General features: G+C 73.1%; 52 protein-coding genes and 1 pseudogene (1 of these 53 cut by a window edge). 24 read left to right on the top strand and 29 right to left on the bottom strand.

Annotated features, from left to right (window positions below):
- Positions 1-493, bottom strand: partial view of a SigE family RNA polymerase sigma factor gene (locus ABZ479_RS00265; protein ID WP_500459085.1) — the 5' portion only. The gene continues 95 nt to the left of window position 1, outside the view; the window shows 493 of its 588 coding nt (coding positions 1-493); it begins with the start codon at positions 491-493; its stop codon lies beyond the left edge, outside the window.
- Positions 494-623: 130 nt separating this feature from the next.
- On the opposite strand from ABZ479_RS00265, the gene deoC reads away from it, so the two are divergent.
- The 3 genes from deoC to ABZ479_RS00250 are packed head-to-tail and all read left to right on the top strand — an operon-like array spanning position 624 to position 4,022.
- The gene (deoC, locus tag ABZ479_RS00260; RefSeq protein ID WP_499606660.1) at positions 624-1,619 is read left to right on the top strand and encodes a deoxyribose-phosphate aldolase; all 996 of its coding nucleotides are present in this window, start codon (positions 624-626) and stop codon (positions 1,617-1,619) included.
- Positions 1,620-1,627: 8 nt separating this feature from the next.
- Positions 1,628-3,115 carry an aldehyde dehydrogenase family protein gene (locus ABZ479_RS00255; RefSeq protein ID WP_500459084.1) on the top strand — a complete coding sequence of 496 codons (1,488 nt, stop codon included), beginning with the start codon at positions 1,628-1,630 and terminating at the stop codon, positions 3,113-3,115.
- Positions 3,108-4,022: an aldehyde dehydrogenase family protein gene (locus ABZ479_RS00250; protein WP_500459083.1), complete on the top strand. Its 915-nt coding sequence runs from the start codon at positions 3,108-3,110 to the stop codon at positions 4,020-4,022. Before ABZ479_RS00255 ends, ABZ479_RS00250 begins: the two co-directional genes overlap by 8 nt.
- Positions 4,023-4,155: 133 nt before the next feature.
- Here the strand turns inward: ABZ479_RS00250 and ABZ479_RS00245 are convergent, their stop codons facing one another.
- A complete protein-coding gene (locus ABZ479_RS00245) occupies positions 4,156-4,506 on the bottom strand; it encodes a hypothetical protein (RefSeq protein WP_500459082.1) in 351 nt (116 codons plus the stop codon).
- A 172-nt stretch (positions 4,507-4,678) separates the two neighbouring features.
- Here ABZ479_RS00245 and ABZ479_RS00240 point away from each other — a divergent pair, with 172 nt between their 5' ends.
- Entirely contained in the window at positions 4,679-5,302 is a 624-nt protein-coding gene (locus ABZ479_RS00240) for an ATP-binding protein (RefSeq protein ID WP_500459081.1), read from the top strand.
- 163 nt (positions 5,303-5,465) lie between these two features.
- On the opposite strand, the gene ABZ479_RS00235 is transcribed toward ABZ479_RS00240, so the two are convergent.
- Positions 5,466-6,242, bottom strand: a complete 777-nt coding sequence (locus tag ABZ479_RS00235) for a SigE family RNA polymerase sigma factor (protein ID WP_500459080.1) — start codon at positions 6,240-6,242, stop codon at positions 5,466-5,468.
- A gap of 187 nt (positions 6,243-6,429) precedes the next feature.
- Here ABZ479_RS00235 and ABZ479_RS00230 point away from each other — a divergent pair, with 187 nt between their 5' ends.
- From ABZ479_RS00230 to ABZ479_RS00210, 5 genes are all read left to right on the top strand, one after another.
- The gene (locus tag ABZ479_RS00230) at positions 6,430-7,107 is read left to right on the top strand and encodes a response regulator (protein WP_500459079.1); all 678 of its coding nucleotides are present in this window, start codon (positions 6,430-6,432) and stop codon (positions 7,105-7,107) included.
- The gene (locus ABZ479_RS00225; RefSeq protein WP_500459078.1) at positions 7,104-8,666 is read left to right on the top strand and encodes an ATP-binding protein; all 1,563 of its coding nucleotides are present in this window, start codon (positions 7,104-7,106) and stop codon (positions 8,664-8,666) included. The genes ABZ479_RS00230 and ABZ479_RS00225 overlap by 4 nt, the downstream gene beginning before the upstream one ends.
- Positions 8,663-9,322, top strand: coding sequence for a hypothetical protein (locus ABZ479_RS00220; protein ID WP_499606627.1), 660 nt, complete (start codon positions 8,663-8,665; stop codon positions 9,320-9,322). Before ABZ479_RS00225 ends, ABZ479_RS00220 begins: the two co-directional genes overlap by 4 nt.
- 53 nt (positions 9,323-9,375) lie before the next feature.
- The gene (locus ABZ479_RS00215; protein ID WP_499606626.1) at positions 9,376-9,864 is read left to right on the top strand and encodes a VanZ family protein; all 489 of its coding nucleotides are present in this window, start codon (positions 9,376-9,378) and stop codon (positions 9,862-9,864) included.
- Between the two features lie 84 nt (positions 9,865-9,948).
- On the top strand, positions 9,949-10,149 hold the full coding sequence (locus ABZ479_RS00210; RefSeq protein WP_500459077.1) for a PspC domain-containing protein: 201 nt from the start codon (positions 9,949-9,951) through the stop codon (positions 10,147-10,149).
- Between the two features lie 74 nt (positions 10,150-10,223).
- Here the strand turns inward: ABZ479_RS00210 and ABZ479_RS00205 are convergent, their stop codons facing one another.
- Together ABZ479_RS00205 and ABZ479_RS00200 are read right to left on the bottom strand one after the other, a co-directional pair.
- Positions 10,224-10,553, bottom strand: coding sequence for a hypothetical protein (locus ABZ479_RS00205; RefSeq protein WP_500459076.1), 330 nt, complete (start codon positions 10,551-10,553; stop codon positions 10,224-10,226).
- Between the two features lie 166 nt (positions 10,554-10,719).
- Positions 10,720-11,913: an adenosine deaminase gene (locus tag ABZ479_RS00200; RefSeq protein WP_499606623.1), complete on the bottom strand. Its 1,194-nt coding sequence runs from the start codon at positions 11,911-11,913 to the stop codon at positions 10,720-10,722.
- Positions 11,914-12,014: 101 nt separating this feature from the next.
- Here ABZ479_RS00200 and ABZ479_RS00195 point away from each other — a divergent pair, with 101 nt between their 5' ends.
- Complete coding sequence (locus ABZ479_RS00195) at positions 12,015-12,800, top strand: alpha/beta fold hydrolase (RefSeq protein WP_499606622.1); 786 nt, start codon at positions 12,015-12,017, stop codon at positions 12,798-12,800.
- Positions 12,801-13,712: 912 nt separating this feature from the next.
- Here the strand turns inward: ABZ479_RS00195 and ABZ479_RS00190 are convergent.
- The 3 genes and pseudogenes from ABZ479_RS00190 to ABZ479_RS00180 all read right to left on the bottom strand — a co-directional run.
- Positions 13,713-13,880: pseudogene (locus ABZ479_RS00190) on the bottom strand (LysR substrate-binding domain-containing protein); the annotation flags it as partial.
- A gap of 8 nt (positions 13,881-13,888) precedes the next feature.
- Positions 13,889-14,548, bottom strand: a complete 660-nt coding sequence (locus tag ABZ479_RS00185; RefSeq protein WP_500459075.1) for an HAD family hydrolase — start codon at positions 14,546-14,548, stop codon at positions 13,889-13,891.
- A 95-nt stretch (positions 14,549-14,643) separates the two neighbouring features.
- On the bottom strand, positions 14,644-15,624 hold the full coding sequence (locus tag ABZ479_RS00180) for a LysR family transcriptional regulator (protein WP_500459074.1): 981 nt from the start codon (positions 15,622-15,624) through the stop codon (positions 14,644-14,646).
- A 63-nt stretch (positions 15,625-15,687) separates the two neighbouring features.
- On the opposite strand from ABZ479_RS00180, the gene ABZ479_RS00175 reads away from it, so the two are divergent.
- The gene (locus ABZ479_RS00175) at positions 15,688-16,974 is read left to right on the top strand and encodes an MFS transporter (protein WP_500459073.1); all 1,287 of its coding nucleotides are present in this window, start codon (positions 15,688-15,690) and stop codon (positions 16,972-16,974) included.
- Positions 16,975-17,043: 69 nt separating this feature from the next.
- Here ABZ479_RS00175 and ABZ479_RS00170 read toward each other — a convergent pair whose 3' ends face one another.
- The 8 genes from ABZ479_RS00170 to ABZ479_RS00135 all read right to left on the bottom strand — a co-directional run bounded on the left by ABZ479_RS00170 (position 17,044) and on the right by ABZ479_RS00135 (position 27,257).
- Positions 17,044-18,321, bottom strand: coding sequence for a thymidine phosphorylase (locus ABZ479_RS00170; RefSeq protein ID WP_500459072.1), 1,278 nt, complete (start codon positions 18,319-18,321; stop codon positions 17,044-17,046).
- 15 nt (positions 18,322-18,336) lie between these two features.
- Positions 18,337-18,759 carry a cytidine deaminase gene (locus ABZ479_RS00165; protein ID WP_500459071.1) on the bottom strand — a complete coding sequence of 141 codons (423 nt, stop codon included), beginning with the start codon at positions 18,757-18,759 and terminating at the stop codon, positions 18,337-18,339.
- Positions 18,756-20,045, bottom strand: coding sequence for an ABC transporter permease (locus tag ABZ479_RS00160; protein WP_500459070.1), 1,290 nt, complete (start codon positions 20,043-20,045; stop codon positions 18,756-18,758). The genes ABZ479_RS00165 and ABZ479_RS00160 overlap by 4 nt, the downstream gene beginning before the upstream one ends.
- A complete protein-coding gene (locus ABZ479_RS00155; RefSeq protein ID WP_500459069.1) occupies positions 20,042-21,157 on the bottom strand; it encodes an ABC transporter permease in 1,116 nt (371 codons plus the stop codon). Before ABZ479_RS00155 ends, ABZ479_RS00160 begins: the two co-directional genes overlap by 4 nt.
- Positions 21,154-22,704 (bottom strand): ABC transporter ATP-binding protein, encoded by a 1,551-nt coding sequence (locus ABZ479_RS00150; RefSeq protein WP_500459068.1) that lies wholly within the window; start codon positions 22,702-22,704, stop codon positions 21,154-21,156. The genes ABZ479_RS00155 and ABZ479_RS00150 overlap by 4 nt, the downstream gene beginning before the upstream one ends.
- A gap of 257 nt (positions 22,705-22,961) precedes the next feature.
- Positions 22,962-24,017 carry a BMP family lipoprotein gene (locus ABZ479_RS00145; protein ID WP_499606613.1) on the bottom strand — a complete coding sequence of 352 codons (1,056 nt, stop codon included), beginning with the start codon at positions 24,015-24,017 and terminating at the stop codon, positions 22,962-22,964.
- A 154-nt stretch (positions 24,018-24,171) separates the two neighbouring features.
- A complete protein-coding gene (locus tag ABZ479_RS00140; protein WP_500459067.1) occupies positions 24,172-25,374 on the bottom strand; it encodes a M20 family metallopeptidase in 1,203 nt (400 codons plus the stop codon).
- Between the two features lie 320 nt (positions 25,375-25,694).
- Positions 25,695-27,257 (bottom strand): glycosyltransferase, encoded by a 1,563-nt coding sequence (locus ABZ479_RS00135; protein WP_500459066.1) that lies wholly within the window; start codon positions 27,255-27,257, stop codon positions 25,695-25,697.
- Positions 27,258-27,462: 205 nt separating this feature from the next.
- Between ABZ479_RS00135 and ABZ479_RS00130 the strand changes: the two genes are divergently transcribed.
- The 3 genes from ABZ479_RS00130 to ABZ479_RS00120 all read left to right on the top strand — a co-directional run bounded on the left by ABZ479_RS00130 (position 27,463) and on the right by ABZ479_RS00120 (position 30,579).
- The gene (locus ABZ479_RS00130) at positions 27,463-29,328 is read left to right on the top strand and encodes an AbeC-like domain-containing protein (RefSeq protein WP_500459065.1); all 1,866 of its coding nucleotides are present in this window, start codon (positions 27,463-27,465) and stop codon (positions 29,326-29,328) included.
- A complete protein-coding gene (locus ABZ479_RS00125; RefSeq protein WP_500459064.1) occupies positions 29,325-29,705 on the top strand; it encodes a hypothetical protein in 381 nt (126 codons plus the stop codon). Before ABZ479_RS00130 ends, ABZ479_RS00125 begins: the two co-directional genes overlap by 4 nt.
- 127 nt (positions 29,706-29,832) lie before the next feature.
- Entirely contained in the window at positions 29,833-30,579 is a 747-nt protein-coding gene (locus ABZ479_RS00120; RefSeq protein ID WP_500459063.1) for a SecDF P1 head subdomain-containing protein, read from the top strand.
- A 40-nt stretch (positions 30,580-30,619) separates the two neighbouring features.
- On the opposite strand, the gene ABZ479_RS00115 is transcribed toward ABZ479_RS00120, so the two are convergent.
- The 4 genes from ABZ479_RS00115 to ABZ479_RS00100 are packed head-to-tail and all read right to left on the bottom strand — an operon-like array spanning position 30,620 to position 35,318.
- Positions 30,620-31,735 carry a hypothetical protein gene (locus ABZ479_RS00115; protein ID WP_500459062.1) on the bottom strand — a complete coding sequence of 372 codons (1,116 nt, stop codon included), beginning with the start codon at positions 31,733-31,735 and terminating at the stop codon, positions 30,620-30,622.
- Between the two features lie 3 nt (positions 31,736-31,738).
- On the bottom strand, positions 31,739-32,695 hold the full coding sequence (locus tag ABZ479_RS00110; protein WP_499606607.1) for an N-acetylneuraminate synthase family protein: 957 nt from the start codon (positions 32,693-32,695) through the stop codon (positions 31,739-31,741).
- On the bottom strand, positions 32,692-33,981 hold the full coding sequence (locus ABZ479_RS00105; protein WP_500459061.1) for a cytidylyltransferase domain-containing protein: 1,290 nt from the start codon (positions 33,979-33,981) through the stop codon (positions 32,692-32,694). The genes ABZ479_RS00110 and ABZ479_RS00105 overlap by 4 nt, the downstream gene beginning before the upstream one ends.
- Before the next feature lie 29 nt (positions 33,982-34,010).
- Entirely contained in the window at positions 34,011-35,318 is a 1,308-nt protein-coding gene (locus tag ABZ479_RS00100; RefSeq protein ID WP_500459060.1) for a DUF6716 putative glycosyltransferase, read from the bottom strand.
- Positions 35,319-35,505: 187 nt separating this feature from the next.
- Between ABZ479_RS00100 and ABZ479_RS00095 the strand changes: the two genes are divergently transcribed.
- Both ABZ479_RS00095 and ABZ479_RS00090 read left to right on the top strand, forming a co-directional pair.
- Positions 35,506-36,486, top strand: coding sequence for a glycosyltransferase family 2 protein (locus ABZ479_RS00095; RefSeq protein WP_500459059.1), 981 nt, complete (start codon positions 35,506-35,508; stop codon positions 36,484-36,486).
- On the top strand, positions 36,486-37,829 hold the full coding sequence (locus ABZ479_RS00090) for a polysialyltransferase family glycosyltransferase (protein WP_500459380.1): 1,344 nt from the start codon (positions 36,486-36,488) through the stop codon (positions 37,827-37,829). Before ABZ479_RS00095 ends, ABZ479_RS00090 begins: the two co-directional genes overlap by 1 nt.
- A gap of 90 nt (positions 37,830-37,919) precedes the next feature.
- On the opposite strand, the gene ABZ479_RS00085 is transcribed toward ABZ479_RS00090, so the two are convergent.
- The gene (locus ABZ479_RS00085; protein WP_500459058.1) at positions 37,920-38,579 is read right to left on the bottom strand and encodes a TetR/AcrR family transcriptional regulator C-terminal domain-containing protein; all 660 of its coding nucleotides are present in this window, start codon (positions 38,577-38,579) and stop codon (positions 37,920-37,922) included.
- 66 nt (positions 38,580-38,645) lie between these two features.
- Here ABZ479_RS00085 and ABZ479_RS00080 point away from each other — a divergent pair, with 66 nt between their 5' ends.
- Positions 38,646-40,106: an FAD-dependent monooxygenase gene (locus ABZ479_RS00080; RefSeq protein ID WP_500459057.1), complete on the top strand. Its 1,461-nt coding sequence runs from the start codon at positions 38,646-38,648 to the stop codon at positions 40,104-40,106.
- A gap of 1 nt (position 40,107) precedes the next feature.
- On the opposite strand, the gene ABZ479_RS00075 is transcribed toward ABZ479_RS00080, so the two are convergent.
- The gene (locus ABZ479_RS00075) at positions 40,108-41,688 is read right to left on the bottom strand and encodes an acyl-CoA mutase large subunit family protein (RefSeq protein WP_500459056.1); all 1,581 of its coding nucleotides are present in this window, start codon (positions 41,686-41,688) and stop codon (positions 40,108-40,110) included.
- A 125-nt stretch (positions 41,689-41,813) separates the two neighbouring features.
- On the opposite strand from ABZ479_RS00075, the gene ABZ479_RS00070 reads away from it, so the two are divergent.
- The gene (locus tag ABZ479_RS00070) at positions 41,814-42,713 is read left to right on the top strand and encodes a L,D-transpeptidase family protein (RefSeq protein ID WP_500459055.1); all 900 of its coding nucleotides are present in this window, start codon (positions 41,814-41,816) and stop codon (positions 42,711-42,713) included.
- Here ABZ479_RS00070 and ABZ479_RS00065 read toward each other — a convergent pair.
- From ABZ479_RS00065 to ABZ479_RS00045, 5 genes are all read right to left on the bottom strand, one after another.
- Positions 42,704-43,129, bottom strand: coding sequence for an SRPBCC family protein (locus tag ABZ479_RS00065; RefSeq protein WP_500459054.1), 426 nt, complete (start codon positions 43,127-43,129; stop codon positions 42,704-42,706). The two genes, ABZ479_RS00070 and ABZ479_RS00065, sit on opposite strands and share 10 nt — an antisense overlap.
- 327 nt (positions 43,130-43,456) lie before the next feature.
- Entirely contained in the window at positions 43,457-44,569 is a 1,113-nt protein-coding gene (locus ABZ479_RS00060) for a hypothetical protein (protein WP_500459053.1), read from the bottom strand.
- Entirely contained in the window at positions 44,566-45,198 is a 633-nt protein-coding gene (locus ABZ479_RS00055) for an RNA polymerase sigma factor (protein WP_499606594.1), read from the bottom strand. The genes ABZ479_RS00060 and ABZ479_RS00055 overlap by 4 nt, the downstream gene beginning before the upstream one ends.
- A gap of 50 nt (positions 45,199-45,248) precedes the next feature.
- Complete coding sequence (locus ABZ479_RS00050; RefSeq protein ID WP_500459379.1) at positions 45,249-45,776, bottom strand: RNA polymerase sigma factor; 528 nt, start codon at positions 45,774-45,776, stop codon at positions 45,249-45,251.
- Between the two features lie 239 nt (positions 45,777-46,015).
- Positions 46,016-47,569, bottom strand: coding sequence for a beta-N-acetylhexosaminidase (locus tag ABZ479_RS00045; RefSeq protein WP_500459052.1), 1,554 nt, complete (start codon positions 47,567-47,569; stop codon positions 46,016-46,018).
- 295 nt (positions 47,570-47,864) lie between these two features.
- Between ABZ479_RS00045 and ABZ479_RS00040 the strand changes: the two genes are divergently transcribed.
- The 5 genes from ABZ479_RS00040 (at position 47,865) to ABZ479_RS00020 (ending at position 51,961) form a co-directional block, all read left to right on the top strand.
- Positions 47,865-48,434, top strand: a complete 570-nt coding sequence (locus ABZ479_RS00040; RefSeq protein ID WP_500459051.1) for a 2-oxo-4-hydroxy-4-carboxy-5-ureidoimidazoline decarboxylase — start codon at positions 47,865-47,867, stop codon at positions 48,432-48,434.
- A 126-nt stretch (positions 48,435-48,560) separates the two neighbouring features.
- Positions 48,561-48,941 (top strand): succinate dehydrogenase, cytochrome b556 subunit, encoded by a 381-nt coding sequence (sdhC, locus tag ABZ479_RS00035; protein ID WP_078620037.1) that lies wholly within the window; start codon positions 48,561-48,563, stop codon positions 48,939-48,941.
- An 8-nt stretch (positions 48,942-48,949) separates the two neighbouring features.
- A complete protein-coding gene (locus ABZ479_RS00030) occupies positions 48,950-49,420 on the top strand; it encodes a succinate dehydrogenase hydrophobic membrane anchor subunit (protein WP_499606591.1) in 471 nt (156 codons plus the stop codon).
- Between the two features lie 28 nt (positions 49,421-49,448).
- The gene (gene sdhA, locus ABZ479_RS00025; RefSeq protein ID WP_500459050.1) at positions 49,449-51,203 is read left to right on the top strand and encodes a succinate dehydrogenase flavoprotein subunit; all 1,755 of its coding nucleotides are present in this window, start codon (positions 49,449-49,451) and stop codon (positions 51,201-51,203) included.
- Entirely contained in the window at positions 51,203-51,961 is a 759-nt protein-coding gene (locus tag ABZ479_RS00020) for a succinate dehydrogenase iron-sulfur subunit (protein ID WP_499606589.1), read from the top strand. The genes sdhA and ABZ479_RS00020 overlap by 1 nt, the downstream gene beginning before the upstream one ends.
- Positions 51,962-52,030: 69 nt before the next feature.
- On the opposite strand, the gene ABZ479_RS00015 is transcribed toward ABZ479_RS00020, so the two are convergent.
- Positions 52,031-53,026, bottom strand: a complete 996-nt coding sequence (locus ABZ479_RS00015; RefSeq protein WP_500459049.1) for a hypothetical protein — start codon at positions 53,024-53,026, stop codon at positions 52,031-52,033.
- On the bottom strand, positions 53,023-54,360 hold the full coding sequence (locus ABZ479_RS00010; RefSeq protein ID WP_500459048.1) for a DUF4132 domain-containing protein: 1,338 nt from the start codon (positions 54,358-54,360) through the stop codon (positions 53,023-53,025). The genes ABZ479_RS00015 and ABZ479_RS00010 overlap by 4 nt, the downstream gene beginning before the upstream one ends.
- A 179-nt stretch (positions 54,361-54,539) precedes the next feature.
- On the opposite strand from ABZ479_RS00010, the gene ABZ479_RS00005 reads away from it, so the two are divergent.
- A complete protein-coding gene (locus ABZ479_RS00005) occupies positions 54,540-55,718 on the top strand; it encodes a D-alanyl-D-alanine carboxypeptidase family protein (RefSeq protein WP_500459047.1) in 1,179 nt (392 codons plus the stop codon).
- Positions 55,719-55,738: the final 20 nt, after the last annotated feature.

Below are 55,738 nucleotides of genomic sequence, written 5' to 3'. Positions count from 1 at the left end.
CCGTCACGGCCGTGCCCAGCCGGGCCCGCAGCTTGGCCAGGCCCCTGGCCGCCTGGCTCTTGACCGTCCCGGCCGAGCAGCCCAGGGCGTGGGCCACCTCCGTCTCGGACAGGTCGTCCCAGTACCGCAGCACGACCACGGCCCGCTGCCGGGCGGGCAGTTCGCCGAGGGCGGCGAGCAGCTCCTCGCGCTGCGCCACCCGTGCCGTGGGATCGGCCCCGGCGCCCTCGGGCGGTACGTCCGTGAGCCGTTCGGCCACGCGTTTCTTGCGGAACCGGTCCTTGTTGCAGCTGATCAGGATCCGCCGCACGTACGCGTCCGGGTTGTCGCTGCGCTGCACCCGCCGCCAGGACCGGTAGGCCTTGGCCAGCGCGGTCTGCGCCAGGTCCTCCGCGTGATGCCCGTCACCTGTGAGCAGGTAGGCGGTCCTGACCAGATGGGCCCATCTGGCGCGGACGTAGCCTTGGAACTCCGCCTCGTCGTCTGGATTCATCGATGACCCCCTTCACCCACCAGACCACCGGTTCCGCCGATTCGGTTGCCGGGCCCCCCGGAAGGGGCCGGACGGATCCGTCCGTGACGGTGACATTCGCTACGCGCGTAGATATGCTGGTCTGGTGACCATGCCCACCACTGTTCCCGCTCACGGCCCCGACGCCGCGGCCCGGCTGGCGTCGATGGCCGACGTCACGGCCTCCGACGCCGCGCTGCGCCGCTACCTGCACGGGCTGCCCGGCGTCGACGCGGTCGGCCTCGAGGCCCGCGCCGCAAGCCTCGGCACCCGTTCGATCAAGACCACGGCGAAGGCGTACGCCATCGACCTGGCGATCTCGATGATCGACCTCACCACGCTGGAAGGCGCGGACACCCCGGGCAAGGTCCGGGCGCTGTGCGCCAAGGGCGTCAACCCGGACCCGACCGACCGCACGACCCCCAGGGTCGCCGCGATCTGCGTCTACCCGGACATGGCCGCGACCGCCAAGGAGGCCCTCGGCGACTCCGGCGTGCGCGTCGCCTCCGTCGCCACCGCCTTCCCGGCCGGCCGTGCCGCGCTGCCGGTCAAGCTCGCCGACACCGCCGACGCGGTGGCCGCCGGCGCCGACGAAGTGGACATGGTCATCGACCGCGGCGCCTTCCTCGCCGGCCACTACCTGAAGGTCTTCGAGGAGATCAAGGCGGTGAAGGAGGCCTGCCGCCGGCCCGACGGCAGCTCCGCCCACCTCAAGGTCATCTTCGAGACCGGCGAGCTGGCGACGTACGACAACATCCGCCGCGCCTCCTGGCTCGGCATGCTCGCCGGCGCCGACTTCATCAAGACCTCCACCGGCAAGGTGGCCGTCAACGCCACCCCCGCCAACACCCTGCTGATGCTCGAGGCGGTGCGCGACTTCCGCGCCGCCACGGGCGTGCAGGTCGGCGTGAAGCCGGCCGGCGGCATCCGCACCTCCAAGGACGCCATCAAGTTCCTGGTCCTCGTCAACGAGACCGTGGGCGAAGAGTGGCTGAGCAACGAGTGGTTCCGCTTCGGTGCCTCCAGCCTGCTGAACGACCTGCTCATGCAGCGTCAGAAGCTGAGCACCGGCCGCTACTCCGGCCCCGACTACGTGACGGTGGACTGAGAACTCCGATGACACAGACCAAGAAGAACCAGCAGCCCCAGCCGGCCGCGCAGCCGAAGCCGGGCTCCGCCTTCGCGTACGCGCCGGCCCCGGAGTCCCGCTCCGTCGTCGACATCGCCCCGTCCTACGGCCTGTTCATCGACGGCGAGTTCACCGACGCCGCCGACGGCCGGGTCTTCAAGACCGTGAGCCCCTCCACCGAGGAGGTCCTCTCCGAGGTCGCCCGGGCCGGCGAGGCGGACGTGGACCGGGCCGTCGGGGCCGCCCGCAAGGCCTTCGCGTCGTGGTCGGCGCTGCCCGGCTCCGAGCGGGCCAAGTACCTGTTCCGCATCGCCCGGATCGTCCAGGAGCGCTCGCGCGAGCTGGCCGTCCTGGAGACGCTGGACAACGGCAAGCCGATCAAGGAGACCCGCGACGCCGACCTCCCGCTGGTCGCCGCGCACTTCTTCTACTACGCCGGCTGGGCCGACAAGCTCGGGCACGCCGGCTTCGGCCCGGCCCCCCGCCCGCTGGGCGTGGCCGGCCAGGTCATCCCGTGGAACTTCCCGCTGCTGATGCTGGCGTGGAAGATCGCCCCCGCGCTGGCCACCGGCAACACGGTCGTGCTCAAGCCGGCCGAGACCACCCCGCTGTCGGCGCTGTTCTTCGCCGACATCTGCCGCCAGGCGGGCCTGCCCAAGGGCGTCGTCAACGTCCTCCCCGGCTACGGTGACGCCGGCGCCGCGCTGGTCGCGCACGAGGACGTGGACAAGGTCGCCTTCACCGGCTCCACCGCCGTCGGCAAGCAGATCGCCCGCACCGTCGCCGGCAGCCGGAAGAAGCTCACCCTGGAGCTCGGCGGCAAGGGCGCCAACATCGTCTTCGACGACGCGCCCGTCGACCAGGCCGTCGAGGGCATCGTCAACGGCATCTTCTTCAACCAGGGTCAGGTCTGCTGCGCGGGCTCGCGGCTGCTGGTCCAGGAGTCCGTCGCGGACGAGGTGCTGGACGCGCTCAAGCGCCGGCTGTCGACGCTGCGCGTCGGCGACCCGCTGGACAAGAACACCGACATCGGCGCGATCAACTCCGCCGAGCAGCTGGCCCGGATCACCGCGCTCGCCGAGGCCGGCGAGGCCGAGGGCGCCGAGCGCTGGTCGCCGGCGTGCGAACTGCCCTCCGCGGGCTACTGGTTCGCGCCGACGCTCTTCACCGGGGTCACCCAGGCGCACCGCGTCGCCCGCGAGGAGATCTTCGGCCCGGTGCTGTCGGTGCTCACCTTCCGCACCCCGGCCGAGGCCGTGGAGAAGGCCAACAACACCCCGTACGGCCTGTCCGCCGGGATCTGGACGGAGAAGGGCTCGCGCATCCTCTCGGTCGCGAACCAGCTGCGGGCCGGTGTGGTGTGGGCCAACACGTTCAACAAGTTCGACCCGACCTCGCCCTTCGGCGGCTACAAGGAGTCGGGCTTCGGCCGTGAGGGCGGCCGCCACGGTCTGGAGGCCTACCTCGATGTCTGACAAGCACGAGAAGACCGAGGCGGCGCGGCTGTCCGTCTTCAAGACCTACAAGCTGTTCGTCGGGGGCAAGTTCCCGCGCAGCGAGAGCGGGCGGGTGTACGAGGTGACCGACGCCAAGGGCAAGTGGCTCGCCAACGCCCCGCAGTCCTCCCGCAAGGACGCCCGTGACGCGGTGTCCGCCGCCCGCAAGGCCTTCGCCGGCTGGTCGGGTGCGACCGCGTACAACCGGGGGCAGATCCTCTACCGCGTCGCGGAGATGCTGGAGGGCCGCCGGGAGCAGTTCGTGCGCGAGGTCGCCGAGGCCGAGGGGCTGTCGAAGTCCAAGGCGGCGGCCGTGGTGGACGCCGCGATCGACCGCTGGGTCTGGTACGCGGGCTGGACGGACAAGATCGCCCAGGTCGTAGGCGGCGCCAACCCGGTGGCGGGCCCGTACTTCAACCTGTCGAGCCCCGAACCGACCGGTGTGGTGGCGGTCGTGGCGCCGCAGGAGTCGTCCTTCCTCGGCCTGGTCTCGGTGATCGCCCCGGTGATCGCCACCGGCAACACCGCCGTGGTGGTGACCAGTGAGCGGGCCCCGCTGCCCGCGCTGTCGCTGGGCGAGGTGCTGGCCACCTCCGACCTGCCGGGCGGGGTGGTCAACATCCTGTCCGGCCGCACCGCCGAGGTCGCGCCGACGCTCGCGGCGCACATGGACGTCAACGCGCTGGACCTGGCGGGGACGGTGGACGACGCCGCGCTCGCGAAGGAGCTGGAGGTCGCCGCCGCGGACAACCTCAAGCGCGTGCTCCGTCCACAGGCTGTGGACTGGGCCGCCGAGCCCGGCACGGACCGCATGACGGCCTTCCTGGAGACCAAGACCGTCTGGCACCCCGCGGGTGCCGGCGCGGCCTCCGGCTCCGCGTACTGACCCGTTCCCCCGGCGGCCCGTCCCGTCGCCGGGGGGACGACGGCGCCCGCACGACCGGCGGCGGGCCCCCGCGAACGAGACGTCCGCGGGGGCCCGCCGCCGTACGCGTGGCCGTACGCGTCCCGGAGCGGCGTCAGCCGCCCTGCAGGGTCCTGACGGTGTCGCCGACCAGCGGCAGGTCGGAGACCGTACGGCTGTCGGCGACCGGCTTGGTGACGTCCGCGGTGGAGACCGGCTTGAAGTCGGCGACCTGCGAACCCACGGAGTTGTCCAGCGGGTTGACGCTGGTCTGCGCGAACGGGTTGACCGGCAGGCGGTTCACCGTGCCGATCAGGGCCGACGTCGCCGCCCGGCCGGCCTTGGCGGCCGTGGCCGCTCCTTCGCTCTCGGCGTCCGCGTGCGCCGCCCCCGCCGAGGCGACGGCCGCGACGGACGACACCGCGAGGACGGTGGCGCGGAGAAGGGTGCGGGAGAACTGCGGCATGAGGATCCACCTGCCTGGTCGCCGGCCCGCCCACGGACCGGTCCCGGGACGGCGCGGCGACCGTCCCCGTACGCGACAATGACGTCACTCACGGTATTAGGTTGAACATCACGCATCCAAAGCATGTCCCGGCGGGTCACTCCAAAGGCGTAATGCGTCACACTGGTGTCCCGTGAGCTCTCGCCCTCCCGCCGCCCGCGTGATCCTGCTGACCGGTCCCTCCGGATCCGGCAAGTCCTCCCTCGCCGCCCGCACCGGCCTGCCGGTCCTGCGGCTGGACGACTTCTACAAGGAGCACGACGACCCGTCGCTCCCCATGCTTCCGAGCGGCATCGGCGCCGACTGGGACTCCCCGTCGTCCTGGAACGCCGACGCGGCGGTGGACGCCGTCGCGGAGTTGTGCACCACGGGCCGGACGGCCGTCCCGGTGTACGAGATCTCCACCAGCTCCATCACCGGGCGGGCGGAGGTCGGCCTCGACGGGGCGCCGCTGTTCATCGCCGAGGGCATCTTCGCCGCCGACATCGTCGCGCGCTGCGCCGAACTCGGCCTGCTCGCGGACGCGCTGTGCCTGAGCCGGGGCGCGGTCACCACCGCACGCCGCCGCTTCGTCCGCGACCTGCGCGAGGGGCGGAAGTCGCTGTCCTTCCTGCTGCGCCGCGGCTGGAACCTGATGCGCGCCGAACGGGACATCGTCGCCCGGCACGCGGCGCTCGGGGCGCACGTGTGCGACCGCGACGAGGCGCTGGAACGGATCGGTCGTGCAAAATTCCCACCGGTCGCCGTCCGGGTTTGAACGAAACGGCGCGCGGGTCCGTAAGGACATGCGTGAGGGAGCGGTGCGCACAGACCCCCCGCTGGGCGCGACCGCTCCCTCTTGCTTCCCCCGATCCCCCCGTGGGCTCCCCCGATCCCCCCGATCCCCCGTGGGCCCCCCGGTTCCCCCGTTCCCCCCGGCGTCAGGCCACCAGCTCGCCGAACGCCGCCTCTTCGTCGACGCCCGCGCTGAGCGTCTGGTCCTCGCGCAGCCGGCGCAGGGAGCGCCAGATGCTGCTCTTCACCGTGCCGACGCTGATGCCGAGGATCTCGGCGATCTCCGGGTCGGTGCGGCCCTCGTAGTAACGGAGCACCAGCATCGTGCGCTGCGGCTCCGGGAGCTTGGCCAGTGCCTGCCACAGCACGGCCCGCAGTTCGGTGCCGCGCATCGCGTCCGTCTCGCCCGCCGTCTCCGGCAGCTCCTCGGTCGGGTACTCGTTGAGCTTGCGGCGCCGCCAGGCGCTGATGTGCAGGTTGGTCATGGTCCGGCGCAGGTAGCCGCCGACCGCGGCCTTGTCGCTGATCCGGTCCCAGGCCCGGTAGGTGGAGAACAGCGCGCTCTGCAGCAGGTCCTCCGCCTCGTAGCGGTCGCCCGTCAGGTGGTAGGCGGTCGCGTACAGGGAGGCCCGGCGCTCCTGGACGTACGCGGTGAAGTCCGCGTCCGCCGTGAAGCACCGCTCCCCCGGGATCTCCCGGGCCCCCGTGGCCTCCCCGCCGGCGACACCCCCGTGTCCCCCGTCTCCCCCGTGACCGCCCTCGACCGCCGTGATGTACGGCGGCCGGTTGCGGACCACCTGACGCCCGGTGCCACGAGCGCACCCCCGCCCGCCCGTGGCACCGGACTTCTCTGCGCCCCTGCCCGCGGTGTGCAGGCGCGGCTGAAGGACTGCGGTGGTCGTCGTGCTGTGCAGTGCGTTCATTTCGCGCCCCCCGTGGGTGGAGCCGGTCTGGTCTTCGTACCTGTCCGGCGAGGGCCGCCCGGTGGCGTCCCCGTCGATGGGCATTAGCCTGCCGTGCCAGTTTCATGGCGCTGTCCGCCGAGTGTCACAGCCCCGTCACAGACCACGGCGGTACCTTCCACGGGTCCTCTTGGGAGAGAATGCGAGCGTGCCTTTCCTGTTGCTGATCGAGGACGACGACGCCATCCGAGCGAGCCTCGAACTCGCCCTGTCGCGCCAGGGCCACCGTGTGGTGGCCGCGGCCACGGGCGAGGACGGGCTGAAACTGCTGCGTGAGCAGCGGCCGGACCTGATCGTGCTGGACGTGATGCTCCCGGGCATCGACGGATTCGAGGTGTGCCGGCGCATCCGGCGCACCGACCAACTGCCGATCATCCTGCTGACCGCGCGCTCCGACGACATCGACGTCGTGGTGGGTCTGGAGTCCGGCGCCGACGACTACGTCCTCAAGCCCATCCAGCCCCGCGTGCTGGACGCCCGCATCCGTGCCGTGCTGCGGCGGGGTGAGCGGGACAGCACCGACTCGGCCGCCTTCGGCAGCATCGTCATCGACCGCTCGGCGATGACCGTCACGAAGAACGGCGAGGACCTGCAGCTCACGCCGACCGAGCTGCGGCTGCTGCTGGAGCTGAGCCGCCGGCCCGGACAGGCCCTGTCCCGGCAGCAGTTGCTGCGGCTGGTGTGGGAGCACGACTACCTCGGCGACTCGCGGCTGGTGGACGCCTGCGTGCAGCGGCTGCGCGCCAAGATCGAGGACGTGCCCTCGTCGCCGACCCTGATCCGTACCGTCCGGGGTGTCGGGTACCGCCTGGACGCGCCGGCGTGACTCAACCGCTCCACGAGGACCGCGAGGACACGACGGGTGACGACGGCACGGACCGGCGGCTGAGCGGCTGGAGGTCGCGGCTGCTGCGGCTGACCAGCCTGCGGCTGCGGCTGGTCGCCGTCTTCGCCGCGGTGGCCCTGGCGGCCGCCGTCTCGGCCTCCGGCATCGCGTACTGGCTCAACCGCGACGCCGTGCTGACCCGCGCCCAGAACGCCGCCCTCAACGACTTCCGCGCCTCGATGACCCGCAACGCGGGCTCGCTGCCCCGGCACCCGTCCTGCGACAAGCTGGCCGACGCCGCGCGCAACATCGGCAGCAGCACGCAGAACTACCAGGTGCTGCTGATCGGCACCGGCCCGGACGGCGAGCGCTGCGCGACCAAGTCGCAGAGCGACGGCTTCTCGCTGGACGCCGTCCCCTCCACGCTCCGCAAGGCCGTCAGCAAGCGCAACCCCAAGGCGGGCGACCCCGCCGAGTACCACCTGTACTGGCAGCGGGTCACCCGCGACGGCCAGCCGTACCTGGTGGGCGGGGCCAAGGTGATCGGCGGCGGGCCGACCGGCTACATGTTCAAGTCGCTGGAGGCCGAGCGCAAGGACCTCAACTCGCTGGCCTGGTCGCTCGGCATCGCCACCGCCCTCGCCCTGATCGGCGCGGCCCTGCTCGCCCAGGCCGCGGCCTCCACCGTGCTGCGGCCCGTGGCCCGCCTCGGGGACGCCGCCAGGCGGCTCGGCGAGGGCAAGCTCGACACCCGGCTGCGGGTCACCGGCACCGACGAACTCGCCGAGCTGTCGCGGACGTTCAACCGCACCGCGGAACGGCTGGAGATGCGGGTGGACGAGCTCAGCCAGCGCGAGGCGGCCAGCCGCCGCTTCGTGGCCGACATGTCGCACGAGCTGCGCACCCCGCTGACCGCCATCACCGCCGTGACCGAGGTCCTGGAGGACGAGGCGGACTCGCTCGACCCGATGATCGCCCCGGCGGTGCGGCTGGTGGTCAGCGAGACCAAGCGGCTGGGCGAGCTGGTGGAGAACCTGATGGAGGTCACCCGCTTCGACGCGGGCACGGCCCGCCTGGTCATGGACGACGTCGACGTCTCCGACCTGGTCACCGCCTGCATCGACGCCCGTGCCTGGCTCGACGCGGTGGAACTGGACGCGCCGCGCGGCATCATCGCGCTGCTCGACCCGCGCCGCATCGACGTGATCCTGGCCAACCTGATCGGCAACGCCCTCAAGCACGGCGGTTCGCCGGTCCGGGTCAAGGTCAGGCAGGACGGGGACGAACTCGTCGTCGAGGTCGCCGACAACGGCCCCGGCATCCCGGAGGACGTGCTGCCGCACGTCTTCGACCGGTTCTTCAAGGCGGACGCCTCCCGGGCCCGTTCCGAGGGGAGCGGCCTGGGCCTGTCCATCGCCCTGGAGAACGCGCACATCCACGGCGGAGAGATCGCCGCGGCCAACGACCCTGCCGGCGGTGCGGTGTTCACGCTGCGGCTGCCGATGCGCACCGGGGCGGGCCAGGCGGCGGAGACCGAGGAAGGGAACGAGAGCAAGTGACGCAGCCGTCCCGGGGCGCCGCCCCGGACGCCCCGGCTCCGACCTCCGCGGGTGCCGCCCGCCGTCGGCGCGCCCCGCTCCTCACCCTGCTCGGCGTGGTCCTGCTGGCCGGCTGCGGCATCCGCACCACCTCGGTGCCGGTGGACGCCGGGCCCGCGCCCTCCCGTGTCTCCTGCGCGGTGCCGGACGAGGAGGCGACCGCCACGGCGACGACCTCGGCGTCGCCCCGCGGGCTGACCGCCCGGGTGTACCTGGTGTGCAGCGCCCAGGTGGCCGCGGTGAACCGCTCGGTGCGGACCGAGGGCCTGGACCAGCTGGGCACGGCCGTGCTGCTCCTGCGCGAACTGCAGCACAAGCCGCGCGGCGGGGAGTCGTCGGCCGGCTTCACCACGGCCGTGCAGGGCGACCTCGCGGTGGAGGGACCGCGCCGCGACGACCCGCGCGGCTCGCTGCGGCTCAGCGCCCCGCTGGGCGACCTGCCGCCGTTCGCGCTCGCCCAGCTGGTGTGCACCTACGCGGGGACGGCCGCGAGCTCCGTCACCGGCGGGGTGCTCCTGGGCGGCCCCGACGACACCCCGGTGCGCCGCTTCACCTGCACCGGCGACCTGCGCACCGACCCGGAGGCGGCCGAGACCGCTGGAACCGCCGTAAAGTGACGGACGTCCTTCCAGGCGTGCGGCGCGACGGCTCTCTCCCGAAAGTGCGCGCGGTGGGCCTGGTACTCGCCGCGGTCCATCTGGCCCTGGTCGGGTGGCTGATGTTGCGTCCGCAGTACGTGCCCTGGGTGGACGCCCCCAACCTCCGTCCGTTCGCCAGCATCCGCTCCGACCTCGCCCTCGGGCCCGCGGAGGCGGCCCGCCGGATCGGCGCGGGGCTGGCGCTGCTGGCCCCGCTGGGTGTGCTGCTGCCGATGGCGGGCGGCCGGGTGCGGGTGTCGGCGCCGGGCTCGTTCGCGCGCACGGTCTTCGCGGGGCTGATGATCTCGCTCGCGCTGGAGTTCGTGCAGACCGGGGTGCCGGGCCAGATATTCGACGTGGACGCCCTGCTGCTCAACACGGCCGGGGTCGCGCTGGCCCACCTCGCCGTGGTGCCCGCGGTGCGCGCCTGGGTGCACCGGCGCAGCGTCCGCCGGCAGGCCCGGCTGACCGGCACTCAGGGGCGGACCCCGAGGATTCCCAGGGTCGGGATCGCACCGTAGAGCGACGATTCACGACGGTATGCGCTCGTACGGTGATGTCATCGGCCGGAGAGACCGGCCTGGACTCCCGAAGGAGCACCCACCATGTCCGCACTGGTCCGCCCCCGTCACGGCCGGATGATCGCCGGGGTCTGCGCCGGGCTCGCAGACCGGTTCGGCACCTCCGCCACCACGATGCGCGTGATCTTCCTGCTGTCGTGCCTGCTGCCCGGGCCGCAGTTCCTGCTCTACCTCGCGCTGTGGCTGCTGCTGCCGAACGAGGGGGGCACGAAGGCCGCCGTGTGACGCCACGGCCCCGGAGCACCGGCGGGCCGCACCCCTCAGGGGTGCGGCCCGTCCGCCGTGCGTACGGCCGGTGCTCAGCCGCCGATCGGCAGGCCCTGCAGCGGGAGCTGACCCAGCGGCAGCTGCCCGCCGACCGGGAGGCCGCCGAGCAGGGTGCCCAGGCCCTGGGGGGCGTTCTGCACACCGGGGACGAGGTTGGTCGACTTCGGCAGGCCGCTGGTGACGGCGTCGACCGGGACCGCCTTCGCGACGTTGGCGACCGGCACGGAGGCCGGCAGGGCCGAGGCGTCCGGCAGGCCGAGGTTGGCTTCCGTCGGAGCGGCGGAGGCGACGCCCGCGGCGGCCCCGACGAAGGCCACGCCCAGCGCGGCGGCACCGAGAGTCTTGACGGTTCCGGTCTTCATGGTTGCGATCCTCGTGATGGGGGATGGTGCGTCCGCCGCGGCACACACGGATGGTGTTCGCGGGATTTCGGAACGTAGCGACGGAACGCGGGGCGGTGCAAGCAGCCGCGCGCGGCCGCCCGGGGCCCGGACCGGCCCGCACCGGAACGGCGGGCCGGCCCGGTCCTCATCCCTCTTCCGGCGAGGAATCGCTGGCCACGGCGGTGCCAGCGGTCGTCTGGCGGAACAGCCACTCGGCCTTCAGCTCCGAGTAACCGGGCTTGATCACGTCATTGATCATCGCGAGACGTTCATCGAAAGGGATGAAGGCCGACTTCATCGCGTTGACCGTGAACCACTGCATGTCGTCGAGGGTGTAGCCGAACGCGGCCACCAGTTCGGCGAACTCGCGGCTCATGCTCGTACCGCTCATCAGGCGGTTGTCAGTGTTGACCGTGACCCGGAAGTGCAGCCGGCGCAGCAGCCCGATGGGGTGCTGCGCGTACGAGGCGGCCGCGCCGGTCTGCAGGTTGGAGGTGGGGCACATCTCCAGGGGGATGCGCTTGTCGCGCACGTAGTTGGCGAGCCGCCCGAGGGAGACGGAGCCGTCGTCCGCGACCTCGATGTCGTCGATGATGCGCACGCCGTGGCCGAGCCGGTCGGCGCCGCACCACTGCAGCGCCTGCCAGATGGAGGGCAGGCCGAAGGCCTCGCCGGCATGGATGGTGAAGTGGAAGTTCTCCCGCTGGAGGTACTCGAAGGCGTCGAGGTGGCGGGTGGGCGGGAAGCCGGCCTCTGCGCCCGCGATGTCGAAGCCGACGACGCCCCGGTCGCGGTAGCGGATGGCCAGTTCGGCGATCTCCTGGGAGCGGGCGGCGTGCCGCATCGCGGTGAGCAGGGCGCCCACCCGGATCCGGCCGCCCGCCTCGCGGGCCCGCCGTTCGCCCTCCCGGAAGCCCTCGTTGACGGCCTCCACGACCTCGTCGAGGGAGAGCCCGCGTTCGACGTGGAGTTCCGGGGCGTAGCGCACCTCGGCGTAGACGACGCCGTCCGCGGCGAGGTCCTCCGCGCACTCGGCGGCGACCCGGGTGAGCGCCTCGCGGGTCTGCATGACGCCGACCGTGTGCGAGAAGGTCTCCAGGTAGCGCTCCAGCGATCCGGAGTCGGCGGCCTCGCGGAACCAGGTGCCGAGCTTGTCCGGGTCGGTCTCGGGCAGGCCGTCGTAGCCCGAGGTGCGGGCCAGGTCGACGACGGTGCCGGGGCGCACGCCGCCGTCGAGGTGGTCGTGGAGCAGTACCTTGGGCGCGCGCCGGATCTGCTCGGGCGTGGGGGTGGCCCCCGCAGCGCCCGCGGGGAAGGGGAGCGTGCTTGAGCTCGTCATTTCCGAAACATACCCCCTACGCGCGTAGAACTCTTGGATGATGCTGAATATTGACCTCCTGGCCAGGTCGTGCACACCTTCCCGTCTGCCATGGTTACGCCATGGCTTCGCAAGCTTTACCGGTGCGTGGTGCGCGGTTGGGGAAGAGAGTGACTCCGGGTCTGAACCCGGCGGCCCGGCGGGAGACGGACGAGGAGGCGGTCCGTGCTGCCGTGCTGCTGCTGCCCGGCGGCAGTGCGCTGAGCACCCGCCGGCGCTCGCCCGTGGCCGCCGCGGCGATGGTGCCGCTGGCGCGCCGGCTGGTGCGGGCGGCGGGACGCGGTGAGGGCCTGGCGGTGCACGTCGTGCACTACCGCTTCCGCGGCTGGAACGGCGGTCACGCCCACCCGGCCGAGGACGCGCAGTGGGCGGTCGACGAGGTCGTCCGCCGTTACGGTGACGTACCGGTGTCGCTGGTCGGCATGGACATGGGCGCCCGTGCCGCGCTGCGGGCCGCGGGCCACCCGGCCGTCAACTCCGCGGTCGCCATAGCCCCGTGGCTGCCGGACGGGCCCGAACCCGATCCGGTGAAACAGCTGATAGGCCGCCACGTCCTGATCGTGCACGGCACGAACGACGGCTCCACCCACCCGGACCTCTCCTACCGGCTGGCCGAGCGGGTGAAGAAGGTCAACCGGGACGTGTGCCGCTTCGAGGTGCACACCGACGGCCACCTGCTCCACGACCACCGCTCCGAAGTGGCCTCCCTGACGTCCGACTTCGTCCTCGGCACCCTGCTGGGACGTTCCTTCGCCCGCCCGGTCGCCGACGCGCTGGCCGCCCCTCCCCCGCTCGGCCTGCGCATGCCCCTGGCCTCCGGCTTCGGCCGGTCCCCCCAACTGCGCTGAGCCGTCCGGCGACCCCCGGGCTCACCGCCGCCCGCCCACCCTCCGTTCGACGAGGTCGGCGACCCGGGTGAACGCGGCCACCTCGTCCTCGGGCAGGGCGGCGCCGGGACCTGCCAGGAGGACCGACGCCGCCAGGCGGAAGATCAGGGCGCGCAGGAGCAACTGCGCGCCCTCGGCACCGGGGGCGGCCGAGTCCACCAGGTCGTGCGGAGCGCCGTGGTGGAGGAGGCCGTCGACCGCCACGATCGCGTCGGCGTACGCGACGGGTCGCCAGTACGGGGAGAAGTCGATGACCGCGGGGTCCCGGCCGGCCGCGAAGAGGACGTTCCCCGTCAGGTCGCCGTGGATGAGCCGGGCCGGCGCGTCGAACGGTGCGCGGAGCCGCTCCAGCCGGGCGAGCGGCCTCGAGACGTCCGCCGGCGTCCACGCCGTCGCCTCCCCCCAGGCGAGGCGATCGGCCACCGCCCACGGATGCCGCCGCGCGTCCAGGTGAGCGGGACGCGGCACATCGCGCAGGGCCTCGTGGAAGGCCCTTCCCGCGGCCAGCAGGTCGGCCCATCTGCCGGCGGGGCCGGGCTCCCCCGGCAGGAACTCGGTCGCTGCCCAGCCTTCGACGACGTGGCCGCCGTCCGTGGAGCGCAGGAACCGCGGCACCCGGAAACCCGGGCGCCCCCGCAGACGTTCCATCAGCCCCGCGGCCCATGCGGTCTCCGCCGCGTCGGCGCCCGGCTTCAGCACCGCGCCGGCCACCCGGAAGCTCTGCCCCCGGCCTCCTTCGAGCGGCTCGGGCCGGCCGGACAGCCCGAAGGCCTCCAGGACACGCGGGGGCGGCGGGATCGCGCCGGTCGCACGGGGCATGCGCCGTATCCTCCGGGACCGGCGGCACCCCGCGCATCCGGGTTCCGGGGCGGCCCCGCGCAGGGTCTCGGCCTCCTCCCCCTCGAAACCCACCCGCGGGGTGAAGCCCGCCTCCGCGCACAGGGCGTCGGTGATGCGCCGCAGCCCGTACCCGGCCTCCAGGCTCACGAACAGCTCCCCCGAGGCCTCCGCCAGACGCACCCTGCGACGGGAGGCAAGGCGCAGCGAACTCAGCGGGGAGCCGCCGCCAGCAGCGCGGGAAGGTCGCGCATGTCATCGAAGACGACGGTTCCCGGGCCTTCCAGCCGCGAGGCCGGCGTGAGCCCGCCGCAGTAGCCGAAGGCCCGCATGCCGGCGGCCCGGGCGGCCTGCACGCCGTAGGCACTGTCCTCGATCACCGCGCACCGCGCGGGCTCCACCCCCATCGAGCGGGCGGCGTGCAGGAAGAGATCGGGTGCGGGCTTTCCCCGACGGACGTCGGCCGCGCTGAAGATGCGCTCCTCGAAGTGGTCCCGCAGAGCAGTGATCTCCAGGCTCCGTCTGATCCCGGCGTGGTCACCGTTGGACGCGACGCAGCAGGCCGTGGTCAGACGGTCCAGAACCTCCGCGATGCCGTCGACGGCCGTCAGTTCGGCCTCGAGAGCCGCCTCGTACAGGTGCTCGTACGGCTGCTGCCAGTCCTTCTCCAGGCGCCGTCCGAGCCGTTCTTCGACGGCGGCGGTGTACACCTCGGTGGACGAACCCACGAACCGCTCGATGATCTCGGCCTCGGTGAACGCGCACCCCAGCTCGGCCATGATCATCGCGTCGACTCTGACGCATATCCTCTCGCTGTCCACCAGCACGCCGTCGCAGTCGAAGATCACCAGCTCCACAGGGCTCCACGTCATGACCGGCATCGTAGAGGCGCCGCCGGACACGTCCCCTGCCCGCACGGGTCCCAGGTCGCAGGCACCCGTCACTCGCCCCGGACCGGCCGGCGCCGTCAGGCGGGGAGGAGTTGGCCGCGCCGGCTCAGGAGGAACTTCTTGAACGCGGCGACGGGGGCCGTGTCGGCGTGGCCGCCGAGCCAGGCCACCCCGATCTCGCGGACCGCGCGCGGGGCCGTGACGGTCAGCTCCACGACGCCCGGACGCGGCACGAGCGGGGGAGGCAGCAGGGCCACGCCCAGGCCGGCGGCGACCAGCCCGCGCAGGGTCTCGGCCTCCTCCCCCTCGAAGCCCACCCGCGGGGTGAAGCCCGCCTCCGCGCACAGGGCGTCGGTGATGCGCCGCAACCCGTACCCGGCCTCCAGGCTCACGAACAGCTCCCCGGAGGCCTCCGCCAGGCGCACCCTGCGGCGGGTCGCGAGCCGGTGGTCGGCGGGGACGACCAGCCGCAGCCGCTGCTCGTCCAGGCGGCGGACGACCAGGTCCGGGGCGTCCGGCACCGGTGAGGTCAGGCAGAGGTCCAGCTCGCCCGCGCGCAGCCCGGCGAGCATCGCCTCGCCGTAGTTCTGCACCAACTGGAAGCGGATCCGCGGGTGGTCGGCGCGGAAGGCGCGCAGCAGCGCCGGTACGGTCTCCGGGCCGAGGGTGTGGAGGAAGCCGAAGGCGACCCGTCCCGACTGGGGGTCGGCCGCGGCGCGCACGGACTCCGCCGAGCGCTCCACCTCGCCCAGCGCCCGCTCCACGGAGGCGAGGAAGCCGCGGCCGGCGGGGGTGAGCGAGACCGTACGGCCCTGCCGGGCGAAGAGCGTCACGCCCAGGTCGAGTTCGAGCCGGGCCATCGCCCGGCTCAGCGTGGACTGCGGCACGCCGAGCTCACGCGCCGCGCGGGTGACGTGCTCGTGCCGCGCCACGGCGGCGAACTGGGCCAGCCGGGGCGCCAGCACCGCCGCCCAGGACGCGCTGTCCAGCTCCGCCCGCATGTCTGTTGCGTCACGGGACTGCGACGGCGATCGGGCTGACCTCGCTTCATGCACCATGGGAACGATTATGGGCGCCGTGTGCATTGGACGCATGAAACGGGCCAGGCCTAGCGTGAAGACATGCCTCCCGCCGATACGGGGGCGTCCACCATGACACGGCCGGGCGCCGCCCCCTCCGCCTCCTCATCCGCCACGCTCCGGCCGGGTGAGCCCGGCTACCGCCGCGCCAACCTGGCCCTGTTCGCCGCGGGTCTCGCCACCTTCGCACTGCTCTACTCGACGCAGGCCCTGCTCCCGGCGCTCTCCACGGGGCTGTCCCTGAGTCCGGCCCAGGCCAGCCTCACCGTGTCGGCCACCACCGCCGCGCTGGCGCTGGCCCTGCTGCCGGTGAGCGCGCTCAGCGAGAAGTACGGGCGCACGCCGGTGATGACGGCGTCGGTCTTCAGCGCCTCGGCGCTGGCCCTTGCCGTCCCCTTCGCGCCGGACCTGACCACCCTGGTCGTGCTGCGCGCCGCGCAGGGCGTGGCCCTGGCCGGGCTGCCGGCGACCGCGATGGCGTACCTCGGCGAGGAGATCCACCCCAAGGCCGTCGCCTCGGCGATCGGCCTCTACGTCGCGGGCAACAGCATCGGCGGCATGAGTTCCCGGGTCCTGACCGGCGCCGTGGCACAGGCCTTCGGCTGGCGCGCCGCGCTGTTGGCCGCGGGCGCGATGGCGGTGCTGTGCGCCGTCGCCTTCCGCCTGCTGATCCCCACCGCCCGCAACTTCCGTCCCGGCCCGGTCAGTCCCGTCGCGCTCCGGCACACGGTCACCGGCCACCTGCGCACCCCGCTGCTGCGCCGGCTCTACCTGATCGGGCTGCTGTTCATGGCGGTCTTCGGCGCCGTCTACAACGTGCTGGGCTACCGGCTGGCCGCCGCGCCCTTCGGCCTGTCGCAGACCGCGATCGGGCTCATCTTCCTGGTCTACCTGGTCGGCACCGGCGCCTCCGCGGCCTCTGGCGTCCTGCACGGCCGTCTCGGCCGGCGCGGCGCCCTCTACGTCGCCGTGGCGCTGGCCACGGGCGGGCTGCTGCTCACCCTCGCGGGCTCCCTCGCCGCCGTGCTGACCGGTCTGGTGCTCATCACGGCCGGCTTCTTCACCGGGCACTCCATCGCCTCCGGCGCGGTCAGCCGTACCGCCACCACCGGCCGCGCCCAGGCCTCCGCGCTCTACCTGACCGCGTACTACATCGGCAACAGCCTCGGCGGCACCCTCGGCGCCTCCGCCTTCCACTCCGCCGGCTGGAACGGCACCGTCGCCCTGTGCCTGGCCGCCGTCCTGGGCGTCGCGGGCATCACCCTGCACGCGACCCGGCGCGCGGCGGCGGACCGGCGGCTCGCCCTCCCGGCGGGACGGGTGGTCTGACCGGCCGGGAAGCGGAACGGGACCGGTGGAAGTCCACCGGTCCCGTTCCGTGCCGCGGGGTGGCCCCGCTCAGGCGATGCGGTCCAGCACGATCGGCTCCGGCGTGAACGCCGTGCCCGCCGGGGAGATCTCGACGCCGCCGGCGAGTGCCTCCAGCGCGTAGCCGAACTTCTCCGGGGTGTCGGTGTGCAGGGTGAGCAGCGGCTGGCCCTCGGTGACCGTGGCACCCGGCTTGGCGTGCAGCTCGATGCCCGCGCCGGCCTGCACCGGGTCCTCCTTGCGCGCCCGGCCGGCGCCCAGGCGCCAGGCGGCGACACCGACGGCGTAGGCGTCCAGGCCGGTGAGGACACCGGAGCGCTCGGCCGTCACGACGTGCTGCTCGCGCGCGACGGGCAGCGCCGCGTCCGGGTCGCCGCCCTGGGCGGCGATCATGCGGCGCCACACGTCCATGGCGGAGCCGTCGGCGAGCGCCTTGGCCGGGTCGGCGTCCTTGAGGCCCGCCGCGTCGAGCATCTCGCGCGCCAGGGCGAGGGTCAGCTCGACCACGTCGGCCGGGCCGCCGCCCGCCAGCACCTCGACGGACTCACGGACCTCCAGCGCGTTGCCGGCGGTCAGGCCCAGCGGGGTGGACATGCCGGTGAGCAGCGCCACCGTCCGCACCCCGTGGTCGGTGCCCAGCCCCACCATCGTGGAGGCCAGTTCCCGGGCCTGCTCCAGGTTCTTCATGAAGGCGCCGGAGCCGACCTTGACGTCCAGGACGAGCGAGCCCGTGCCCTCGGCGATCTTCTTGGACATGATCGAGGAGGCGATCAGCGGGATCGCCTCGACGGTGCCGGTGACGTCGCGCAGCGCGTACAGCTTCTTGTCGGCCGGGGCGAGGCCGTCGCCCGCGGCGCAGATGACGGCGCCGGTGTCGCCCAGGACCCGCAGCATCTCCTCGTTCGACAGCAGCGCCCGCCAGCCGGGGATGGACTCCAGCTTGTCCAGCGTGCCGCCGGTGTGGCCCAGGCCCCGGCCGGAGAGCTGGGGGACGGCCGCGCCGCACGCCGCGACCAGCGGCGCGAGCGGCAGCGTGATCTTGTCGCCGACGCCACCGGTGGAGTGCTTGTCGGCCGTGGGACGGGGCAGCGAGGAGAACTCCATGCGCTCGCCGCTGGCGATCATCGCGGCCGTCCAGCGCGCGATCTCGGCCCGGTCCATGCCGTTGAGCAGGATCGCCATGGCGAGCGCGGACATCTGCTCGTCGGCGACCTCACCCTTGGTGTAGGCGTCGATGACCCAGTCGATCTGGTCGTCGCCGAGGCGGCCGCCGTCGCGCTTGGTGCGGATGACGGAAATGGCGTCCATGGTTCACGTACCTTCTTAGCGGTTGATCAGGTCGTCCGGGCCGAACGCGTCGGGGAGGACGTCGCGCATCGTGCGGATGCCGTCGGACATCTCCACCAGCAGTTCGGGGCCGCCGTGCTCCCACAGGAGCTGACGGCAGCGGCCGCACGGCATCAGCTGGTCGCCCTTGCGGTCGACGCAGGTGAAGGCGACGAGCCGGCCGCCGCCGGTGGCGTGCAGGATCGACACCAGGCCGCACTCGGCGCACAGGCCGAGGCCGTAGCTGGCGTTCTCCACGTTGCAGGCCGAGATGACCCGCCCGTCGTCCACCAGCGCGGCAGCGCCGACGGGGAACCGGGAGTACGGGACGTAGGCCCGGGACATGGCGTCCCGGGCCTGCGCCCGCAGGCCTTCCCAGTCGACGTCGTCGACGCCGGCCCGGCCCGCGGTGTCGCTCACTTGCCCTGGCCCTTCCGGTACCTCATGCCGTCAGCCTTGGGCATCCGCAGGCGTTGTGCCGACAGGGAGAGCACCAGCAGGGTGACGACGTACGGGGTCGCGCCCACGAACTCGCCGGGCACCTCGTCGGTCAGCAGGTACCAGCCCAGCACCAGCGCGCCGACGACGAGGCTGACGCCGCCCTGCCAGAAGCTCCGCTTCCACAGCTTCCAGGCCGCGAGCAGCACCAGCAGGACCACCAGGAGCAGCAGCAGCGCGTGCACCGTGGGGCCGCCGTTGCGCAGCTGGAGCGCGTCGGAGTAGCCGAAGAGGCCGGCGCCGGTGGCGAGGCCGCCGACCCGCCAGTTGCCGAAGATCATCGCGGCGAGGCCGATGTAGCCGCGCCCGCCGGTCTGGCCCTCGAGGTAGATGTGCGCGGGCACCATCGCGAGGAAGGCGCCACCGAGGCCGGCCAGACCGCCGGAGGCGATCACGGCGATGTACTTGTACAGGTACACGTTGACGCCGAGCGACTCGGCCGCGACCGGGTTCTCGCCGCAGGAGCGCAGCCGAAGGCCGAACGGGCTGCGCCACAGCAGGAAGAAGCTGCCGACGAAGAGCACCACCGCGACCAGCGTCAGCGCGGACACGTCGGTGACCAGGCCGCCGAGGATGCCGGCGAGGTCGGAGACGAAGAACCAGCCGTGCTTCTCGATGCTCGCCAGCCCGTCGGACAGGCCCGGGACGTCGAACGACGGCAGGGAGTCGACCGGCGGGGACTGCTTGGGGTTGCCGCCCTTGGTGGCCGCGTCGCCGGTGGAGAACCACAGCTTGGCGAGGTACTGGGTGGCACCCAGCGCCAGGATGTTGATGGCCACGCCGGAGATGATGTGGTCGACGCCGAAGGTGACGGTGGCGACCGCGTGGATCAGGCCGCCGAGCGCACCGCCGACGACACCGGCGAGGACGCCCACCCAGGGGTTGGTCTGCCAGCCGGCCCAGGCACCGAAGAAGGTGCCGAGGATCATCATGCCCTCGAGGCCGATGTTGACCACGCCGGAGCGCTCGGACCACAGGCCGGCGAGGCCGGCCAGGCCGATCGGCACGGCGAGGCCGAGCGCTGCGGTGATCTGGCCCTGGGCGGTGAGCTGGTCCTGGCCGGTGATGATCCGTACCACCGACACCAGCGCGATCGCGGCGGCGATGATCAGCAGGACCACCGGGAAGGAGAGGCGGCCCTTGCGGCCCTTGGCCCCTGCGGCCTTGGGAGCCGCGGGCGGCGGGGTCTGGGTCGTCGTGGCGGTCACGCCGTCACCTCCTTCTTGGTGCGGGCCTGGGCGGCGAGCTCCTCGCCGACCTTCTGCTGCTGGCGCTTGAGGCCGTAGCGGCGGACGACCTCGTAGGCGATGACGACGCTCAGGACGATGACGCCCTGCATCACGCCGACGATCTCCTTGTCGTAGCCCTCGAACTCCAGGCGGCCCGAGCCGCGCTCCAGGAAGCCCCACAGCAGGGCGGCCAGCGCAACGCCGACCGGGTTGTTGCGGCCCAGCAGGGCCACCGAGATGCCGGTGAAGCCGATGCCGGCCGGGAAGAGGTCGGCCCCGTAGGCGTGGGTGTCGTTCAGCAGCAGCGGCAGGCCGGTGAGACCGGCCAGGCCGCCGGAGATCAGCATGCTGGTGACGACCATGCGCTTGACGCTGACGCCGCTGGCGGTGGCGGCGCTCTCGGACAGGCCGACGCTGCGCAGGTCGAAGCCGAAGCGGGTGCGGCCCAGCACGAACCAGTAGCCGACGCCGATGATCACGGCGAGCACGACGAAGCCGTAGATCTGGCCGACGTCCTCGCCCATGTCGAAGTTGAACAGGTGGCCGGAGGAGGGCAGCGGCGTGGTCGACACCGAGGTGCCCGCCTCGTCGAGGTGGCCGAGCCGGCCGTCCTTGAGCAGGTAGCCGACGATGGACAGGGCGATCGCGTTCAGCATGATCGTCGCGATGACCTCGCTGACCCCGCGCGAGGTCTTCAGCACACCCGCGATGCCGGCCCACATCGCGCCGACGGTCATGGCGACCACGATGATCAGCGGGATCTGCAGGAAGCCCGGCAGCGACACCGCGCCGCCGACGGCCGCGGCGAAGAACGCGCCCAGGCGGTACTGGCCCTCGACACCGATGTTGAACAGGTTCATGCGGAAGCCGACGGCGACCGCGATGCCCGCGATGTAGTACGTGGTCGCCTTGTTGATGATCTCGACCTGGCTGTCGCTCTTGAAGCCGTAGTCGAACATCGTCCCGAAGGCGCCGAACGGCTCCTTGCCCGTGGCGAGCAGCACCAGCGCCGTGATCACGAACGCGGCCACGAGCGCCAGCACGGGGGCGGCGATGGCGAGGAGCACCCGCTCCTTGTCGAACTTCTTCATCGGTCCTCTCCCCCGTGGCCGGCGTCGCCGTCCTCGTGCTCGAGATGGCCGGCGGCCGCGCCGGTCATCGCGGAGCCCAGCTCCTCCGGGGTGATGGTGGCGGGGTCGGCGTCGGCGACCAGGCGGCCGCGGTACATGACGCGCAGGGTGTCGGACAGGCCGATCAACTCGTCCAGGTCGGCGGAGATCAGCAGCACGGCCAGGCCCTCGCGCCGGGCCTCGCGGATCTGGTCCCAGATCTGGGCCTGGGCGCCGACGTCCACGCCCCGGGTGGGGTGCGCGGCTATCAGCAGCTTGGGCCGGTGGCTCATCTCACGGCCGACGATCAGCTTCTGCTGGTTGCCGCCGGACAGGGACGCGGCGGTCACCTCGATGCCGGGGGTGCGGACGTCGTACTCGCGCACGATCCGCTCGGTGTCACGGCGGGCCGCGGCCGGGTCGAGGAAACCGCCCTTGCTGTTGGGGCGCTCGGTGACGTGGCCCAGGATGCGGTTCTCCCAGAGCGGGGCCTCCAGCAGCAGCGCGTGCCGGTGCCGGTCCTCGGGGATGTAGCCGATGCCGCCCTCGCGGCGCCTGCGCGTCGAGAGCTGGGTGATCTCGTCGCCGTCCAGGCCGATCCGGCCCGCGTCGGGCGGCAGGATGCCCATGATCGCCTCGACGAGTTCCGCCTGGCCGTTGCCCTCGACACCTGCGATGCCGAGGACCTCGCCCTTGTGGATGGTGAAGGAGATCCGGTCCAGGACGACGCGCTCGATGCCCTCCAGGTCGGTATCCGACAGGTGCAGACCGTCGACGGTCAGCATCGGGACGTCGGTGACCGTGGACTCGCGGGTCTCCGGCGACGGCAGCTCGCTGCCGACCATCAGCTCCGCGAGCTGCTTGGGGGTCGTGGTCGCCGGGTCGGCGGAACCGACCGTGGTGCCCCGGCGGATGACGGTGATCTCGTCGGCGACGGAGAGCACCTCGCCCAGCTTGTGGGAGATGAAGATGACCGTCAGGCCCTCGGCCTTGAGTTCGCGCAGGTTGTCGAAGAGCGCGTCGACCTCCTGCGGGACGAGGACCGCGGTCGGCTCGTCGAGGATCAGCGTACGGGCGCCGCGGAAGAGGACCTTCAGGATCTCGACGCGCTGACGGTCGGCGACACCGAGGTCCTCCACCAGGACGTCCGGGCGCACCCCGAGGCCGTAGGCGTCCGAGATCTCCTTGATCTTCGCCCGGGCCCTGCCGCCGATGCCGTACAGCTTCTCGCTGCCGAGGACGACGTTCTCGAGGACGGTGAGGTTGTCGGCGAGCATGAAGTGCTGGTGCACCATGCCGATGCCGCGGGCGATGGCGTCGCCCGGGTCGTGGAAGGTGACCCGCTCGCCGTCGACGGTGATGGTGCCCTCGTCCGGCTTCTGCATGCCGTAGAGGATCTTCATCAGCGTCGACTTGCCGGCGCCGTTCTCGCCCACGAGGGCGTGCACCGTGCCACGGCGAACCGTGATGTCGATGTCGTGGTTGGCCACGACGCCTGGGAATCGCTTGGTGATGCCGCGGAGCTCCACGGCGTTCTGGCTGGGGGGGCTGGACGCGTCGATGGCGCACTCTCCTCGCGGAAAAGAGCGGGGTGGGCGGGGTGTGGCGAACGTATCGCGAGGAGAGGCTTCTACACGCGTAGCGTTGCCAGATCCATAAGGGGATGAGTCACAACGGACACCGCGTGCGCGACACCCGGCTGAACGCAGGCGCGAGGCCCGGGAAGGGGGGAGCCTGGGCTGTCCCCTCCCGAGCCTCGCGCCCGGCGCTCATGAGAGACCGGACGTCACTTGACGGTCGTCTTGACCTTGATCTCGCCGCTCACGATCTTGGTCTTGGCCTCGTCCAGCTGGGACTTGATGTCGTCGATGAAGCCACCGCTGGTGGACAGGCCGACACCGTCCTTGGCCAGGTCGTAGGCGTTGGTGCCGGTCAGCGGGGCACCGTCCTTGACCGACTTGACCGCCTCGTAGACCGCGACGTTCACGTTCTTCAGCGCGGAGGTCAGGATCGAGTCCTTGTACTTCGCCAGACCGGGCTGCTCGTGCTGGTCGGAGTCGACACCGATCGCCCAGGTGCCGGACTTGCCGGCGACGGCCTCGATGGCGCCGTTGCCGGAGGAGCCGGCGGCCGAGTAGATCACGTCGATGCCGTTGTCCAGCATGCCCTGCGCGGCGGCCTTGCCCTTGGCGGGGTCGGAGAAGCCGGAGATGTCCGAGCCGGGGGTCAGGTACTGGGTGGTGACCTTGACCTTCGGGTTGGTCGCCTCGACACCCTGGCGGAAGCCGGCCTCGAACTTGTTGATCAGCGGGATGTCCACGCCACCGATGAAGCCGACCTTGTTGTCCTTGGTCTTCAGGGCGGCGGCGACACCGGCGAGGTAGGAGCTCTGCTCCTCGGTGAAGACGATGCTGTCGACGTTCTTGGCGTCGACGACCGAGTCGACGATCGCGAAGGTCGTCTTGGGGTACTTCTTGGCCGCGGCCGTGATGGACTCGGCGTACGCGAAGCCGACACCGATGACCGGGTTGTAACCCGCGTCGGCCAGGTCCTCCAGGCGCTGCTCGCGGTCGGCCTCGGTGTCCGAGGTCTTGGCGGTCAGCTCCTTCACCTCGACGCCGAAGTCGGCCTTCGCCTTGTCCAGGCCCGCGGCGGCGGAGTCGTTGAACGAGTGGTCACCACGGCCACCCACGTCGTAGGCGACGCCGACCTTCAGCTTGCTGCTGTCGCTGCTGCCGCTGGTGGTGTCACTGTCCTTGGAGCTGCTGCCGCAAGCGGTCGCAGTGAGCGCGAGAGCCGCGGAGGCTATACCCGCGGCGGCGATCTTGGTTACCCGGCGCAAGAGGGTACCCCTTCAACTCTGAGCGCCCCGTCCGGCGCTGGCTTAACCGGAGCTTAACGCGCGTAGATGTCAGGTAAAGGGGGGTTGGCCGCCCGTTATCGGATCGTCGCATTTCGGCCAGGTGACCCGGCCGTGTCGGCCGGGTCACCCACCGTCATGCGAGCAGCGCAGCGGAGGTGAAGAGCTCCACGCCGACCGTGATCGCGCCCTCGTCGACGTCGAAATCACCTTGGTGCAGATCACGCTTCGCCGTGTCCCCGACGGGCCGTACGCCCAGCCTCGCGAGCGCCCCCGGGACCTGCTCCAGGTACCAGGAGAAGTCCTCGCCGCCGAGGCTCTGCTCCGTGTCCTCGACGGTGTGCGCGCCGTAGCGGGCCGTCATGGCGTCGCGCAGCAGCTCGGTCGAGTCCGCCTCGTTCACCACCGGCGGCACGCCGCGGTGGTAGGTCAGCTCCCACTTGGCCCGGTACATGGCGGCCACCTGGTCGATCACCTCGTGGACCAGGTCGGGGGCCTCGTGCCAGGCGTTCAGGTCCAGGCAGCGGACCGTGCCCTCCAGCTCGGCGTGCTGCGGGATGACGTTGGCCGCGTGGCCGGCCTCGATGCGGCCCCACACGATGCTCATCCCGGAGCGGGGGTCGATCCGCCGGGCCAGCACGGCCGGCAGCTCGGTGGCCATCTTGGCGGCGGCCGTCACCAGGTCGGTGGTGAGGTGGGGGCGGGCCGTGTGGCCGCCCGCGCCGTCCAGCGAGAGCTCCAGCCGGTCCACGGCCGAGGTGATCGGCCCCTGGCGCAGCCCGATCCGGCCGACCTCCACCTTCGGGTCGCAGTGCAGGGCCAGGATCCGGCCCACGCCGTCCAGCGCGTTCGCCTTGATGGCGTCCAGCGCGCCGCCCGGCATGACCTCCTCGGCCGGCTGGAACACCAGCCGTACCGGACGCCTCAGCTTGCCCTCGCGCTCCAGCTCCGCCAGCACCAGGCCGGCGCCGAGCACCACCGTGGTGTGCACGTCGTGGCCGCAGGCGTGCGCCCGGCCGGGCACGGTCGAGCGGTACTCCACCCGCTTGGTGTCCGGGATCGGCAGCGCGTCGAGGTCCGCGCGCAGCGCCAGTCGCGGACGCTCCGGGTCGGTGGCGCCGATGTCGCACAGCAGACCGGTGCCGCCGGGCATCACGCGCGGCCGCAGGCCGGCCTGCTCCAGGCGGGCCTTGATCGCGGCGGTGGTACGGAACTCCTGCCGGCCCAGCTCGGGGTTCATGTGCACGTCCCGCCGGAACGCCACGAGCTCGGCCCGGAGGCGCTCGGGCAGTACGCCCAGCAGCGCACCTTCGGGTGCGGCGGGAACTGTGGGCGCCACTGGCACGGGATTTTCGGAGGGTTCGGAGGCTGAGTCGTTCACCTCCGACAGGCTAGACCGCATCTGTGCTCCCGATCACTACATCGCCGTAAATTCATGCCGCGCGAGGAAGAAAAACTCCCCCGTTCGGCGCGTACCCCGCCCCGTACAGGGGTATCAACCTGGTTTATCCCTCGCCACTCCATAGTGGCGCAACGATCGCCCGGCCGCGAGGCAACGCCCTGTGAGCGGCCCGGAACGGCCCAGCCGGCCCCGCCGTGGCCCGTGGGCGACCCGCGGACGGCCCGGAGCGAGGGTGCGCGGCGACACTCCGTGACGGTTCAGGCCAGGGCGACGGGTGCCTCGGAGGCGGACAGCTCCGGGGAGGGCCGGCGGGGGCCCAGGAGGCGGGCGTAGAGGTCGAGGAGCGGCTCGGACTGCTTCTGCCAGGACCACTCGCGCAGGACGTCCCCGCGCTCGTACGCCTTGCGGTAGCGGCGCGGATTGGTGAGCACGGCGCCCACGGCACGGACGAAGTCGGCGGTGTCCCCGGAGCGGAAGACCTCTCCGTTGCCGATCTCCAGGGTCGGGCGGGCCTGCACGCGGACGTCGCTGACCACCACGGGCAGCCGGGCGTGCGCGTACTCGAAGTAGCGGGCCGGGAGCGCGACCTGCCGGTCGGGGAGGCGGTGCATGGGGAGCACGCCGATGTCGGCCGAGGACAGGAAGCGCGGGATCTCCGCGGGCGGCACGTAGGGCAGCACGTGCAGCCGGCGGGCCACGCCCAGCTCGGCGGCGCGGCCGGTGAGGGTGCGGATCCAGGGGTCGTCCGGGTCGGGGACGATCAGCGCGGCGTGCAGGTCGTACAGCTTGGGCAGCGCGTCGACGACCGTGAGCAGGCCGCCGTCGGGGCCGGCGGAGCCGCTGTGGACCAGCAGCGGGACCTCGGGGGCGAGGTGGCAGCGGTCGCGGACGCCGGGCGGCGCCGGGGAGGGCGGCGGCTCGTGCGGCGGGGTGTTGCGGGCGACGGCCGGGCGCGCGGGCAGCCGATGGCGCTCGCGGAGGCGGTCCGCGTAGGTGTCGGCGACGGTGACCACACCGTCGGTGAGCGGTACGTAGCTGCGCTCGTGGGCGTCCCGGGCGACGGCGGCGCGCCGGGTGGCCTCGGCCTTGGCGGTGGTGTCCCAGACCACCTCCACCCGGTGCCCGGTGCCCTCGGCGCGCATCGCGGCCCGCACGGCGGTGCCCAGGGTGCGGTGGCCCAGGGCGTGCACGAGGTGCGGCCGCAGTTCGTCGAGGACCGGGCCGTAGGCGATCTCCAGGTCGAGCAGGAGCGGGTCGAGCCGGCGCCAGCAGCGCTTGCCGAGCAGCAGCCGGGTCGCGGTGGCGGCGGCCCCTTCTAGGGGACCGCCGGGAGTGGCGCGGCGGCGGACCGCGGCGCGGTACTGCGCCGAGCGCACCGCCGTCCAGGCCCGGCGCAGCACGTGCCGGAACCGCCCGGCCGCGTGGACCAGGCGGGCGGCGGCCTTCAGCGGTAAAGGGCGGTGGATCACGTCCAGTTCGGCCCCGCGCGAGGCCAGCAGGGACGCGTGGGCGGTGAGCAGCGCGGTGCGGTAGGCGTGGGCGTCGGCGCTGCGGTAGGCCAGGACGTGCCGCAGACCCGGACGGGGGCGCTGCAGCCGCCTGCGGTGGAGCGTCTCGGCGACGGTCACACGGATCAGCCGCACCCCGGCGGGCGCGGTGCCGGCAGCGGTGACCGGTGCGTCGGCGGCGCGGCCGATGAGGGTGACGTCGTACCCCGCCGCGGCCGCGGCGGCGGCGACGCGGTGCGCCCGGGAGTCACCGTCGAGCGCGCTGTCCGCGAGGACCGCGATGCGCGGCGCGGACCTCGGTGCCGTTGCCATGGATCAAGACAACCGGGTTCGGGTGACCGCTCGGTGAAGTGGATCTTGCGGTGAGCGGAACGACACCAGCCGCCGGCTCGCGCGCTCTTGCGCGCCCCCGCACTTCAACACGCCCCGGCGCGGCCGGTTTTCACCCTTGCCACGCCTTTCGGGAGCTTGTCACCGGCCTCCAGACTGGTGTGACGAGGGGAATGGGGTGGGGCGTGTGACATCGCGATACCCGGGCGCCGGGAGCGCGGGCGCCGCCGCGGGAACGGCGGCGTACGGCGCGGACGGCGGGGGTGTGGACGACGGGGGCGCGGATGGCGGGGGCGCGGACGCGGTGCCACCGCCCCGCCCCGCGCACGCGCCGCGGGCCCCGCGGGGGGTGTCCGCGACGCCGTACGGGGCCGAGGAGGACTGGAGCGCGTCGACCCGCTACATGTGTGCGGGGGCGCGCCTGGACGAGGGGTTCGCGCGCCGGGTGGTGCACGAACTGCGTCACGAGCGCTACCGGGCCTGCGCCCCTTCGTACGGGGTCGACCTCGACCGGGTCGGCGCCCACGCCGAGCAGACCCTGCGCGACCTGCGCAAGCGGGACCTGGCCGTCGGCGCCGCCTTCGTCCTGGCGCTGCTGGTCACCCCCGTGACCACACTCGCCTACTGGCTGGCGACCGCCTTCCTGCCCGGCGGCGCGCAGACGGGCCCCGTGGTGCCGGGACGGGTCCGCGTCCGGGAGGGGCGACGCGACCCGGCCGTCATCACGGTGCTGCGGGCCCTTGCGGTGCAGCTCGCCGTCCTGGCGGCGGCCTCGTGGCTGGGCGCCCTGGTGCCGTTCTGGCCGGGCGCCGGACCGGTGGTGACCTTCCTGCTGACGCTGGTGCTGCTGGTGGGCTGCCCCTGGCTGTTCACCTGGGAGCAGCGCAACGCGGCCTGGAAGGCCGTTCGCGAGCAGCTCACCCGGGAGGCCTTCGGCTCCCCGGCACAGGAGCCGCCCCGGGACCCGGAGGCGGCGGGGCTGCCGCAGTCCTCGGTGGGCGGCGACGCGAACCTGGTCGTCTACAGCGGCTACCGGCCCTTCGTGGGGGCGGGCGACGAGGTCACCTCGTGGTCCTTCGCGATGCGCCTCATCCCCGAGGGCCACGAACCGGGCTCCGGGCAGGAGCCGCCCCCGGTGCCCTTCGACACGGCCGCCCTGATCCGGCGGACGGCCGACGACCTGGACGCCCTGCGCGCGGCCGCGGCCTCCCCGGTGGACCGGATCCCCGGCCTGGAGGTCACGGAGAAGGTCTTCGTCCACGGCACGGAGCTACGGCAGAACGCTCTCTTCGGGGAGGCGGTGTTCTGGCCCGGCGCCGCGGGCCGGTGGCCGCCCGAGGACCGGCCGGCCGACCAGCTCTCCTCGGAGCGCATCGCCGCGGCCCGGGGCGTCGTCGACGGCCCCGTGCGGCACTGCCTGGCCGCGCAGGTCCGCAGCTGGGGGACGGACCTGGTGCTGTCGGTCTTCGTCCAGACCGCGGTGAGCGGGGCGACGCTGTACGTGCAGGCCGACACCCTGGTGCTGACACCGGTCCGGGAGGCCTACCGGGTCGCCGACTCCGTCTCCCGCCCCGGGGAGGCCGAGGAGACGGCGCCCGGGCTCGCCGAGGCGCTGCTGCTCAGCCGCTCGGTGCTGATGTCCGCGCTGCCGAACGCCTATGGCGAGCTGCGCGCCCCGGCCCGCCGCGAACGGGCCCTGCAGGCGCAGCGGACGGCCGTCGCCGGCGACCGTCGCCACGACTTCGGGGCCCGGATCAGCCTGCGCGAGCTGGCCTCCTCGCACGCCTACCGCGACTTCTTCCAGAAGGTGGACGTCACGCGCATCGGCAAGCAGATCGAGCTGCAGATCCTCGGGACGCTCGCCGAGTTCCTCGCCGAACACGGCCTGGACCGGGGGGACCTGACGCGGCACCGGAACGTCATCCTCAACCAGGGGATCATGATGACCGGCGGCTCCATGAGCGGCAGCATCGCGGCGGGCTCCGGCGCCGCGGCCCTCTCCACCGGCGGCCCGCCCCTGACCGGTGCGGACGGCACGGGGAGCGCGGCATGACCCCCCGGGATCCGGCTCCACGGATCAACCACGGCATCGTGATCGGGGGCGACGCCCGGGTCACCGGCTCCGCCCTGGCCGCCGGGCACGGGGCGTCCGCGCACAGGGGCGGCGCGGACGCCGGGACGCTGCGCGCGGCGCTGGCCGCGATCGGCGAACTGCGCCGCCGCCTGGACGGGTTGGAGGGCGCCGACGCCGCCCGGGAGGAGGCCGACGCCCTGGCGGCGGACCTCAGGGCGGCGGAGCCCGGCGGTGTGGACGGGCACCGGGTGGGCGAGCGGCTGACCCGGCTGCGGGCCCTCGTCGGCGACGCCACCGCGCTCACCGGGCTGGTCACGGCGGTCCACGAGAGCGTACGGGCGGTCACCGGTGGATGAGCGGCCACGCCGTGGACGGTCGGCGGCGGCGATGGCGCTGTGCTGCGCCGCGATGGCGTCGGCGTGCTCGCTGCCGGGCGCGGGAAAGGGGTCGGGCGGGTCCGCCGAAGGACCGCGTACGACGGCCGTGTTCGCCCCGCGCGAGCCCGTGGACGCGGCACGGCTGCGGCAGATCGCCGGCCTCATGGCGCAGCGTGCGGAGGGCTTCGGCTACGAGGACGTCACCGCGGAGGCCGACGCCGGCCGGGTCACGGTCTCCCTGCGCGGGGGGAGCGAGCGGGAGATCGCCTCGCTGGGGAAGCCCGCGGTCCTGGTCTTCCGGCCGGTGATGATGCTGGAGGCCTCCGGCCGCGGCTCGCCCGCGCCACCGCCGGGGTCGACGGGCGACACCTCGGCGCCCGGCGGCGCAGAGTACGCCGCCCTGGACTGCTCGGTGCCGGCCCAGCGGGCCGAGCACCGGCGGGGCACCACGGACCGGGCCGTCGCCTGCGCCGAGCGGGCCGAGAGCGGTGCCTGGACGAAGTACCTGCTCGGGCCGGTGGCCCTGGGCGGCACGGACATCAGTGACGCGGAGGCCGTGCTGGACACGCAGAACGCCGCCGGCTGGCAGGTCCGGCTGACCTTCGGCAGCGGCGGCGCACGGAAGTTCGCCGACCTCACCAGGAGCCTGGCGTCCCGGCTGAGCCCGGCCAACCAGTGCGCGATGGTGCTCGACGGCGCCGTGCTGTCGGCACCGCTGGTCAACTCGGCCATCACCGGCGGCACAGCCGTCATCACCGGCAACTACACCCGCAGCTCCGCCGGCCGGCTGGCCGCCCAGCTGAGCAGCGGCAGCCTGCCGACGGAGATGGAGGTCGTCTCCGTGACGCGCTGACCCCCGGCGGTTCCGGTCGACTGAACCCGGCTCGCCGGGTTCAGTTGACCGGGACCGTGCCCGAGGCCACCGAGGCCAGGCCGTGCAGGTCGCGGGCGCTGCCCGTGATCCCGGACAGGAAGCTCTGGGCCCGGGGCGAGGCCTTGTCGGTCAGCCACTCCGGGTCGACGTCGCAGACCGTGATCCTGACGCCGGTGCCCTCCAGGGCGAGCGGCAGGGTGTGCACGACCGTGGAGGGGAAGCTCAGGATCGTGTGGCCGATCGGGCCACGACGCGCGATCAGTTCCAGCGGCAGGTCGGGCCGCACGATCTGCAGCCCGGTCTCCACCGACAGCCGGTGCAGCTTGTCGGCGCTCTCCCGGCGGTGCGCGAAGTAGCGGGTGGCGCCGTGCGCCCGGGTCAGGGCCGCGACCGCGGTCAGGTAGCGCTCGGGATCGACGACCCCGGTCTCCACCAGGGAGGTGCCGACGATGTCGGTGCCGGCGCTGACCCTGGGCGGCCCGAACCGCGCCCGGGTCCAGGCGAAGCGGTTGGTCCGCAACGCCATCCCGGGAGGAGGCGAGGCGGGCATCGAGCTGAACAGCTCGACACGCCTTCCGGCGCCGGGGGTGAGACGGCGCCGGGCGGCCGAGGCGAAGACGCCGAAGGCCGCGTCCGCCGGCGAGAGCCGCCTGCCGCTGCGGTGCCAGCGGACGAGCCGGGCACCCTGGGTGAGGAGTTCGGTGAACTCCATGGTCGCCGTGCCGTCGTCCACGACGGTGATCTCCTTCGTCCGGCTGAGCGGCAGGAGCACCTGCACCAGCCGGGAGAAGGGGTCACCCAGGACGATCCGACGCGCGGCCCGCAGGGCCGGCGTCAGTTCGGCGGCGGTGCGCAGCAACGAGCCCCGGGAGGAGCGGGCCTCGCACCAGCGCACGGTGATGCCCTCGTCCATCGCCAGTTCCGTCATGCGACGGAGCTGGCCACGCGTCATGGGGTCACGCGGGGCGAGGGCGACGATGGTGAGCGGCCGCCCGGACGCCACCGGGCCCGGGACGGCCGTGACCGTCCCGGGCCGCGGTGTGGGCACCGCGGGCGGGTGAACATGCGCCCACTCCAGCACGTTGAGCAGCTGAACGGGGCTCTCTACGAGTGCCAGAGTGCCGCTGTCGCCCATGGGTCAGGCCGACACCGTCTCGGCCTCGGCGGCGGCGGCCGCCTGGGCCGCCTCCTGCTCGGCGATGACGCCGGGCACGCGGCGCAGCTTCTTCATCGGGCCGAGCTCGCCCTCGTAGACCTTCTTGACACCGTCGCCGAGCGCCTGCTCGATGATGCGGATGTCACGGACCAGGCGGTCCAGGCCCTGCGGCTCGACGGAGGCGGCCTGGTCCGAGCCCCAGTTGGCACGGTCGAGGGTGATGTGGCGCTCGACGAAGACGGCGCCCAGGGCGACGGCCGCGAGGGTGGTCTGCAGGCCGATCTCGTGGCCGGAGTAGCCGACCGGCACGTTCGGGAACTCGTTCTGCAGGGTGTTGATCATCCGCAGGTTGAGCTCCTCGTGCTTCGCCGGGTAGGTCGACGTGGCGTGGCACAGGATGATGTTCTCGCTGCCGAGCACCTCCACCGCGTGGCGGATCTGCTTCGGGGTCGACATGCCGGTCGAGAGGATGACCGTCTTGCCGGTGGCGCGCAGGGCGCGCAGCAGCTCGTCGTCGGTCAGCGAGGCCGAGGCGACCTTGTGGACCCGGACGTTCTCGAACTTCTCCAGGAACGCGACCGAGGGGACGTCCCACGGGGAGGCGAACCAGTCGATGCCCTTCTTGGTGCAGTACTCGTCGATCGCGCGGTACTCGTCCTCACCGAACTCCACCTTGTGGCGGTAGTCGATGTAGGTCATGCGGCCCCAGGGGGTGTCGCGCTCGATGTCCCACTGGTCGCGCGGGGTGCAGATCTCCGGAGTGCGCTTCTGGAACTTCACACCGTCGGCGCCGGCCTCCACGGCCGCGTCGATCAGGGCGAAGGCGTCCTCGAGGGAGCCGTTGTGGTTGATGCCGATCTCGCCGGTGACGTAGACGGGCTGGCCGGGGCCGACCAGGCGGTCGCCGATCGGACGAAGGCGGGCGTTGGTGGTGGTCACTGCGAGAGTTCCCTTCGGGAAAGTGAGGGGCCGAGGATCCACGAGGCGATCTCGCGGATAGCTCCGCTTCCTCCGGGCGTTGCGGTGATGGAGCGGGCGGCGTCCTTGACGATGTCGTGCGCGTTGGCGACGGCCGTGGGCCAGCCGACGAGCGCGAAACAGCCGAGGTCGTTGACGTCGTTGCCGACGTACAGGACCCGCTCGGGGGCGATTCCCTGCTCCTCGCACCACTGCTTGAGTGCGAGGTCCTTGCGGTCGATGCCGTGGAGCACGGGGACCTTGAGCTTGCGGGCCCGCGCGGCGACGACCGGGTTGGTCTCCGTGGACAGGATCAGGACGGGCAGGCCGTTGTCGCGCAGGGCGGCGATCCCGAGCCCGTCACCGCGGTGCACGGTGACGGCCTCGCGTCCTTCGGAGTCGACCAGCACCGTGTCGTCGGTCTGGGTGCCGTCGAAGTCGAGTACGACCGCGTCGACGTCGTCGCGGGTCGGGTGCGCCGGGGCCTCGGGGACGGTGTCCGCCGCGGGGTCGAGCAGCGGGGCCAGGGCGCGGGCGCGGGCCAGGTCGTCCGGCTCGTCGACCTCCAGGACCTTGGCCGGGTCGGTGCGCACCAGCGCGGTGTGGCCGAAGAAACGGTGCTTCGCCTCGCGGAAGCCCGGGACGCGCATCGCGTAGGCGGCGCCGGTCTCCAGCAGGTCCTGCGGCCGGTCCTGGCGGCGCGGGCGGTGGGCCTTGTCGTGGTTGACGCCGTAGCCGCCGGTCGCGGCGGCCACCGTCGTACGGGCCGCCCTGCCGCCCTCGGCGGCCTCGTCGGCGGCCGCGGCGGCGGCGCCGATCTGGTCGGCGGCGTCGCGCCAGATGAAGCCGTGGAAGGGGGCCACCGTCACGGCGGTGTCCGCGCCGTCCTCGACGACCGCGGCGGCCACGCCGTTGACGTCCTCGGTGGTGATGAACGGGCTGGTGCACTGGACGAGCAGCACCACGTCGGCGCCGCGGCCGGTCATCGCCTCGTACGCGTCCATCGCGTGCAGGACCGCGGCCTCGCTGGTCGCGGTGTCCCCGGCGATGGCGGCCGGTCGCAGGACGACCTCGGCGCCGGCGGAGCGGGCCGCGTCGGCGATGGCGGGGTCGTCGGTGGAGACGACGACGTCGGTGACCAGGTCCGCCTCGATGCAGGCCCGCACGGCGCGGGCGACCAGCGGCACGCCGCCGACCGTGGCCAGGTTCTTGCCGGGTACGCCCTTCGAGCCGCCGCGGGCGGGAATGACGGCCAACACCGTTGGCATGGTGGCTCCTTGCGATTTGGGGTGCGGGGTCACAGCTGTCCCCACCTGCGGATCACGGGCGCGACGCGCTGCACGCCCTGGCGGTACGCGGCACGCGCGGAGTTGCGCGCGATGTCGCGCACGGCCCGGCGCAGCGGACTGGGCTCGGTGGGCTCGGTCGCGGCACCCGGCAGGGGCTCGCCCTTGGGGTCGAGGCCGTGGCGGGCGAGGACGCCGGGCAGGTAACCGGGCGCGGTGGCGGTCGTGTAGTACGGCGCCAGCGGCGGGAGCACGGGGGCGGCGGCCAGCGCCGTGACGCGCTCGCGCACGGTACGGAAGGGGTCGCCGCCGGAGGCGATGCCCTGGGCGCGGGCCCACTCCGGGTGCACCCTCGGCACCTCGCCGGAGTCGATCTGGTCCCAGGAGGCGTAGGCACCGGAACCGAGGAAGTGGTGGTTGCCCAGCGCCTCGCGGATGCCGAGGTCGGTGAGGACGGCCGTGGGTATGCCGCGGTGCATGGACTCCAGCGCCGCCGTCGAGCTCACGGTGACCAGCAGGTCGGTGCGGTCCAGGACCTCGCCCATGTGCCCGTAGACAAGTGTGAGGTTCTTCGGCGGGTCCAGCTTGGACACCAGCTTCTGGTACGGCTGTTCCTCGATGTGCGTGGTGTGCTCACCGGGCTTGCTGCGCAGCTTGACCAGGACCTCGCGCTCCGGGTGGAAACGCGCGTGGTCCACCGCGCGGCGCAGCAGGTACGTACGGTCCTTGCGGCTGTCCGGCACGGAGGGCTGGACGGCGAAGACCACGGTGAAGGGGCGGTCCGCGGAGGACTCGTAGGGCTTGCCCTCCAGGAAGGGCAGGGCGGTCTCGACGATCGTCCCGGCGTCCGTGCCGACGCCCTCGTAGACCTCGCGGAAGCGCCGCGCGTCGTGGGCGCTGTTGGCCAGCACCGCGTCGGCGCCGGCCCGCAGCAGGAGCCCGTCGGCGAGCTTCTCGTAGACGACCCCGACGTAGCCGGTCACGACGACCGGACGGCGGGGGGTGCCCTGCCACGCGCGGGCGAGTCCGTGCAGCATGGCCTGGACGGAGCCGCCGACGCAGGAGAGCACGACCACGTCCGCCGTTTCACGGGAGGTCCCGGCCAGGAACTGTGCCGCGGTGACCTCGCGCATCGAGTCCGCGGGGATGCCGACCTCCGCGAGCTGGCGCTCGGTCGGGGTCGCCCGGCCACGGAGCAGGCGGGCGTCGAGCCGCGCCTCCGGGGCGATGCGGCGCGCCGTCAGCGCACCCCATTTCCATCGGGTGTCCGAGTCGGCGAGGACGGTGACCCTCATCGGGTCGGCGGTACTTGCTGGCACGCCGGAGACGCTAGGAATGCATTCCGAGCGGGTCTCCAACGCAACACCAACGGACGGTTAACAACACGCCGCCGAATGGCGAATCGGCCACCCACGGCAGCGGATTAACCGTTCCGACATTTTCCGTTCACCTGGGAGTAGGGGAAGCGTCAGGGCCCGGGACGGGCCACCACATAGGGTGCGGGGCGTGGTTAAGCTCTCCGTCATCGTCCCGTTCTACAACGTGCAGGCATTCGCTCCTGACATGTTGAGGAGCCTCCGCGCGAATGCCCGCGCGGATTTCGAGTTCATTCTCGTGAACGACTGCGCAACGGACGACACCCCAGGAATCCTCGAGCGCGCGCTGCCGGACCTGCCCGGGGCGATACTCGTCTCCCACGAGCGCAACGGCGGGCTCGCCACCGCCCGCAACACAGGCATCGAGGCCGCACGGGGCGAGTACCTGACCTTCCTCGACGGCGACGACTGGCTGGCCGAGGGCTACCTGCCCCGCCTGCTGGACGCCATCGAGACGATCGGCACCGACTTCGTGCGCACCGACCATGTCGTCTCCCACGGACGCAAGCGCACCATCGCCCGGGTGCCGCACGGCCGTCGCGGGGTCGCCCTGGACCCGCGCGCCGCAATCCTGCCCACCGACCGCACGACCTCGGTGGACTACCCGTACGCCTGGGCCGGCATCTACCACCGGCGGCTGGCCGACGCGGGGCTGCTGCACTTCCCCGACGGGCTGCGCACCGCCGAGGACCGGCCGTGGATCTGGCGGCTGCACCGCGAGGCGAAGTCCTTCGCGGTGGTCGGCCTGCTGGGCGTCTTCTACCGGCGCGGGGTGGCCACCTCGCTCACGCAGATCGGCGACGTCCGGCAGCTGGACTTCATCCGCTCCTTCGACCAGGTCCTCGCGGAGACCGCGGCGGACCCCGACGCGGACCGCTTCCTGCCCAAGGCGGTACGCACCTACTGCGCGGTGATCGCGCACCACCTGGGCGCCATGGGCCGCTACGAGCCGCAGGTCGCACGGAAGCTGAAGTCGATGAGCGCGTCCGCCCTGAGGAGGATGCCGCAGGACGTCCTGAACGAGGCGCTGGACTCGATGGACATGAAACGCGCCCTGCTGCTGCGCCGGACACGCAGGCGGCTCGGCGGCGCCGGGACGGTGGCCGCGTGATGCCCCGCACCCAGTTGTTCCTGGCGTCGACGCTGTTCGGCGCCGCCACGGTGGCCGCCGCGCTGGACGCCGGGCTGTTCGCCCCGGCCGACCGCAGGCTGCTGCTGGTCAGCAACAACGCCTCCACCCCCGAGATCTCGCCGGCCCTGGACGCGGCGCCGGGCTTCGGGGCGCTGCGAGGGCGCTTCGACCGGGTGCTCTCGTGGAACGACGCGATCTCGCCGCTCCACCCCTCCGGCTGGTCACCGCGCCCCGACGACGTGCCCATGTGGGAGCGCCACTTGCGGCGGCTGTGGGACCTCGGAGAGGACGAGGTCGAGCTGATCGTCGAGTCCCTCCACGTCGACCCGGCCCTGGCGCTGGTGAACACCTTCCCCGCCGCGCCCGTCGAGGTGTACGCGGACGGCCTGATGGCCTACGGCCCGACCCGGGACAAGCTGGACACACTGGTCACGACCCGGGTGGGCCGACTGCTGCACCTGGACCTGGTCCCCGGGCTGCGGCCGCTGCTGTTGTCGGAGCACGGTGTCCCCTCCGGGCTCGTCCCCGCGGACGCCTTCACCGCCGTCCTCGCGGCGATCGCGGAGTACGACACGGCCCCGGCCCCGCTCCCTGGGGGCGGCGCGCTGCTGCTCGGCCAGTACCTGTCGGCGCTGGACATCCTCTCCGGTGCCGAGGAGGAGGAACTGCACGTCCGCATGGTCCGTGCCGCGGTCGCGGCGGGGCACCGGACGGTGGTCTTCAAGCCGCACCCGACGGCGCCCGTCCACTGGTCGCGGCGGATGGAGCGGGAAGCAGGGACCCTGGGCGCCGAGCTGATCGTGGCCGGGGCGACCGAGCCGGCCGAGGTGCTCTTCGTAAGGGTCCGGCCGCAACTGGTCGTGGGCTGCTTCTCCACCGCGCTGTTCACCGCGTCCGCCATGTACGGGCTGCCGGTCGCCCGCGTGGGAACGGACCTGGTGCTGGACCGGCTGTCGCCGTACCAGAACAGCAACCGCGTGCCCGTCACCATCGCCGACCGTCTCCTACCGGACCTGGAAGACCGGGAGGCGACGCAGGCCTGGCGGCCGCCGACGGCGGAACAGGTCCAACGTGAGCTCGCCCCCCTGCTGCGCGCCGTGGGTTACTGCATGCAGCACCAGGCGTATCCGCATCTGAGGGACGACACCGTCCGCTTCTTGACGGACAGCCTGGACACCGGCACTTGGCGCTACTTCAAGCGGCGCCGGCTGGCGTCGCTGGCCCTCCCGGGCGCGGTGCCGTCCCAGTTGGCGTTCCTGCCGGACAACCCGGCCGTGCGCAGGGTCGCTCGGCGGCTCAGGCACGTCGCGTCCCGCCGCTGACCGAGGCCGTCGGAGCCGTGAAGGGCCGGCCAGGAGGCTCGCGCCGGCCCTTCCTCGTACCGTCGACCAGCGGGGACGACCTCGTGGCCACTACGGCACGGGGTCCGGGGCGAGGGTCGCGGCGATGCCCGCGACGAGGATCCGCAGGCCGGTCTCGAAGCGTGCCTCGTAGTGGTCGAACATCTCCCGTCCGGCCGCTCCCACCAGCGGGAAGTCGCCCCCGAGCCGGGCCTGCCGCTCGTCGGCGTCGTAGCGCGGGTCGCGCCGGCCGGGCAGCGGCTGCACGGCCTGCTCCTCGATCACGAAGCCGATGGTGAAGGTGTACGCGGTGAACCACGCGTCGAGGGCGTCCTCGACGCGGAAGCCCTGTTCGACGAAGCCCCCCAGGTAGCGTTCGAGGGCTCCCGCGTGGCTGTCGTCGGTGAGGTGGGTACCGCTGAAGACCTTGGCGCCGTCGCGGTAGGCCAGCAGTGCCCGGCGGGTGCCGCGGCAGGCCGCGGTGATCCAGTCCCGCCAGTCGGAGCCGGGTACCTCCTGGCCCGTGCCGCTCTCCAGCATCTGCCGCAGCATGCGGGTGGCCATGGCGTCGAGCAGGGCCTGTTTGTTGGCGAAGTGCCAGTACAGGGCGGGTGCCTGTACCTGGAGCTCCTTGGCGAGCCGACGCAGGGTCAGCCCTTCCAGCCCCTCCTCGTTCAGCAGGCCGAGGGCGGTCTCCACCACCTTGTCGCGGTCCAGTCGCGTCGCTGCCACGTGCCCATCCTGTCCGTCCGTCGGTGCCCCTTGACAATTTAACACTGTTAAGGAGACCCTCCGGTCATGGAACTTAACAGCGTTAAGGAAACCGACGTCCTGATCGTGGGAGCCGGCCCCACCGGCCTGGTCCTCGCCGTCGACCTCGCCCGGCGCGGCGTGCCCGCGGTCGTGCTGGAACGCTCCGACGGGCTCTTCCCCGGCTCCCGCGGCAAGGGACTGCAGCCCCGCTCGCTGGAGGTCCTGGACGACCTCGGCGTGATCGGGACCGTACTGGCCGCCGGCACCCCCTACCCGCAGGGACGGCTCTGGCAGGACGGCCGCCCGGTCCGCGACTGGGACATGTTCGAGCGGGTCCCGGCCACCCCCGGCGCCCCCTACGGCACGACCTGGATGCTCGCCCAGTGGCGCACCCAGGAGATCCTGCACGCACGGCTGCGGGAACTCGGCGGCTCCGTCCGGTTCGGCGCCGGGCTGACCGGCGTCGCCCAGGACGCGGACGGCGTGACGGCCGAACTGGCCGACGGTACGGCCCTGCGGGCGTCCTACCTGGTCGCCGCCGACGGAGGCCGCAGCACCGTCCGCGGGCTACTCGGCGTCGCGATGCGCGGCGAGACCGTCGACCCCGCCCCGATGCTCGTCGCCGACGTGCGCCTGAGCGGCCTGGACCGCGACCACATCCACGTGTGGCGGGGCCGGGACCGGAGCGGTCTGGTCGCCTTCCCCCTGGGCGGCACCACCGAGGACGTCCAGCTCGTCGCGACCTACCCGGACGACGCGGAGCGCCCCGACACTTCACCGGACGGCGTGCGCAAGCTCGTGGAGCAGCGCACCCACCTCACGGCCGGCGACGTCCGCGAGGTCATGTGGACCTCCGACTTCCGGCCGCGTGCGGCCCTCGCCGACCGCTTCCGGGACGGCCGGGTGCTGCTCGCGGGCGACGCCGCCCACATCCACTCCCCCGCCGGCGGCCAGGGCCTCAACACCGGTGTCCAGGACGCCTACAACCTCGGCTGGAAACTCGGCCAGGTGCTGCGGCACGGAGCGGACGACACGCTGCTGGACAGCTACGAGCGGGAACGGCGGCCGGTCGCGGCGGACGTCCTCGGCATGAGCACCCGGCTGCACCGAGGCACCGTCGGCGACTCCCGCGCGAGCAGCCAGCGCGGCGCCGAGGTGCACCAGCTCGGACTCGGCTACCGGGGCGGCCCGCTCACCGCCGAGACCCGCGAAGGCCTCGGCGAGGAGGGGCCGCGGGCCGGGGACCGCGCACCGGACGCGCCGCTCGACGGCGGGCGGCGGCTCTTCGACGTCCTGCGCGGCCCCCACTTCACCGTGCTGGCGGTCGGCGCCGAGCCGCCCGCGGACCTGCCGGGCTTCGTCCGCACGCACCGCGCCCGGCCCGGCGACCCGGTCCACCGGGAGTACGGCGAGGGCCTGTTCGTCGTCCGCCCGGACGGCTACCTCGGCCTCGCCACGCACGACGCGGAGCGCGTCACCGCCTGGCTCGCCCGCTTCGCCGGATGACTCAGAACACCTCCGAGGGGACGTACGTCCCCCAGACCTCGCGGAGCGCGTCGCAGACCTCGCCCACCGTGGCACGGGCGCGCAGCGCGTCCCTCATCGGGTACAGGACGTCCTCCGTGCCCTCGGCGGCCTTCCGCAGCGCGGACAGCGCCGAGTCCACGGCCCGCCGGTCGCGCCCGGCCCGCAGCGCGGCCAGCCGCGCCACCTGCGCCGCCTCGATCGCCGGGTCGACGCGCAGCGGCTCGTACGGTTCCTCCTCCGCCAGCCGGAAGCGGTTGACGCCGACGACCACCCGCTCCCCGGAGTCGGTCTCCCGGGCGATCCGGTACGCGTTGCGCTCGATCTCGGCCTTCTGGAAGCCGCGTTCGATCGCGCTCACCGCCCCGCCGAGCTCCTCCACCCTGGCCATCAGGTCCAGTGCGGCCGCCTCGACGGCGTCGGTCATCGACTCCACGACGTAGGACCCGGCGAAGGGGTCCACGGTCGCCGTCACGTCGGTCTCGTACGCCAGGACCTGCTGGGTGCGCAGCGCGAGCCGGGCGGACTTCTCGGTGGGGAGCGCGATCGCCTCGTCGAAGGAGTTGGTGTGCAGCGACTGGGTGCCGCCGAGCACGGCGGCCAGCCCCTGGACGGCGACCCGCACCAGGTTCACCTCCGGCTGCTGGGCGGTGAGTTGCACGCCCGCGGTCTGGGTGTGGAAGCGCAGCATCTGCGACCTGGGGTTCCTCGCCCCGAACTCCTCGCGCATGACCCGGGCCCAGATGCGGCGGGCGGCACGGAACTTGGCCACCTCCTCCAGGAGGGTCGTGCGCGAGACGAAGAAGAAGGACAGCCGCGGCGCGAAGTCGTCGACGTCCATGCCGGCGGCGAGGGCGGTACGGACGTACTCGACGCCGTCGGCGAGCGTGAAGGCGATCTCCTGCGCGGGCGAGGCGCCGGCCTCGGCCATGTGGTAGCCGGAGATGGAGATGGTGTTCCAGCGCGGGATCTCGGCGCGGCAGTAGCGGAAGAGGTCCGCGACCAGCCGGAGCGAGGGCTTGGGCGGGAAGATGTAGGTCCCGCGGGCGATGTACTCCTTGAGCACGTCGTTCTGGATCGTGCCGGTGAGCCGGTCCGCGGGGACCCCCTGCTCCTCGCCGACCAGCTGGTACATCAGGAGCAGCAGGGCCGCGGGCGCGTTGATCGTCATCGAGGTGGAGACCCGGTCGAGCGGGATGCCGTCGAACAGCACCCGCATGTCCTCGACCGAGTCGACGGCCACGCCGACCTTGCCGACCTCGCCGTGGGCGAGGGGCGCGTCGCTGTCGTGGCCCATCTGGGTCGGCAGGTCGAAGGCGACGGACAGGCCGGTGGTGCCGTGGGCGATCAGCTGCCGGTAGCGCGCGTTGGACTCGGCGGCGGTGCCGAAGCCCGCGTACTGGCGCATCGTCCAGGGCCGCGTGGTGTACATGGCCGGGTGGACGCCGCGGGTGTACGGGTAGCCGCCCGGCTCACCGAGCCGTTCGGCCGGGTCCCAGCCGTCCAGGGCACCGGGGCCGTAGACGGGCTCGATCGGCAGACCGGATTCGGACTCGCGTGCCATGTCTCGTGCCTCCAGCGACTCGGGGCCCCTTTCCTCAGTGTGCGGCGATCGGTGCCCGCGCCGGTGCAACTACATGCCGGGGAAATCAGTCAAAGGGTGTACCGACCCATCACCAGGGGGACCACGTGGCACTCATATCCGTCGCAAGACCGCGCGCGGCGGCAGCGGCCGCCGCGCTTCTCACCGCGGCCCTCCTCGCCGGCTGCACGGCCCAGGCGAGCGAGCCCAGCGCCAGGGGCTCCGTGGCACCGGACGCCCCGTCCGGCACGGCGAGCCCCTCCGCGAGCCCGAGCACGAGCCCGAGCACGGCGCCGTCCACCGGCTCCGCCTCCCCGACGGCCTCCGCTTCCGCCTCGGCCACGAAGAAGCCGAAGGCCGACCGCACCCCCCGGCCGGTCGTCGTCATCGCGCGGGGCAGCACCAGCGCCCGGGTCCGCGAGCTGCAGGCCCGGCTGAAGCAGCTGGGCTTCTTCGGCCGCAACCCCACCGGCTACTACGGGGACGTCACCGTCTCCGCCGTCCGCGCCTTCCAGTCCCGCAACAAGCTGCCGGTCACGGGCACCGTCACCGACAAGACCTGGGCGAAGCTGCGTTCGGTCACCCGGCAGCCCACCCACGACGCCATGTACCCGCCGACCGCCAACACGGTGGCCAAGCTGGACCCGCGCTGCATGACGGGCCGCGTGCTGTGCGTCAGCAAGACCAGCCGCACCCTGGCCTGGGTCGTGAACGGCAGGGTCGTCTCGGCGATGGACGTCCGCTTCGGCTCCCAGTACACGCCGACCCGCGAGGGCACCTTCAGCGTCTTCGCCAAGAGCCGCAACCACGTGTCGACGATCTACCACACGCCCATGCCGTACGCGATGTTCTTCAGCGGCGGCCAGGCGGTGCACTACTCCGCCGACTTCGCGGCCCGCGGCTACGCGGGGGCCTCGCACGGCTGCGTCAACGTGCGCGACCGGGCCAGGATCTCGGCGCTCTTCGACCAGGTGCGGATCGGCGACAAGGTCGTCGTCTACTGGTGAGCCCGGGCCAGGAGCCCGTCCAGCGCCCGCCCGAACAGCAACCGGCCGGCCCACGCGGTGGGCCGGTCGAACACCCCCGGCAGCGGGCGCACCCGCAGGTCCTCGCGCCACACCACCCACGAGCCCCCGCCCTCGCGCGGCCACACCTCGACCTCGGCCCAGCCGAGCACGGTCCGGCCGCGCTTCTCCAGCCGGCAGCGCCCGGGGCGGCCCGCCTCCGGCGGCTCCCATCGCACGACGTCCATGGGGTCGTCGACGACCGCCCGCCCGATCCCGGTGCGCGCCGTGAACGACCGCTCCCCCGTCACGACGGCGGTGGTGAACGGCACCAGCTCGGCGTGGCGTTCCCAGTCGGTGACCCGGCGCCAGGCCTCGGCGGCGGGGAGCGGGCAGTGCCGCTCGATCCGGAAGATCACGGAATCGACCCTACGCCGCCGTCCCCGGGGCGGTACGTGAGGACGCGGGCGGAGCGGGGGGAAAGCGCTCCGCCCGCGTCCCTCGTTGGGGGCCCGATACGGGGGGACCGGGCGACCCCTCGACCGATGACCAGTCGGTCTACTGGTTAAAGCGCCCTGGGGGCCGAAAGTGTCACACCCCGGACCCGCCGCGCCCAGGAGCGCGGCCGGGAGAGGGGAGCCGCCCGGCCGCGCTCGGGTGCGGATCCCTGGGCACGGAAAGGCCCGGATCCGCGGGGCCGATGACCAGTCGGCCCCTCCTCAGAAGCGCACGGCGGCCGGGAAGTGTCACTCCCCATGGGTGCCGTGCGAGCCGTGGGCGCCGTGCGAGCCGTGCGTGCCGTGTCCGGAACGCGGTCCCGGCCTCCCGTCGGCCGGTGCGGGACGGGAGGTCGCCGCCGGGCGGGACGTCGGTACGGACGGACCCGCCCGGAAGGCTGGAGGGCCCCCGGCGGTGCCGCGCGGGGCGCGGCCCCCGTGGCGGTGGGGTCCGCCGGAACGATTCTTCCAACGGCCGCGGCTGTCCTGGGAGTCGTTGTCGCCCGACTCGGCACCTCTCCGGGCCTTGCCGCCGTTCGCGCCGTTCCCGGCGTTCCCGCCGTCACCGGCGTTCCAGCCGAGCAGTCCGGCACAGTAGCGGCGGACCTGCTGCTGGCCGCCGCCGCCCGCCGCCGTGCGCAGCTGCTTGTAGGCCTGCTCGTCCACGCCCTTGCGGTGCCGGCCGGCCGCGGCGTAGGCGCGGCACAGCGCCTTGTGGTCCAGGGCCGCCGTGACCGGCGCCGTGGAGGACGGCGTACCGGCGGGCCGGCCGGGGACGACCGTGCCGTGGGTGCCGCCGGTGCCGCCCGCCGGGCGGTCGCTGCCGGAGCCGGGGCGGGAGGAGACGGGCGGGGCGGTACGGCCCGGGGACGGCGAGCCGCTGTCCGAGGCGGCCGTGGCCGCGCCCTGGGTGTGGACCGGGGTCGGGTCCGGGACACCGTGGCCGAGCAGGGCGGGCAGCGCGCCCGCGGCGGCCGCCACGCTCACCCCCGCCACCGCCGCGGTCGCGATCAGCGACCCGGTCAGCGACCTGGTCTGACGGGCCGTACGGTTGCGGACGCTGCGGGACACCCCGCCCGCGCCCGCGCCGGGCGACCAGTCGTCGGACGCGCCCAGGCGGACGTCCGCGGGGTCCGCCGTGAGCGCCCGGTCGTCACGCGCGGCGCGGAAGGCGGCGACGGCCGCCTCCTCGCGTTCCGGGTCGAGGGCCGCGGGCTCCGCGGCGGCGGACAGCAGCCCCGCGAGGGCGGCGGCACGCTCGTCGCGCCAGGCCCGCCCGGCGGGGTCGTCACCGTGGGCACCCCGCAGCAACCGCTCCGCGGTGGCGTCGTCCAGCCAGTCGTGTCCTCGGTTATCGCTCATCTCATGTCCTCAAGCGTTCGGGGCGCCGAAAACGTCACACTCGACGAGCCGCCGTCGGAATCCAGCAGCTCGGCGAGACGGCGCAGGCCGCGACTGGTGGCCATGCGCATCGCACCGGGCCTCTTGCCGACGACCTCGGCCGCCGACCGGGAGTCCAGGCCCATCACCACGCGCAGCAGTACCGCCTCGGCCTGGTCCTGGGGAAGGGCGGCGATGGCCGCCAGCGCGGCACCGGTGCCCACCGCGGCGACCGCCTCCTCGGCGGTGTCCGAGACGGACGGACGGTCGACCAGTTCCTCCACGCCGGCGGCGGCCAGCGGCCGGCGGCCCACCGCCCGCAGGTGGTCCAGCGCGCGGTTGCGGGCGACCCGGGCGGCCCAGCCGCGTACCGCGTCCCCGTCGCCGCTGAAGCCCGGCAGGTCGCGCGCTATCTGCAACCACGCCTCCGACGCCACGTCCTCGGCGTCCCCCGCACCGACCAGTGAGCGTACGTACTGCAGCAGTTGCGGCTGCACCGCTCGGTACACGAACCGGAAGCCGTCCTCGTCCCCCTCCTGCGCCGCGCGTACCGCGGTCGCCAAATCCACGTTCGAGCCTCCCCCTCGGAATCGCGCACCATACTGCCGCATGGTGGGCGGCCGCAGGGTCCCCGGGGCGGTTACCGGCCGGTCACCAAGGGTCAGGACAGCAGCCTGGCGAGCCGCTTGAGGCCGCGGTGCGCCGCCGTGCGGACCGCTCCCGCCCGTTTGCCCAGCACCCGGGCCGCGGAGCCCCCGTCGAGCCCGACGACGACGCGCAGCAGGACCGCCTCCGCCTGGTCGGGGGGCAGCGAGGCGATCAGGGAGAGCGCGCGTCGTGTGGCGAGCGCCTCCAGCGCGCGCTCGGCGGTGTCCTCGGCCGCGGGGAGGTCCAGCAGTTCGGCGTCGAAGGGCCGGGCGCGGGGCCTGGTGTCCTGACGCCGCAGGTGGTCCAGGGCGCGGTGCCGGGCTATGGTCGCCGCCCAGCCGCGGAAGCCCGCCCCGTCGCCGCGGAACCGGCCGAGGTCGCGGGCGATTTCGAGCCAGGCCTCGGAGGTGACGTCCTCGGCCTCGTCGCCGACGAGGCCGCGCACGTAGCCGAGCAGCAGCGGCTGGACGAGCCGGTAGACGACCGCGAAGGCGTGCTCGTCCCCGCCCTGGGCGCGCCGGACCGCGGCCCCGAGCTCCATGTCGCGGTCGGTCCGCGGATCGTGGCGCCCCCCGTTGCTGGCCACACCGTCCCCTCGAATCGCCGGCATCCTGTACAGCGTGGATTCGCACTGAATCGTCACACCTGCCGGGCCGCGTGGCGATGGGTGTGACGTTTTCGGCCGCGCCGGCGCTTTAACAATCAGAAGCGGCCGGAGACGCTCCTGTGGGGGGAGGCGGACTTCGGCCGCTTCACCTGTGTGCGCCCGAGCGCGCCGGTTCAGCCGGCGCGCTCGGCGAGGGCGCTGAAGTCCTGCCAGCTCAGGGCGGGCGGACCGGGGTCCCAGAGCTTCTGGGTGAGCGCGCGCAGCGGCATCCGGATGCCGGCCGCGACCTCCTCCTCGGTCTGGGCGTCCGCCCGGTCGCACCAGACGGCCAGCCGCGCGCCGAGGATGCGGTCCGGCCCCGACAGCGCCGCGGGCACGGCGTCGTCCCGGTAGACGACGGCCGGGGTCCACTCCTCGTAGATGCGCCGCCCGCTGGGGTAGGGGAAGTTCTCCGGCGCGCCGAGGACGTAGTAGAGGTACCAGGAGTTGAGGTTGAGCAGCTGCCGGCCCTCGCGCAGGTACTCCTCGGGCAGCCGTCCGCGCAGTTTGTTGCTGGACCAGTAGGCCACCACCCGGTCCGGGTCCGCGGCGACCCGGGCGCCGTCGGAGAAGCCGTCGTTCCACGCCTCGACCCGTTTGCCGAGCGAGCGCAGCGTGCCGGCGCGGTCGTTGAGCCAGCCGGCCGCCGCGTCGGCCACACCCGCGTCCGGGCCGTAGCGCTCGCGCGCGTACGCGGCGACCTGCGGGAAGGACGCCTCCGGGTCGTCCGTCACGAGCGGTCCGTACTCGTCGCCGCCGACGTGCCAGTAGGTGCCGGGGAAGAGCGGCGCGTACTCCTTGATCAGGTCGTCGACGACGGCCGCCGCGCCGGGCCGGGAGACGTCGAGCGCCCCGCGCACGGGCGTGCCGTTCGCGGAGCGCAGCTGCAGGTCCGGGTGGGCGTCGAGCACGGCGCCCATGTGGCCGGGGCTGTCGATCTCGGGGACGACGGTGATGTGCCGCTGCGCGGCGAGTTCGACGACGGCGCGGACGTCCTCCTTGGACAGGTGCCGGGCCGAGACGACCTCGGGGTGGCTGTCGCTCTGCACGCGGAAGCCCTGGTCGTCGCTGAGGTGCAGGTGGAGCTGGTTGTACTTCAGGTCGCCGAGCTCGCGGACCCGGGCCTCCAGCCACTCGCGGCTGAAGTACTTGCGGCCGATGTCGATCATCAGCCCGCGCTCCGGGCGGTCCGGACCGTCCTCGACGGTGCCGGCCGGCACCCTTCCGGTGGAACGGACCGCCTGGAGGAGGGTGCGGGTGCCGTAGAAGACCCCGGCGTCGGTGCCGGCGCGTACTGTCACCCCGTCGGCCGAACTTGTCATCTCGTACGACTCCGGCCCCGAATTACTCCGTTCGAGTGAAAGCGAGATGTCCCCCGGTCCGGCGGGTCCGCTGGCGTACGGCCGGCGCAGCTCCCCCGCGAGCAGCCGCGCCTCGTCCTCCACCGCGCTCCCCGCGGGCGCCACCACCCGCGAGCCCGGTCCCGGGACGAAGGCGGGGTCCCCGGCGGCGGGCGTGAAGGAACGGACGGCGGGGATCGACGGGAACCCGGCGGGCGCGCCCGCCTGCCCCGTCCGCGGGGCGCCGGGGGCGGTGGTCCCCACGGGCGCGGCGAGCGCCGGGCCCGCCCCGAGCACGGCGGTCAGTACGGCCGTCGCCGCGTACGCCGACGCACGTTTCGCCCGCATCTGCCACATGATCCGAATTTATGCCCGCTGTGTGGATCTCGCCGCGCGGACCTGGAGAAGTCGTGCACTTTCGTTCCCGTACGAGTGAAATTCGCGCATCCGTCGTACAGGGCCGAACATAGGCCGATACGGTGGTCGTCACTCGCCGTCCCACTGTGGTTCACGCCGCGCAGCCGCCTCGCGGTTCCCCCCACGGCCGTCACCGTTCCCTCCCAGGAGCCCACCGCTGTCCAGCGACACCCCCGCCGTCCCGCCACGGGCCCCGGCGCACCTCCCCGCGCAGTCGCGCGGCCGCGTGCCCCGGCCCGCCCCGGCGATCCGCCCCGGCCTCCCCCACGGCCTGCGGCGGCTCAACGACGCCTCGCCCGGCGCGGCCGAAGCCGTCCTGCTGAGCTGTTGCGGCAGCCTGCGCTGGGCCCGCCGGGTCGCCGCGCACCGCCCCTACCCCGACCTGGACGCGCTGCTGGCCGCCGCCGACGAGGCCGCCTACGACCTCACGCCCGCCGACCTCGCCGATGCGCTGGCCGCCGAGGCGTCCGGCGCCCCGCCGGACTCCGCCCCCACCCGCGGCCACCTCGCCGCGCACACGGCGCTGCGGGCCGCGCAGGCCGCGTACGAGGCGCGCTTCGGCCATGTCTTCGTGCTGTCCCTCGACGGCGTGCACCCCGGAGAGTCCCTCGACCGGATGCTGGCGTCACTCCGTCAGCGTCTGGGCAACGACCCGGACGAGGAACGGGTCACGGCCGCCGAGGAACTGCGCCGCGTCACCCGCTCCCGCCTGGTGCGACTGGCCCTCGGGGACGCACGGGGCGGGCCCGGGGTTCCCGGCCGATACACCCACACGTGCGGGATCGATCACACCTGAAGGACCCGGCAGGACGTAGCCGACAAGCCGTCGCTACGATGGCCAGGGCCGGTGGACCGTACCCGGCCGGGCCGACCGACCAACGAAGCCGGCAGGCCCCACATCCGCTCCCGGAGGGTTTTTTCCGTGCCGGCTGGAACGTTGTACCGCGGCCGGGAAGGCATGTGGTCATGGGTGGCTCATCGAGTCACCGGTGTCCTCATCTTCTTCTTCCTGTTCGTCCACGTCCTCGACACCGCACTGGTGCGTGTCTCCCCCGAGGACTACGACAAGGTCGTCAACACCTACAAGCAGCCCATCGTCAGCCTGCTCGAGTACGGGCTGGTCGCGGCTGTCCTCTTCCACGCTCTGAACGGCCTGCGCGTCATCGCCGTCGACTTCTGGTCCAAGGGCCCCAAGTACCAGAAGCAGATGCTGTGGACCGTCGTCGGAATCTGGGTCGTGCTGATGATCGGGGCCATCTACCCCGTCCTCGGCCACGCCGCACGAGTGCTGTTCGGGAGCTGAGCGAAGCCATGTCCGCAACCGAACACGTGGAGCTCAGCTCCTCCAGCGCCGCCTACGGCCCCGACAACCCGGCCCCGGTCATCGAGCCGCCGCGCGCCCGCACCAAGCGCACCCCGCGCAGCACCCGGACCAACTTCGAGCTGTACGGCTGGCTGTTCATGCGCCTGTCCGGCATCGTCCTGGTCGTCCTGGTCATCGGCCACCTGCTGATCCAGCTGGTCCTCGACGGCGGCGTGACCAAGGTCGGGTTCGCCTTCGTCGCCGGCCGCTGGGCCTCGCCGTTCTGGCAGACCTGGGACCTGGTCATGCTGTGGCTGGCGATGCTGCACGGCGGCAACGGCCTGCGCACCGTGATCAACGACTACGCGGAGCGGGACAACACCCGGTTCTGGCTGAAGATGGTGCTCTACACCGCGACCGCGTTCACCATCATCCTCGGCACGCTGGTGATCTTCACCTTCGACCCGAACATCCGCTAGCCAGGGCTGGACAGGGAAGCGACCCCTCATGCAGATCCACAAGTACGACACCGTCATCGTCGGCGCCGGTGGCGCCGGCATGCGCGCCGCCATCGAGGCGACGAAGCGCAGCCGCACCGCCGTGCTGACGAAGCTCTACCCCACCCGCTCCCACACCGGCGCCGCCCAGGGCGGCATGGCCGCGGCCCTCGCGAACGTCGAGGAGGACAACTGGGAGTGGCACACCTTCGACACGATCAAGGGTGGTGACTACCTGGTCGACCAGGACGCCGCCGAGATCCTGGCGAAGGAGGCCATCGACGCGGTCCTCGACCTCGAGAAGATGGGCCTGCCCTTCAACCGCACCCCCGAGGGCCGGATCGACCAGCGGCGCTTCGGCGGCCACTCCCGCAACCACGGCGAGGCCCCGGTCCGCCGTGCCTGCTACGCGGCCGACCGCACCGGCCACATGATCCTCCAGACGCTGTACCAGAACTGCGTCAAGGAGGGTGTGGAGTTCTTCAACGAGTTCTACGTCCTCGACCAGCTCCTCGTCGAGGAGGACGGCGTCCAGAAGTCCGCCGGTGTGGTCGCCTACGAGCTGGCCACCGGCGAGATCCACGTCTTCCAGGCGAAGGCCGTCGTGTACGCCTCCGGCGGCACCGGCAAGTTCTTCAAGGTCACCTCCAACGCGCACACCCTCACCGGTGACGGCCAGGCCGCCGTCTACCGCCGCGGTCTGCCGCTGGAGGACATGGAGTTCTTCCAGTTCCACCCGACCGGCATCTGGCGCATGGGCATCCTGCTGACGGAGGGCGCCCGCGGTGAGGGCGGCATCCTCCGCAACAAGGACGGCGAGCGCTTCATGGAGAAGTACGCGCCGGTCATGAAGGACCTCGCCTCGCGCGACGTCGTCTCCCGCGCGATCTACACCGAGATCCGCGAGGGCCGCGGCTGCGGTCCCGAGGGCGACCACGTCTACCTCGACCTGACGCACCTGCCGCCGGAGCAGCTGGACGCCAAGCTCCCGGACATCACGGAGTTCGCGCGGACCTACCTCGGCATCGAGCCCTACACGGACCCGATCCCGATCCAGCCGACCGCGCACTACGCCATGGGCGGCATCCCGACCAACGTCCAGGGTGAGGTCCTCTCGGACAACACCACGGTCGTCCCGGGCCTGTACGCCGCCGGCGAGGTCGCCTGCGTCTCCGTGCACGGCGCCAACCGCCTGGGCACCAACTCGCTGCTGGACATCAACGTCTTCGGCCGCCGGGCCGGCATCGCGGCCGCCGAGTACTCCTCGGACCACGGCTACGTCGAGCTCCCCGAGGCCCCGGCGCAGCTGGTCGTGGACCAGGTCGAGCGGCTCCGCGCCTCCACCGGCAACGAGCGGGTCGCGCAGCTGCGCAAGGAGCTGCAGGAGACCATGGACGCCAACGTGATGGTGTTCCGCACCGAGCAGACCATCAAGACGGCCGTCGAGAAGATCGGCGAGCTGCGCGCGCGGTACAAGAACGTGTCGATCCAGGACAAGGGCAAGCGGTTCAACACCGACCTGCTCGAGGCGATCGAGCTCGGCAACCTGCTCGACCTCGCCGAGGTCATGGCGGTCTCGGCCCTGGCCCGCAAGGAGTCCCGCGGCGGCCACTACCGCGAGGACTACCCGAACCGCGACGACGTCAACTTCATGCGGCACACGATGGCGTACCGCGAGGTGGGAGCCGACGGCACCGAGTCGATCAGGCTCGACTACAAGCCGGTCGTGCAGACCCGCTACCAGCCGATGGAGCGTAAGTACTGATGAGCACCGCGACCCTCGACAAGGTCGAGGCCGAGGCCCAGGCCTCGCCCTACATCACGGTCACCTTCCGGATCCGCCGGTTCAACCCGGAGATCTCGGACGAGGCCACCTGGCAGGACTTCGAGCTGGAGATCGACCCCAAGGAGCGGGTCCTCGACGGCCTCCACAAGATCAAGTGGGACATGGACGGCACGCTGACGTTCCGTCGTTCCTGCGCCCACGGCATCTGCGGCTCCGACGCCATGCGCATCAACGGCCGCAACCGGCTGGCCTGCAAGACCCTGATCAAGGACATCAACCCGGACAAGCCCATCACCGTCGAGCCCATCAAGGGCCTGACGGTGCTGAAGGACCTGGTCGTCGACATGGACCCGTTCTTCCAGGCCTACCGGGACGTGATGCCCTTCCTGATCACCAAGGGCAACGAGCCGACCCGCGAGCGCCTGCAGTCCCCCGAGGACCGTGCGCGCTTCGACGACACCACCAAGTGCATCCTGTGCGCCGCGTGCACGTCGTCCTGCCCGGTCTTCTGGAACGACGGCCAGTACTTCGGCCCGGCGGCCATCGTCAACGCCCACCGCTTCATCTTCGACTCGCGTGACGAGGCGGGCGAGCAGCGGCTCGAGGTGCTGAACGACAAGGACGGCGTGTGGCGTTGCCGCACCACGTTCAACTGCACCGACGCCTGCCCGCGTGGCATCGAGGTCACCAAGGCCATCCAGGAGGTGAAGCGCGCGCTCATCACGCGTCGCTTCTGATCCCCTCCGCCGAGGCTCCCCCGAGGGCCCCGCACCCGGTTCCCGCCGGGCCGCGGGGCCCTCGGGCGTTCACGGCGCCAGCGCCCGGTGTATCTGCTTGCGGGTGGTCGTGTGGTCGACGCGCCCCGCGAGCCTGCGCAGCTCCTCCCGTCCGGCGCCGCGCTCCAGCCGGGCCAGGGCGCGTACGCCGGCACCGGCGACGACGGTCTTGACCGGGGACCGCTCCACGAGTGCGCCCAGGACGCGGACGGTCTCCTGGTGGGGAGGCACGGCCGGGGACGACAGCAGCCAGGCCAGACCCCGTACGGCGGAGACGTTCCAGGGGTCGTGGGCGCCCGCCTCGGCGCTGCCGCCGTGGGTCGCGAGGGCGAGCCAGGGCGTGGCGGTGCGGCGTACCGCCTCGGGGCCGACGCCGTCGAGGATCCCGGCGGCCGCCCGGTCCCAGCGCGCGCCGGGGCCCGGCTTGGCGGTACGCAGGTGCGGGATCAGCCGCCGCCACCGGGCGCCGAGTGCCGGCAGCTCGGCCAGGACGCGGTCGGACCAGGGCTCGCCGGGGTTGAGGGGCGGCTCGGGAAGGCGGTCCAGGAGGAGTTCCGCCCAGTCGAGGCCGTGGTGCGCGCACCGGCGGATCATCCCGACGACCTCCGCCGACAACGGACGTCCCGCGTCGAGCAGGGCCTCCGCGACGACGGGCATCTCGTCGCCGTAGTCGAAGCAGTAGGACCGCCTGGCGATGCCCTCCAGCATGTCGTTCCACAGGGCGCACCACGCGTCGTGCACGAAGCCCCGGGACACCGCGGCCAGCAGCACCGTGACCCGCTCGTACCGGTCGGGCGTCGAACCGGGCGCGTTGGCACGCTCGACGAGCAGCCCTGCGAGGGTGAACCGCAGTTCCTGCGGCATCGCCCTCAGCAGGGACACCGCTCCGTACCCCTCGCACTCCGGCGCCGACAGCAACTGCCCGGCCAGCTCGGCCGCGTCCCCGCGCGCGGTGAGCCGGGCGATGAGGTCGATGCGGCCCGGGTCCTCCCAGGGCGAGTACTCGAGGGTCCGTACGCGTCTCACAGCCGGCTCACGATCGTCGGGTCGGTGATCTCCGTGTCGCGGGCCAGGAGCAGCGCCTTGGCGAGGATCACCGGCAGCATGGGGTCGCCCTCGAAGGGCAGGGGGCCCGGGACCGCGCCGGCGGTCGCGGGCGGGACGACGCACAGGTGGCGGTCGCCCGGGGACATCAGGACGTTGCCCGAGCCGAGGTGGATCCGGTACGTGTGCCGGTCGCCGCGGACGTGCAGGAAGCGGCCGTCCACGGCGCAGCGCCCGGCGACGGCCAGGCGCGGCACGAGGCGGGCCAGCACGTCGCGGCGGGTCTCGGCGCAGGGGGTCAGCTCACCGGAGCCGTAGGACGTCCAGTAGGCGCGGAACCGGCCGTCGGGGCCTCCGTCCTGCCAGGTGGGGTCGTTGCCGATGCCGGCGGCTCCGACGAACAGGTCGACGTCGCGCAGGACTTCGCTGAGGACCAGCGGCGGGACGCCGGTGAGCGGCAGCGGGTCGGACCGCCCGGCGGGGGCGTCCAGCGGGAGGAAGCGCACCCGGTCCGCCGCGACGAGCGCGGGGCCGCCGCAGAGGGCCGGGTCGTCGCCGTCGCCGTCGAGGCCCTGGAGGGGCAGTTCCACGCGCAGTCCCCACTGCGGGAGTTCGCGCGTGGCGGGCGGGAGGCCGTCCCCGGCCGGCGGGAGCGGGAGGTGGCGCCAGCCCCGGGCGGTGGCCAGCGCGGCGAGCCGCCGCCGCCTCAGGACGTGCGGGGTGGCGAAGAGGCGTCCGGCGTCGGCGGGGCCGTACACCTCGCGGTGGGCCTGCCGGAAGGGCTGGGTGACGCCGTGCCGCTCCAGCCACTCCCGCCAGGCCGTGACCTCCGCGCGCTCGCGCCCCAGGGGGTGCCACAGCGCGACGGCGCCCTCTGTGCCGGCCGGGACCGGCGCGCCGTCGAGCGTGCGCAGGCCGCCCCCGGCCCAGCCGCAGGCGACCCCGTCGACCGTCCACAGCAACCGCCGGGCGAGGGTGCCGAGCAGCGGGTGGCCGGCGAACCCGTCCCGCCAGACGGCGTACGGCCACGCGGGCCGCTCCGGGAACAGCCCGTCCAGCCGGCCGGCCTCGGCGGCCAGCGTCCGGTCGATGTCCCTGACGGCGGTCCTGAGCCGCGTCAACTCCCCGGCGTGCTCCCGCCGTACGGCCGCCGGGGCGCCCTTCAGCGCCTTGCCCGCCGCGTTCCGCCACCCCAGCACGGCCCGCCCGTCCCGGATGCCCAGCTGCGCGGTGACCCCGCCCAGCGGCTGCGCCACCCCGAGCCCGTACCCGGGCACGGCCGGCCCCCCGGCGTCCCCCCACACGACCACGCTCACCGTCCACCCCCATGCGGCGACCCCACGTTCCCCGTCCCGACCGAGCGTAGGACCGCCCTCTGACAGCGCCCCGCGCTTCCCCCGTCCGGCGCAAGCACCCCCCGTGCGCTGGGCCGACCGGTGTGCACGGGGGTGGCCCCGGTTCGGCCGTGGGGGGTCGCAGCTTGTACCGTCCCCCCATGGCCGCGACACCCCCCACACCGCCGCGACGTGCCGTCCTCGGGCTCGGCGTGGCTGCCGCGCTGCTCCCCGCCGGAAAGGCGGTGGCCGCCGGCAGATCCGTGGTCGGGGGCGAGCGGCTGGGGCTGCACGGGGTGCAGGTGGCCGTGGGGGCGCCGAAGCTGCCGGAGACGAACTCCCTGGCGTGGATCGTGGCGGACGCCGACTCCGGTGAGGTCCTGGCGTCGTACAACGCGCACCGGCGGCTGCCCCCGGCCAGCACGCTGAAGATGCTCTTCGCGGACACGCTGCTGCCGCTCTTCGACCGGCGGTCCCGGCACCAGGTGACGCACGCGGACCTGGCGGACATGGGGGCCGGGAGCAGTCTGGTCGGGATCGAGGCGGGGATCAGCTACACGGTCGAGCAGCTGTGGCTCGGGGTGTTCCTGCGCTCGGGGAACGACGCGGTGCACGTGCTGTGCTCGATGAACGGCGGCGTCGAGAAGACCGTCCGGGACATGCGGGCGCGGGCGCGGGAGCTGCAGGCGAACGACACTCACGTGGTGAGCCCGGACGGCTACGACACGCCCGGCCAGCTCTCCTCGGCGTACGACCTGACGCTCTTCGCCCGCGCGGGGCTGCGGAACCCCGACTTCCGGCACTACTGCGCCACGCGCGTCGCCCGCTTCCCCGGGGAGAAGGGCGCGAGCTTCGAGATCCAGAACACCAACCGGCTGCTCGGCGACTACGACGGCATGATCGGGGTGAAGAACGGCTACACCACCAACGCCGGGAACACCTTCACGGGCGCCGCGGAACGCGACGGGCGGACGTTGCTGGTGACCGTGATGCACCCGGAGTCCGGCTACGACGAGGTGTACCAGGAGGCGGCCGACCTGCTCGACTGGGGCTTCGACGCCGTGGGCCGCGTGGAGCCGGTCGGGGAGCTGGTGCCGACGCTGAGCCAGGCGCGCGCGATGGCCGGCGGGCCGCCGGCCGACGGCCCCGGCCCGCGGCCTGCCGCGGCGGCCGACGGGTCGAAGGGGTCCTCGTGGGTCGGACCGGCCGTGGAGACCGTGCTGGTGGCGGCCGTGGCGGCGTTCGTCCTGGCGATCAGGCGCCGCCCGCTGCCGCAGCGTACGGCCGCCGCCCGGGGGGACGCGCGGCGGCGCGGGCGCGGCTCGAGCCGCGCCCGCTGAGGCCGCCGTCGCGCGGCCGG

Source organism: Streptomyces sp. NPDC005722 (assembly GCF_040630935.1).
Classification (GTDB): domain Bacteria; phylum Actinomycetota; class Actinomycetes; order Streptomycetales; family Streptomycetaceae; genus Actinacidiphila.
The sequence above is the reverse complement of the archived record's forward strand: the minus strand, read 5'-3'. Positions and strand labels throughout refer to the sequence as shown.

Bases quoted from the DNA above. Each gene is read 5' to 3' on its own strand.
- deoC (WP_499606660.1), top strand. From the start codon at position 624: ATGCCCACCACTGTTCCCGCTCACGGCCCCGACGCCGCGGCCCGGCTG.
- ABZ479_RS00180 (WP_500459074.1), bottom strand. From the start codon at position 15,624: ATGGTGCATGAAGCGAGGTCAGCCCGATCGCCGTCGCAGTCCCGTGAC.
- ABZ479_RS00155 (WP_500459069.1), bottom strand. From the start codon at position 21,157: ATGAAGAAGTTCGACAAGGAGCGGGTGCTCCTCGCCATCGCCGCCCCC.
- ABZ479_RS00060 (WP_500459053.1), bottom strand. From the start codon at position 44,569: ATGAGCGATAACCGAGGACACGACTGGCTGGACGACGCCACCGCGGAG.
- ABZ479_RS00255 (WP_500459084.1), top strand. From the start codon at position 1,628: ATGACACAGACCAAGAAGAACCAGCAGCCCCAGCCGGCCGCGCAGCCG.
- ABZ479_RS00005 (WP_500459047.1), top strand. From the start codon at position 54,540: ATGGCCGCGACACCCCCCACACCGCCGCGACGTGCCGTCCTCGGGCTC.
- sdhA (WP_500459050.1), top strand. From the start codon at position 49,449: ATGCAGATCCACAAGTACGACACCGTCATCGTCGGCGCCGGTGGCGCC.
- ABZ479_RS00175 (WP_500459073.1), top strand. From the start codon at position 15,688: ATGCCTCCCGCCGATACGGGGGCGTCCACCATGACACGGCCGGGCGCC.
- ABZ479_RS00125 (WP_500459064.1), top strand. From the start codon at position 29,325: ATGACCCCCCGGGATCCGGCTCCACGGATCAACCACGGCATCGTGATC.
- ABZ479_RS00250 (WP_500459083.1), top strand. From the start codon at position 3,108: ATGTCTGACAAGCACGAGAAGACCGAGGCGGCGCGGCTGTCCGTCTTC.
- ABZ479_RS00090 (WP_500459380.1), top strand. From the start codon at position 36,486: ATGCCCCGCACCCAGTTGTTCCTGGCGTCGACGCTGTTCGGCGCCGCC.
- ABZ479_RS00075 (WP_500459056.1), bottom strand. From the start codon at position 41,688: ATGGCACGCGAGTCCGAATCCGGTCTGCCGATCGAGCCCGTCTACGGC.
- ABZ479_RS00170 (WP_500459072.1), bottom strand. From the start codon at position 18,321: ATGGACGCCATTTCCGTCATCCGCACCAAGCGCGACGGCGGCCGCCTC.
- ABZ479_RS00245 (WP_500459082.1), bottom strand. From the start codon at position 4,506: ATGCCGCAGTTCTCCCGCACCCTTCTCCGCGCCACCGTCCTCGCGGTG.
- ABZ479_RS00055 (WP_499606594.1), bottom strand. From the start codon at position 45,198: ATGCGGCAGTATGGTGCGCGATTCCGAGGGGGAGGCTCGAACGTGGAT.
- ABZ479_RS00030 (WP_499606591.1), top strand. From the start codon at position 48,950: ATGTCCGCAACCGAACACGTGGAGCTCAGCTCCTCCAGCGCCGCCTAC.
- ABZ479_RS00235 (WP_500459080.1), bottom strand. From the start codon at position 6,242: ATGAACGCACTGCACAGCACGACGACCACCGCAGTCCTTCAGCCGCGC.
- ABZ479_RS00205 (WP_500459076.1), bottom strand. From the start codon at position 10,553: ATGAAGACCGGAACCGTCAAGACTCTCGGTGCCGCCGCGCTGGGCGTG.
- ABZ479_RS00045 (WP_500459052.1), bottom strand. From the start codon at position 47,569: ATGCGGGCGAAACGTGCGTCGGCGTACGCGGCGACGGCCGTACTGACC.
- ABZ479_RS00115 (WP_500459062.1), bottom strand. From the start codon at position 31,735: ATGGGCGACAGCGGCACTCTGGCACTCGTAGAGAGCCCCGTTCAGCTG.
- ABZ479_RS00185 (WP_500459075.1), bottom strand. From the start codon at position 14,548: ATGACGTGGAGCCCTGTGGAGCTGGTGATCTTCGACTGCGACGGCGTG.
- ABZ479_RS00195 (WP_499606622.1), top strand. From the start codon at position 12,015: ATGGCTTCGCAAGCTTTACCGGTGCGTGGTGCGCGGTTGGGGAAGAGA.
- ABZ479_RS00050 (WP_500459379.1), bottom strand. From the start codon at position 45,776: ATGGAGCTCGGGGCCGCGGTCCGGCGCGCCCAGGGCGGGGACGAGCAC.
- ABZ479_RS00210 (WP_500459077.1), top strand. From the start codon at position 9,949: ATGTCCGCACTGGTCCGCCCCCGTCACGGCCGGATGATCGCCGGGGTC.
- ABZ479_RS00105 (WP_500459061.1), bottom strand. From the start codon at position 33,981: ATGCCAACGGTGTTGGCCGTCATTCCCGCCCGCGGCGGCTCGAAGGGC.
- ABZ479_RS00200 (WP_499606623.1), bottom strand. From the start codon at position 11,913: ATGACGAGCTCAAGCACGCTCCCCTTCCCCGCGGGCGCTGCGGGGGCC.
- ABZ479_RS00020 (WP_499606589.1), top strand. From the start codon at position 51,203: ATGAGCACCGCGACCCTCGACAAGGTCGAGGCCGAGGCCCAGGCCTCG.
- ABZ479_RS00135 (WP_500459066.1), bottom strand. From the start codon at position 27,257: ATGGCAACGGCACCGAGGTCCGCGCCGCGCATCGCGGTCCTCGCGGAC.
- ABZ479_RS00080 (WP_500459057.1), top strand. From the start codon at position 38,646: ATGGAACTTAACAGCGTTAAGGAAACCGACGTCCTGATCGTGGGAGCC.